Origin of the sequence: Streptomyces malaysiensis subsp. samsunensis (assembly GCF_024519315.1) — a bacterium.
Taxonomy (GTDB): Bacteria; Actinomycetota; Actinomycetes; order Streptomycetales; family Streptomycetaceae; genus Streptomyces; species Streptomyces malaysiensis.
Genome location: NZ_JANIIC010000027.1, coordinates 1 through 50955, shown reverse-complemented (window position 1 = coordinate 50955; position 50955 = coordinate 1). Strand labels below are relative to the sequence as shown.

87 protein-coding genes are annotated in these 50955 nt (G+C 67.2%); 68 read left to right on the top strand and 19 right to left on the bottom strand.

Annotation, left to right across the window (positions count from 1 at the left end; translation table 11 throughout):
• Positions 1-62: 62 nt before the first annotated feature.
• The 4 genes from NQU54_RS22805 (at position 63) to NQU54_RS22790 (ending at position 1935) form a co-directional block, all read left to right on the top strand.
• The gene (locus NQU54_RS22805; protein ID WP_257632702.1) at positions 63-443 is read left to right on the top strand and encodes a hypothetical protein; all 381 of its coding nucleotides are present in this window, start codon (positions 63-65) and stop codon (positions 441-443) included.
• Positions 440-685, top strand: a complete 246-nt coding sequence (locus NQU54_RS22800) for a helix-turn-helix domain-containing protein (RefSeq protein WP_257632701.1) — start codon at positions 440-442, stop codon at positions 683-685. The genes NQU54_RS22805 and NQU54_RS22800 overlap by 4 nt, the downstream gene beginning before the upstream one ends.
• Positions 686-1066: 381 nt before the next feature.
• Entirely contained in the window at positions 1067-1462 is a 396-nt protein-coding gene (locus NQU54_RS22795) for a hypothetical protein (RefSeq protein ID WP_257632700.1), read from the top strand.
• Positions 1459-1935 (top strand): hypothetical protein, encoded by a 477-nt coding sequence (locus NQU54_RS22790; protein ID WP_257632699.1) that lies wholly within the window; start codon positions 1459-1461, stop codon positions 1933-1935. Before NQU54_RS22795 ends, NQU54_RS22790 begins: the two co-directional genes overlap by 4 nt.
• 51 nt (positions 1936-1986) lie before the next feature.
• On the opposite strand, the gene NQU54_RS22785 is transcribed toward NQU54_RS22790, so the two are convergent.
• Positions 1987-2274, bottom strand: a complete 288-nt coding sequence (locus NQU54_RS22785) for a hypothetical protein (RefSeq protein ID WP_257632698.1) — start codon at positions 2272-2274, stop codon at positions 1987-1989.
• A 132-nt stretch (positions 2275-2406) separates the two neighbouring features.
• Between NQU54_RS22785 and NQU54_RS22780 the strand changes: the two genes are divergently transcribed.
• The 10 genes from NQU54_RS22780 to NQU54_RS22735 all read left to right on the top strand — a co-directional run bounded on the left by NQU54_RS22780 (position 2407) and on the right by NQU54_RS22735 (position 6581).
• Complete coding sequence (locus NQU54_RS22780) at positions 2407-2781, top strand: hypothetical protein (protein WP_257632697.1); 375 nt, start codon at positions 2407-2409, stop codon at positions 2779-2781.
• A gap of 71 nt (positions 2782-2852) precedes the next feature.
• Complete coding sequence (locus tag NQU54_RS22775; RefSeq protein WP_257632696.1) at positions 2853-3161, top strand: hypothetical protein; 309 nt, start codon at positions 2853-2855, stop codon at positions 3159-3161.
• A 66-nt stretch (positions 3162-3227) separates the two neighbouring features.
• Positions 3228-3398: a hypothetical protein gene (locus NQU54_RS22770; protein ID WP_257632695.1), complete on the top strand. Its 171-nt coding sequence runs from the start codon at positions 3228-3230 to the stop codon at positions 3396-3398.
• 33 nt (positions 3399-3431) lie between these two features.
• A complete protein-coding gene (locus NQU54_RS22765) occupies positions 3432-3680 on the top strand; it encodes a hypothetical protein (RefSeq protein ID WP_257632694.1) in 249 nt (82 codons plus the stop codon).
• A 14-nt stretch (positions 3681-3694) separates the two neighbouring features.
• A complete protein-coding gene (locus tag NQU54_RS22760) occupies positions 3695-4255 on the top strand; it encodes a hypothetical protein (protein WP_257632693.1) in 561 nt (186 codons plus the stop codon).
• Between the two features lie 64 nt (positions 4256-4319).
• A complete protein-coding gene (locus tag NQU54_RS22755; protein WP_257632692.1) occupies positions 4320-4499 on the top strand; it encodes a hypothetical protein in 180 nt (59 codons plus the stop codon).
• Positions 4499-4774: a hypothetical protein gene (locus NQU54_RS22750; protein ID WP_257632691.1), complete on the top strand. Its 276-nt coding sequence runs from the start codon at positions 4499-4501 to the stop codon at positions 4772-4774. Before NQU54_RS22755 ends, NQU54_RS22750 begins: the two co-directional genes overlap by 1 nt.
• Before the next feature lie 264 nt (positions 4775-5038).
• Positions 5039-5323: a hypothetical protein gene (locus NQU54_RS22745; protein ID WP_257632690.1), complete on the top strand. Its 285-nt coding sequence runs from the start codon at positions 5039-5041 to the stop codon at positions 5321-5323.
• An 18-nt stretch (positions 5324-5341) separates the two neighbouring features.
• Positions 5342-5587 (top strand): hypothetical protein, encoded by a 246-nt coding sequence (locus tag NQU54_RS22740; protein WP_257632689.1) that lies wholly within the window; start codon positions 5342-5344, stop codon positions 5585-5587.
• 160 nt (positions 5588-5747) lie between these two features.
• On the top strand, positions 5748-6581 hold the full coding sequence (locus NQU54_RS22735; protein ID WP_257632688.1) for a hypothetical protein: 834 nt from the start codon (positions 5748-5750) through the stop codon (positions 6579-6581).
• Positions 6582-6633: 52 nt separating this feature from the next.
• On the opposite strand, the gene NQU54_RS22730 is transcribed toward NQU54_RS22735, so the two are convergent.
• The 5 genes from NQU54_RS22730 to NQU54_RS22710 all read right to left on the bottom strand — a co-directional run bounded on the left by NQU54_RS22730 (position 6634) and on the right by NQU54_RS22710 (position 10052).
• Positions 6634-6948: a hypothetical protein gene (locus NQU54_RS22730; protein WP_257632687.1), complete on the bottom strand. Its 315-nt coding sequence runs from the start codon at positions 6946-6948 to the stop codon at positions 6634-6636.
• Between the two features lie 389 nt (positions 6949-7337).
• Positions 7338-7739: a hypothetical protein gene (locus tag NQU54_RS22725; protein WP_257632686.1), complete on the bottom strand. Its 402-nt coding sequence runs from the start codon at positions 7737-7739 to the stop codon at positions 7338-7340.
• A gap of 173 nt (positions 7740-7912) precedes the next feature.
• Complete coding sequence (locus NQU54_RS22720) at positions 7913-8338, bottom strand: DUF6907 domain-containing protein (RefSeq protein ID WP_257632685.1); 426 nt, start codon at positions 8336-8338, stop codon at positions 7913-7915.
• A 420-nt stretch (positions 8339-8758) separates the two neighbouring features.
• Entirely contained in the window at positions 8759-9520 is a 762-nt protein-coding gene (locus NQU54_RS22715) for a GntR family transcriptional regulator (RefSeq protein WP_257632684.1), read from the bottom strand.
• 1 nt (position 9521) lies between these two features.
• Positions 9522-10052: a UTRA domain-containing protein gene (locus NQU54_RS22710; protein WP_257632683.1), complete on the bottom strand. Its 531-nt coding sequence runs from the start codon at positions 10050-10052 to the stop codon at positions 9522-9524.
• 173 nt (positions 10053-10225) lie between these two features.
• On the opposite strand from NQU54_RS22710, the gene NQU54_RS50145 reads away from it, so the two are divergent.
• From NQU54_RS50145 to NQU54_RS22560, 31 genes are all read left to right on the top strand, one after another.
• A complete protein-coding gene (locus NQU54_RS50145) occupies positions 10226-10435 on the top strand; it encodes a helix-turn-helix domain-containing protein (RefSeq protein ID WP_372505989.1) in 210 nt (69 codons plus the stop codon).
• 86 nt (positions 10436-10521) lie between these two features.
• Positions 10522-10830: a hypothetical protein gene (locus NQU54_RS22705; protein ID WP_257632682.1), complete on the top strand. Its 309-nt coding sequence runs from the start codon at positions 10522-10524 to the stop codon at positions 10828-10830.
• The gene (locus tag NQU54_RS22700) at positions 10830-11423 is read left to right on the top strand and encodes a DUF6197 family protein (RefSeq protein WP_257632681.1); all 594 of its coding nucleotides are present in this window, start codon (positions 10830-10832) and stop codon (positions 11421-11423) included. Before NQU54_RS22705 ends, NQU54_RS22700 begins: the two co-directional genes overlap by 1 nt.
• Entirely contained in the window at positions 11423-11590 is a 168-nt protein-coding gene (locus NQU54_RS22695; RefSeq protein ID WP_257632680.1) for a hypothetical protein, read from the top strand. Before NQU54_RS22700 ends, NQU54_RS22695 begins: the two co-directional genes overlap by 1 nt.
• On the top strand, positions 11590-11784 hold the full coding sequence (locus tag NQU54_RS22690; RefSeq protein ID WP_257632679.1) for a hypothetical protein: 195 nt from the start codon (positions 11590-11592) through the stop codon (positions 11782-11784). Before NQU54_RS22695 ends, NQU54_RS22690 begins: the two co-directional genes overlap by 1 nt.
• A 71-nt stretch (positions 11785-11855) precedes the next feature.
• Positions 11856-12047 carry a hypothetical protein gene (locus NQU54_RS22685; protein ID WP_257632678.1) on the top strand — a complete coding sequence of 64 codons (192 nt, stop codon included), beginning with the start codon at positions 11856-11858 and terminating at the stop codon, positions 12045-12047.
• 89 nt (positions 12048-12136) lie between these two features.
• The gene (locus tag NQU54_RS22680; RefSeq protein ID WP_257632677.1) at positions 12137-12349 is read left to right on the top strand and encodes a hypothetical protein; all 213 of its coding nucleotides are present in this window, start codon (positions 12137-12139) and stop codon (positions 12347-12349) included.
• A 59-nt stretch (positions 12350-12408) separates the two neighbouring features.
• Positions 12409-12597 (top strand): hypothetical protein, encoded by a 189-nt coding sequence (locus NQU54_RS22675; protein WP_257632676.1) that lies wholly within the window; start codon positions 12409-12411, stop codon positions 12595-12597.
• Positions 12598-12716: 119 nt separating this feature from the next.
• Entirely contained in the window at positions 12717-12890 is a 174-nt protein-coding gene (locus NQU54_RS22670; RefSeq protein ID WP_257632675.1) for a hypothetical protein, read from the top strand.
• A gap of 55 nt (positions 12891-12945) precedes the next feature.
• Positions 12946-13158 (top strand): hypothetical protein, encoded by a 213-nt coding sequence (locus tag NQU54_RS22665; protein ID WP_257632674.1) that lies wholly within the window; start codon positions 12946-12948, stop codon positions 13156-13158.
• Positions 13159-13281: 123 nt separating this feature from the next.
• Positions 13282-13545, top strand: coding sequence for a hypothetical protein (locus NQU54_RS22660; protein ID WP_257632673.1), 264 nt, complete (start codon positions 13282-13284; stop codon positions 13543-13545).
• A 96-nt stretch (positions 13546-13641) separates the two neighbouring features.
• Positions 13642-13833, top strand: coding sequence for a hypothetical protein (locus tag NQU54_RS22655; RefSeq protein WP_257632672.1), 192 nt, complete (start codon positions 13642-13644; stop codon positions 13831-13833).
• A 47-nt stretch (positions 13834-13880) separates the two neighbouring features.
• A complete protein-coding gene (locus NQU54_RS22650; protein ID WP_257632671.1) occupies positions 13881-14081 on the top strand; it encodes a hypothetical protein in 201 nt (66 codons plus the stop codon).
• Between the two features lie 82 nt (positions 14082-14163).
• Positions 14164-14385, top strand: coding sequence for a hypothetical protein (locus NQU54_RS22645; RefSeq protein WP_257632670.1), 222 nt, complete (start codon positions 14164-14166; stop codon positions 14383-14385).
• Positions 14382-14603, top strand: coding sequence for a hypothetical protein (locus NQU54_RS22640; RefSeq protein ID WP_257632669.1), 222 nt, complete (start codon positions 14382-14384; stop codon positions 14601-14603). Before NQU54_RS22645 ends, NQU54_RS22640 begins: the two co-directional genes overlap by 4 nt.
• 15 nt (positions 14604-14618) lie before the next feature.
• Positions 14619-14831: a hypothetical protein gene (locus tag NQU54_RS22635; RefSeq protein ID WP_257632668.1), complete on the top strand. Its 213-nt coding sequence runs from the start codon at positions 14619-14621 to the stop codon at positions 14829-14831.
• A gap of 29 nt (positions 14832-14860) precedes the next feature.
• Positions 14861-16189 (top strand): hypothetical protein, encoded by a 1329-nt coding sequence (locus NQU54_RS22630; RefSeq protein ID WP_257632667.1) that lies wholly within the window; start codon positions 14861-14863, stop codon positions 16187-16189.
• An 18-nt stretch (positions 16190-16207) separates the two neighbouring features.
• Entirely contained in the window at positions 16208-18364 is a 2157-nt protein-coding gene (locus NQU54_RS22625; RefSeq protein WP_257632666.1) for a hypothetical protein, read from the top strand.
• 229 nt (positions 18365-18593) lie between these two features.
• Positions 18594-19001 carry a hypothetical protein gene (locus tag NQU54_RS22620; RefSeq protein WP_257632665.1) on the top strand — a complete coding sequence of 136 codons (408 nt, stop codon included), beginning with the start codon at positions 18594-18596 and terminating at the stop codon, positions 18999-19001.
• On the top strand, positions 19001-19162 hold the full coding sequence (locus NQU54_RS22615; protein ID WP_257632664.1) for a hypothetical protein: 162 nt from the start codon (positions 19001-19003) through the stop codon (positions 19160-19162). Before NQU54_RS22620 ends, NQU54_RS22615 begins: the two co-directional genes overlap by 1 nt.
• A 16-nt stretch (positions 19163-19178) precedes the next feature.
• Positions 19179-19601: an NUDIX domain-containing protein gene (locus NQU54_RS22610; RefSeq protein ID WP_257632663.1), complete on the top strand. Its 423-nt coding sequence runs from the start codon at positions 19179-19181 to the stop codon at positions 19599-19601.
• A gap of 22 nt (positions 19602-19623) precedes the next feature.
• Positions 19624-19869: a hypothetical protein gene (locus tag NQU54_RS22605; RefSeq protein WP_257632662.1), complete on the top strand. Its 246-nt coding sequence runs from the start codon at positions 19624-19626 to the stop codon at positions 19867-19869.
• Between the two features lie 25 nt (positions 19870-19894).
• The gene (locus NQU54_RS22600) at positions 19895-20086 is read left to right on the top strand and encodes a hypothetical protein (protein WP_257632661.1); all 192 of its coding nucleotides are present in this window, start codon (positions 19895-19897) and stop codon (positions 20084-20086) included.
• A 5-nt stretch (positions 20087-20091) separates the two neighbouring features.
• Positions 20092-20277 (top strand): hypothetical protein, encoded by a 186-nt coding sequence (locus NQU54_RS22595; RefSeq protein ID WP_257632660.1) that lies wholly within the window; start codon positions 20092-20094, stop codon positions 20275-20277.
• Between the two features lie 79 nt (positions 20278-20356).
• The gene (locus tag NQU54_RS22590) at positions 20357-20563 is read left to right on the top strand and encodes a hypothetical protein (protein ID WP_257632659.1); all 207 of its coding nucleotides are present in this window, start codon (positions 20357-20359) and stop codon (positions 20561-20563) included.
• Positions 20564-20648: 85 nt separating this feature from the next.
• Positions 20649-21254: a DUF6197 family protein gene (locus tag NQU54_RS22585; protein ID WP_257632658.1), complete on the top strand. Its 606-nt coding sequence runs from the start codon at positions 20649-20651 to the stop codon at positions 21252-21254.
• Positions 21251-21790: a hypothetical protein gene (locus tag NQU54_RS22580; RefSeq protein WP_257632657.1), complete on the top strand. Its 540-nt coding sequence runs from the start codon at positions 21251-21253 to the stop codon at positions 21788-21790. Before NQU54_RS22585 ends, NQU54_RS22580 begins: the two co-directional genes overlap by 4 nt.
• A gap of 2 nt (positions 21791-21792) precedes the next feature.
• The gene (locus NQU54_RS22575) at positions 21793-22098 is read left to right on the top strand and encodes a DUF7739 domain-containing protein (protein WP_257632656.1); all 306 of its coding nucleotides are present in this window, start codon (positions 21793-21795) and stop codon (positions 22096-22098) included.
• On the top strand, positions 22098-22658 hold the full coding sequence (locus NQU54_RS22570; RefSeq protein WP_257632655.1) for a DUF6919 domain-containing protein: 561 nt from the start codon (positions 22098-22100) through the stop codon (positions 22656-22658). The genes NQU54_RS22575 and NQU54_RS22570 overlap by 1 nt, the downstream gene beginning before the upstream one ends.
• 93 nt (positions 22659-22751) lie before the next feature.
• On the top strand, positions 22752-22952 hold the full coding sequence (locus tag NQU54_RS22565; RefSeq protein WP_257632769.1) for a DUF4236 domain-containing protein: 201 nt from the start codon (positions 22752-22754) through the stop codon (positions 22950-22952).
• 136 nt (positions 22953-23088) lie between these two features.
• Positions 23089-23529 (top strand): RapZ C-terminal domain-containing protein, encoded by a 441-nt coding sequence (locus tag NQU54_RS22560; protein ID WP_257632654.1) that lies wholly within the window; start codon positions 23089-23091, stop codon positions 23527-23529.
• Positions 23530-23801: 272 nt separating this feature from the next.
• Here the strand turns inward: NQU54_RS22560 and NQU54_RS22555 are convergent, their stop codons facing one another.
• The 3 genes from NQU54_RS22555 to NQU54_RS22550 form a co-directional block, all read right to left on the bottom strand.
• Positions 23802-24293, bottom strand: a complete 492-nt coding sequence (locus NQU54_RS22555) for a hypothetical protein (RefSeq protein WP_257632653.1) — start codon at positions 24291-24293, stop codon at positions 23802-23804.
• A 79-nt stretch (positions 24294-24372) separates the two neighbouring features.
• The gene (locus NQU54_RS50555; protein ID WP_441005751.1) at positions 24373-24561 is read right to left on the bottom strand and encodes a DUF7218 family protein; all 189 of its coding nucleotides are present in this window, start codon (positions 24559-24561) and stop codon (positions 24373-24375) included.
• Entirely contained in the window at positions 24561-24791 is a 231-nt protein-coding gene (locus NQU54_RS22550; protein WP_257632652.1) for a hypothetical protein, read from the bottom strand. Before NQU54_RS22550 ends, NQU54_RS50555 begins: the two co-directional genes overlap by 1 nt.
• Positions 24792-24938: 147 nt before the next feature.
• Between NQU54_RS22550 and NQU54_RS22545 the strand changes: the two genes are divergently transcribed.
• The 23 genes from NQU54_RS22545 to NQU54_RS22435 all read left to right on the top strand — a co-directional run bounded on the left by NQU54_RS22545 (position 24939) and on the right by NQU54_RS22435 (position 45389).
• Entirely contained in the window at positions 24939-25487 is a 549-nt protein-coding gene (locus NQU54_RS22545; protein WP_257632651.1) for a hypothetical protein, read from the top strand.
• Complete coding sequence (locus NQU54_RS22540; protein WP_257632650.1) at positions 25484-25726, top strand: hypothetical protein; 243 nt, start codon at positions 25484-25486, stop codon at positions 25724-25726. The genes NQU54_RS22545 and NQU54_RS22540 overlap by 4 nt, the downstream gene beginning before the upstream one ends.
• Positions 25727-25729: 3 nt before the next feature.
• Positions 25730-27280 (top strand): phage terminase large subunit family protein, encoded by a 1551-nt coding sequence (locus NQU54_RS22535; RefSeq protein WP_257632649.1) that lies wholly within the window; start codon positions 25730-25732, stop codon positions 27278-27280.
• Between the two features lie 45 nt (positions 27281-27325).
• Positions 27326-28873, top strand: a complete 1548-nt coding sequence (locus NQU54_RS22530) for a phage portal protein (protein ID WP_257632648.1) — start codon at positions 27326-27328, stop codon at positions 28871-28873.
• A complete protein-coding gene (locus NQU54_RS22525; RefSeq protein ID WP_257632647.1) occupies positions 28873-29907 on the top strand; it encodes a hypothetical protein in 1035 nt (344 codons plus the stop codon). Before NQU54_RS22530 ends, NQU54_RS22525 begins: the two co-directional genes overlap by 1 nt.
• Positions 29908-29945: 38 nt before the next feature.
• Positions 29946-30704: a phage scaffolding protein gene (locus NQU54_RS22520; protein WP_257632646.1), complete on the top strand. Its 759-nt coding sequence runs from the start codon at positions 29946-29948 to the stop codon at positions 30702-30704.
• Positions 30705-30840: 136 nt separating this feature from the next.
• A complete protein-coding gene (locus NQU54_RS22515) occupies positions 30841-31443 on the top strand; it encodes an HNH endonuclease (protein WP_257632645.1) in 603 nt (200 codons plus the stop codon).
• A gap of 2 nt (positions 31444-31445) precedes the next feature.
• Positions 31446-32363, top strand: a complete 918-nt coding sequence (locus NQU54_RS22510) for a phage major capsid protein (RefSeq protein WP_257632768.1) — start codon at positions 31446-31448, stop codon at positions 32361-32363.
• A 2-nt stretch (positions 32364-32365) separates the two neighbouring features.
• A complete protein-coding gene (locus tag NQU54_RS22505) occupies positions 32366-32716 on the top strand; it encodes a hypothetical protein (RefSeq protein ID WP_257632644.1) in 351 nt (116 codons plus the stop codon).
• Positions 32716-33162, top strand: a complete 447-nt coding sequence (locus NQU54_RS22500; protein ID WP_257632643.1) for a hypothetical protein — start codon at positions 32716-32718, stop codon at positions 33160-33162. The genes NQU54_RS22505 and NQU54_RS22500 overlap by 1 nt, the downstream gene beginning before the upstream one ends.
• The gene (locus NQU54_RS22495) at positions 33159-33494 is read left to right on the top strand and encodes a hypothetical protein (protein WP_257632642.1); all 336 of its coding nucleotides are present in this window, start codon (positions 33159-33161) and stop codon (positions 33492-33494) included. The genes NQU54_RS22500 and NQU54_RS22495 overlap by 4 nt, the downstream gene beginning before the upstream one ends.
• A gap of 95 nt (positions 33495-33589) precedes the next feature.
• On the top strand, positions 33590-33964 hold the full coding sequence (locus tag NQU54_RS22490) for an HK97 gp10 family phage protein (protein ID WP_257632641.1): 375 nt from the start codon (positions 33590-33592) through the stop codon (positions 33962-33964).
• Complete coding sequence (locus NQU54_RS22485) at positions 33964-34416, top strand: hypothetical protein (RefSeq protein ID WP_257632640.1); 453 nt, start codon at positions 33964-33966, stop codon at positions 34414-34416. Before NQU54_RS22490 ends, NQU54_RS22485 begins: the two co-directional genes overlap by 1 nt.
• A gap of 8 nt (positions 34417-34424) precedes the next feature.
• A complete protein-coding gene (locus NQU54_RS22480) occupies positions 34425-34598 on the top strand; it encodes a hypothetical protein (RefSeq protein ID WP_257632639.1) in 174 nt (57 codons plus the stop codon).
• Positions 34595-35155, top strand: a complete 561-nt coding sequence (locus NQU54_RS22475) for a phage tail tube protein (RefSeq protein ID WP_257632638.1) — start codon at positions 34595-34597, stop codon at positions 35153-35155. The genes NQU54_RS22480 and NQU54_RS22475 overlap by 4 nt, the downstream gene beginning before the upstream one ends.
• 8 nt (positions 35156-35163) lie before the next feature.
• Positions 35164-35562 (top strand): hypothetical protein, encoded by a 399-nt coding sequence (locus NQU54_RS22470; RefSeq protein ID WP_257632637.1) that lies wholly within the window; start codon positions 35164-35166, stop codon positions 35560-35562.
• Between the two features lie 95 nt (positions 35563-35657).
• The gene (locus NQU54_RS22465) at positions 35658-35855 is read left to right on the top strand and encodes a hypothetical protein (RefSeq protein WP_257632636.1); all 198 of its coding nucleotides are present in this window, start codon (positions 35658-35660) and stop codon (positions 35853-35855) included.
• A gap of 4 nt (positions 35856-35859) precedes the next feature.
• Positions 35860-39525, top strand: coding sequence for a phage tail protein (locus NQU54_RS22460; protein WP_257632635.1), 3666 nt, complete (start codon positions 35860-35862; stop codon positions 39523-39525).
• Entirely contained in the window at positions 39525-40730 is a 1206-nt protein-coding gene (locus tag NQU54_RS22455) for a hypothetical protein (RefSeq protein ID WP_257632634.1), read from the top strand. Before NQU54_RS22460 ends, NQU54_RS22455 begins: the two co-directional genes overlap by 1 nt.
• Positions 40731-40737: 7 nt before the next feature.
• A complete protein-coding gene (locus NQU54_RS22450; RefSeq protein ID WP_257632633.1) occupies positions 40738-43542 on the top strand; it encodes a fibronectin type III domain-containing protein in 2805 nt (934 codons plus the stop codon).
• Positions 43542-44162: a hypothetical protein gene (locus NQU54_RS22445; protein WP_257632632.1), complete on the top strand. Its 621-nt coding sequence runs from the start codon at positions 43542-43544 to the stop codon at positions 44160-44162. The genes NQU54_RS22450 and NQU54_RS22445 overlap by 1 nt, the downstream gene beginning before the upstream one ends.
• Entirely contained in the window at positions 44155-45180 is a 1026-nt protein-coding gene (locus NQU54_RS22440) for a hypothetical protein (protein ID WP_257632631.1), read from the top strand. Before NQU54_RS22445 ends, NQU54_RS22440 begins: the two co-directional genes overlap by 8 nt.
• A gap of 8 nt (positions 45181-45188) precedes the next feature.
• Entirely contained in the window at positions 45189-45389 is a 201-nt protein-coding gene (locus NQU54_RS22435) for a hypothetical protein (protein ID WP_257632630.1), read from the top strand.
• A gap of 56 nt (positions 45390-45445) precedes the next feature.
• Here NQU54_RS22435 and NQU54_RS22430 read toward each other — a convergent pair whose 3' ends face one another.
• From NQU54_RS22430 to NQU54_RS22390, 10 genes are all read right to left on the bottom strand, one after another.
• On the bottom strand, positions 45446-45655 hold the full coding sequence (locus tag NQU54_RS22430; protein ID WP_257632629.1) for a hypothetical protein: 210 nt from the start codon (positions 45653-45655) through the stop codon (positions 45446-45448).
• 9 nt (positions 45656-45664) lie between these two features.
• On the bottom strand, positions 45665-46261 hold the full coding sequence (locus NQU54_RS22425) for a glycosyltransferase family 2 protein (protein ID WP_257632628.1): 597 nt from the start codon (positions 46259-46261) through the stop codon (positions 45665-45667).
• On the bottom strand, positions 46258-46602 hold the full coding sequence (locus NQU54_RS22420; RefSeq protein ID WP_257632627.1) for a DUF6221 family protein: 345 nt from the start codon (positions 46600-46602) through the stop codon (positions 46258-46260). Before NQU54_RS22420 ends, NQU54_RS22425 begins: the two co-directional genes overlap by 4 nt.
• Positions 46599-47123 carry a class I SAM-dependent methyltransferase gene (locus NQU54_RS22415; RefSeq protein WP_372505986.1) on the bottom strand — a complete coding sequence of 175 codons (525 nt, stop codon included), beginning with the start codon at positions 47121-47123 and terminating at the stop codon, positions 46599-46601. The genes NQU54_RS22420 and NQU54_RS22415 overlap by 4 nt, the downstream gene beginning before the upstream one ends.
• On the bottom strand, positions 47113-47448 hold the full coding sequence (locus tag NQU54_RS50140; RefSeq protein WP_372505985.1) for an HNH endonuclease signature motif containing protein: 336 nt from the start codon (positions 47446-47448) through the stop codon (positions 47113-47115). Before NQU54_RS50140 ends, NQU54_RS22415 begins: the two co-directional genes overlap by 11 nt.
• Positions 47449-47563: 115 nt before the next feature.
• On the bottom strand, positions 47564-48265 hold the full coding sequence (locus NQU54_RS22410) for a glycosyltransferase family 2 protein (protein ID WP_257632625.1): 702 nt from the start codon (positions 48263-48265) through the stop codon (positions 47564-47566).
• Positions 48262-49299, bottom strand: a complete 1038-nt coding sequence (locus NQU54_RS22405; protein WP_257632624.1) for an NAD-dependent epimerase/dehydratase family protein — start codon at positions 49297-49299, stop codon at positions 48262-48264. The genes NQU54_RS22410 and NQU54_RS22405 overlap by 4 nt, the downstream gene beginning before the upstream one ends.
• The gene (locus NQU54_RS22400) at positions 49296-50288 is read right to left on the bottom strand and encodes a glycosyltransferase (RefSeq protein ID WP_257632623.1); all 993 of its coding nucleotides are present in this window, start codon (positions 50286-50288) and stop codon (positions 49296-49298) included. Before NQU54_RS22400 ends, NQU54_RS22405 begins: the two co-directional genes overlap by 4 nt.
• The gene (locus NQU54_RS22395) at positions 50281-50751 is read right to left on the bottom strand and encodes a DUF6221 family protein (RefSeq protein WP_257632622.1); all 471 of its coding nucleotides are present in this window, start codon (positions 50749-50751) and stop codon (positions 50281-50283) included. The genes NQU54_RS22400 and NQU54_RS22395 overlap by 8 nt, the downstream gene beginning before the upstream one ends.
• The coding region (locus NQU54_RS22390; RefSeq protein ID WP_257632621.1) for a hypothetical protein at positions 50744-50955 on the bottom strand (212 nt) is incomplete at its 5' end. The genes NQU54_RS22395 and NQU54_RS22390, both read right to left, overlap by 8 nt.

Below are 50955 nucleotides of genomic sequence, written 5' to 3'. Positions count from 1 at the left end.
CACCGCCGCATGAACGCCACCACCACACCCCTCGCACGCTGAATGACGGACGGAGAACCCTGATGTACCCGACCCTGTTCACCATCCCCGGCCTCAAGCAGTTCGCCGAAGCCATCGACGCCGAACGCCAGCGCCAGTTGGCGAAGCGGGGCGACCAGCAGCACCCCGATGGCACCGGCGCCGAGTACTACGTCGCGATGGCTGACGAGGCCCGCGACATCTGCCAGCAAGCCGCCAAGTACCGCGAGAACGGCTCGCCGTGGGCGCTGATCCTGCTGGAGGAGGTCTACAAGGCGCTTGCCGAGACGGACCCGCACGCGCTGCGCACCGAGTTGATCCAGTGCGCGGCTGTGATCCAGGCGTGGGTCAGCGACATCGACCGCCGGGCCGTGGCCGAGTTCGAGGCGCAGCTCGCCCAGCACGGCGAGCGGGAGGCGTCGTGACCGCCCCGCACCTTTCCCCGCGTCAGGCCCTGGTGCTGGCAGCTGCCGCCGATGGCGTGCCGCTGTCGGCGGTCGCTACCCGGTTGGGCACGACCCGCACCCAGGTCGCGTCTCGGCTGAGCGAGGCGTACCGGGCGCTGGATGTGTTGTGGCTGCCGCGGGATGAGCGGCGGGCCGAGGCGGTGCGGGTGGCCCGGCGGCACGGGCTGATCCCCGCGGCCGAGCAGCGGGAGGCGGCGTGATGGACGCCGATACCCCGGGAGCGCCGCTGTGCGCCCGCCTGAGCGCCTCGGAGGGGGATTCCGGACCTCGGGTCGTCTGGACCGGCGAGAGGCCGTCAGACGCCCGCTCAGCTGCCCGCGTTGGCGACACCTCCGCCACCGACACCCCGTCGCGCGGCCACAGCGGGCCTCAGAGCGGCCCACAGCCGTCGGATGGCACCCGGGACCAGCCACCCGCCCAACGGGCCACAGACAGCCGCACAGCGGCCCCGGTGCAGCTCACCCTCCCGCCCGAGCTCCTCGCCGCCATGCTCCTGCCCGCCCCATCCCGTCCGCACGCCGCCGCGGACGGGCCATCGACACCACACCCGACATCGACAGCTACCAGACCCAGGAGAGCCAATGACCGGCACCAACCCCACCGACCAGATCCGCGCCGCCGCCGAACTGCTACGCGCCCTCGCCACCGCCGCCTCCACCGACGAGACCGGTCGACCGACCGCCCGCTGGTACTTCACGGAGCACGGCAGGCACGACTCCGGCTACCTCTACGCCGCCAACCCCACCGGCCCCGGCGCGAGGATTCTCCGCGGCGGATCCAGCGGCCCCCACGGGCGCGGCCTGCGCCCGCACCTGGCCGCCCGCCACGGCGAGTACATCGCCGCCATGGACCCGACCGTCGGCTTCGCCCTCGCCGCCTGGCTCGACAGTGCTGTCGAGGACGCCGGGCAGGTCGGCCCTGACCCGCATGCGCTCGCTGTCGCCCGCCAGATTCTCGACCAGGAGACCGAACGATGACCGACACACAGTCCCAGTACCGCACCCTGCTGGCCCGCCTGGAGGCCGAGCGGGCCAAGGCCGAGCGCAACGCCCCGCTGTGCCGTGGCGAGGAGGCGCGTTGGGTCAACGAGGGCATGGCCGCCGCGCACCGGATCGACATCGCCCACACGGTCAATGCGTTCTGGGGGCTCGAGGCGGCGATCGACTACCAGCGGGACGGCACCCTGCCGCAGGGCGATGCCGCGTTCCTCCCGCCGCCTCCCGGCTCGACGGAGGAGCAGCTGCCGGACGAGATCCTGGCGTTGATCGATCCGCCGCCGTACCTGTCCACCGCCTGCGAAACAGCGCAGCTTCTCGAGCAGGCGGTGGCCGAGCATCCGGAGCGGCAGGCGGGGCTGGGGGAGTGGGCCCGGCGAATGCACGACCGGTGCAGGATCAACAACAAGTACACCGGGCGGTTGTGCGCCTGCGCCCACCACGGGTTCGGGTGACCCCCGACGCACGTGTGCCGCACACCGGGGGAGGGGTGTGCGGCACAGGGGTCAGGCGTCGGGCTGAGCGGCGCGGCGTAGGCGTTCGGCGCGGTCTCGGTAGCGCTCGTCGGGCTCGATGCCGTTCTCGCGGGCCATCTTCCGCACGTAGGCGGGTGTCCAGCCGGACGCCTTCGCGACATCGGTGGGGCGGTGCTCCCCGTCGCGGAGGGCGGTGAGGACGAACTCCTTGAGGCGTTCGCTGGACTTCTTGAGGCGCTCCTCGTCCCGCTTGCGGCGCGCACCAGCGGCCTCGAGGTCTTCGAGGGTCGGCTGCTCGGGGATCTCGTCGGCTGTCATGACAACAAGGTACCGCAACTGGGTTGCGCTGCCATCCCCTCAGGAGTAGCTTTGAGGAGTCGGGAGCGATGCAAGGTATCGCTACCAATGATCGATATCGCATCGCCAACCACACCACAGGGGAGACCGCAGATGCCGAACGCGAAGCCGAAGGTGGACCACAGCGAGCGGGCCGCCCGCGACCTCCTCAACCGTAAGGTCCGCGAGGGCGTCATCGACCGTCGTAACGCCAACCAGATCATCAAGGTCGGCCTGCCGTTCGTCCGCAGCATGCTCGCCGAGTGGCGGCGTGACGGCTGCTCCCCGACATGGATCACGGGAAAGTTCCAGAGTATCCGTGCCGAGGCCGTCGAGAAGTGCGAGGCCGCGAGTAACCCGATCGTGCAGCGCATGACACTCACCCGTGTTGTGGCCGCCGAGATGTACCTCGCCGTGTGGGCCGGAATGCAGGCCGATCTCGGCCAGTACAACGCCGACCTCCGTAGTGAGCGCGAAATCGACATCTGAACCCCACGCCGCCCGGCCTTCGGGGCGGGCCCTCACTCGCCACCGCCAACCGCAGCACAGGGGAGACCGACATGGCCGACAACGAGACCGTGGCCACGTTCACCATCGACGGCCGCAAGTACGAGGTGATCCGCATCGGCTTGGACCCGAGGAACTCGGCCTGGAACGTCTTCGGCGCTTTTCCGCGCCACACGGCCGCCGAGCTGGCCATGTCCGACGCCTGGCGGCCGTGGGTTTCGCCCGTGTATGCGGCACCCGCCGACGGCGTTGACGGGTGGCTCGTCCACGACGAGATGAACCGCACGGTCCTTGGTGTCGCGGCCACCTACGAGGACATGGCGCGCATCGCCGCCAAGGATCCCCACCGGCCCCTCGTCTGACCCGCTCCGCCCGGCCCTTCGTGGCCGGGCCCCACCCCAACCCGCCGCACCACAGGGGAGATCGCCGTGCAGAACACCAAGAACCCGCTCAGCCTTGAACTGGCCGAAGCCCTGGACGAACTCGACCTGCGCCCCGACCCGCCGCACGTCGTGCAGCGGGCTCGGCGGGAGAACCGCGAGCAGACCCGGCAGCACGCCCTCCGCAGGCTCCGCCGGGAACTCGGGCTCGACGACTGACAGCAACGCTTTCACGGAAAGGAAGGAAGACGCATGGACAACGCCGACCTCATCAAGAAGATCAAGGGCTGCACCACCCGGTACGGCACCCCCGTCCCGACAGCAGCAGCCCGTGAGATCGCCGACATGATGCTGTCCGACCTCGACGCCTACCGCCAGTTCACCGCCGACGTCATGGCCATCTGGGCCAACTGGACCAGCGGCCGGCTCGGCGAAGAGGATGCCATGACCGCCATCGCAGATCGACACACCGAACTGCGCGCCACCTTCGGCGACTCCTGAGGGAGAGTCTCACCGTGGCCCGCCACCCCTGCCGCGGCGTCCTGTTCCACTACGCCCGCGTAATCACCAGCGACCCGGTCGCTGAGGCCGACCGTCATGGGGCAATGGCAGACGCCCGCATAGCCCTCTGCATCGCCAACGGCGTCGCCATAGACGACATCGACCCCAGCAGCGGCTACGATCTCTCCCGCCGCGCCTACGACGAAGTACGGCAGTCCTGGCGAGAGATGGTCGAGCAGCACGGATTCAACGAACTGTACGACCGGCCCAGATACGAGAAGGCCCACGCCTTCTGGGTCGAGCGCCGCCCGGAGTTCACCGCCGGCGACAACTGGCTAGAGGGCATCTACGAGCCGATCTACCAGGCAGCCTTCTTCAACACGACCTCTGGCGAGTACATGCTCCGCAACTTCCGCACCCATGCAGAGGTGCAGCAGGCGATCAATGCGCAGCGCCCCTACGGCGACTCCACGGACGCTTTGGTCATCGTGGCCAGCCCTGACGGTGTCGAAGAAGTCGAGAGCAACGATGCGCCCGCCGCACCCGGGCAGGTCATCCTCCCCAACGCTGCCTGACAGCCTCTCACCGCACTGTCGCCCACCACCGCCAACCGCACCACCAACCCGCAGAGGAGCCCGAATGAACAGCCCCGCCGCCGAGCAAACGGCGCTCATCAAGGAAGCTCGCGCCTACGTTGCCGCCATCGGGCCCATCAACGCGACCGCCGCCCCGCAGATCCTCGGGCAGCTCATAGAAGCCGAGGGGCTGCTACTCCGGATCGTGAAGGCATTCGAGCAGCCCGCTGGCAGGGAATCCTGATGGCCTTCCGCCGTATCACCTGCGTCATCGCCGTCTGCGACATCCACGACTGCGGCAACACCCGCGACCACGACGGCGGCCAGCCGCACTTCGACACCGAAGCCGAAGCCCTCGACTTTGCCCTCGGCGACCAGGCCGAACTGCCCGACACCTGGTACCAGCGACCCACCGGCCAACTCGTCTGCTGGCGCCGCGACCCGCTACACGACTGGGCACGCGAACAGGACGGCAAGATTAGGCCCGGACCGGACGCCATGAGCGTCACCTTCGATTGACCTCCCAGAGCAGGAGGCTCAGACAGCGCAGACCTGCACGTGACACTGTGCCCCGCGGCCCGGTCGCACCCATTCCGGTCGCGGGGCGCACTGCTGTCCGGTTGTGAGACGTAGTGATTACGGCGTGAGCTGCTCGATTCGAAGTCGAGTAGCAACCCGCACAAGGATTTGTGGGGGTTTCGTGGATGAGGATCCTGTGACAACGCGATATCACTCGCTACCGTGGATGCCGTCACGACAGATATCAGCAGCCCGGAGTCCCGTATGAGCGACGCGCCCTGGACGATCGAAAGTATCAGCGCAGCCCTGGGGGATCCGGACCTGGCCCGACGATTCCTAGCCGAGATCTATCGGACGCCGGCCCACGAGCTGTTGAACACGTTTGCGAAGTGGCAGCGAATCGCCCAGGACACGATCGCATCCCTCGAACAAGCAGACGAGATCATCACCTGTGAGGCTGATGGCGAAGAGCCCCCCGGTGAGTGGATTGACGGAGATCAGCGGATTCGGGACCTGGTTGACCGAATCGGTGCACGCGGAGCAGCCTGACCTGGCAACCTGTACGGCGTGTACTCGCTCCGTTACCCGCCTGGCGTAGAGGCAGTCTGGGACTCCCTCCCCGACGATGCCAGGGTCGAATTCGACCACGCCATCCTCGCCGTATGCGAGGACCCCTACGCGCGCACCACGCCCCACGCGGGCGACGGCGACATCAAGCGCCTCCTCATCCTCAACCACACCCGGGCACTGCTCCTCGTCTTCAAGCACCCCGTACAGCGAGTGCGCATTCTTGATCTCAAGCACCTCGGGTGAACGAAATCTGAAGCCCCCGACCCCTCGCAGTCGGGGGCTTTTTGCTGCGCCGCGGAGCCCCACTCGCCTCGCCCACATCGGCCGGATCCTGTCGCGTCGCACCCTGCCCCCGTGGGGAGCCTTCCACCGGCAAATGCCGCAACCGGCAAGGGGGGAAAGTATGTTCGGAATTGGCGCTGTTCAGCAAGCCGTCGACAAACTGAAGACCAGTGTCGAAGGGTTACAAACCACCCTGACCAACGCGATCAAGCAAGGGCTCGCCGACATCAAGACCACCATCGACCAGATCGGCGGCGCCGCCCAGCGCACCAGCGAATCCGCAGGCGCCATCAGCCGCAAAGTCGACAACCTTCACACCGAGATCCAAACACTCCACACCGACATCGAACACCTCCGCGCCAGCGTCACCACCACCGGTGCCGCAGCCGACGACCGGCTCCTCCGCGAAATCGCCGACCTCCGGGCCACCATCGAAGGCTGGCGAGCAGACCTTGCAGAAGCCCGCCATGCTGCCCAGTCCCCGCCGGCCGCGCCCGCAGAAACCCTCGACGCGACAACCCGCAACGGCGAGTCGAACGAGCAGAAGTATCGCGAGCACCTCACCCAGGCGGCCAGCATCAGCTCCGCCGAGATCACCTGCCACCGAGACATGTGGAACTTCCTCGTCAAACACGCCGTCAACGGAGACCTCTTCCGGCTCCCCGGCAAGACCACAGAACAAGCCGACGGCCGCATCTCCGTCCACACATCCGGGCCCACCCTCACCGCCGCCCTCGAAGCCCTCTGGGCGCTCCAGCATGAGGCAGCGACCCCGCCAGGCGTACAAGCTCTCGCCCGCGTCTTCTACCAGCGCATCGGCGAAGCCCTCGCCAAAGCCAAGCCAGCCGCCACCGAGCCGACCCGCCGAGACGAGACGGCAGAGTCCAATCAACCGGGCCTACCGCTCACCCGCATCGTCATCGACGACCGGCCCCCAGTCGGGGCAAGCAACTGAACCAGCCAAACGCGAACGCCCCCAACCATGATGGCTGGGGGCGTCGTGCCGCTTATGCGGCCAGGGCCTTGTCCGGCGGGAACTGGTTAGGGCAGCGCCTGCAATACAGCAGCGTCGACCAGGCGCCGCGGCTAGCCGCCCGGACAGCGGACTCCCGCCAAATCCATACCACGGTCCCGGCTGTGACCAACAGCAGCACCACGCCCAGCAGAATGCTCGCGGCCGAGCCAGCCGTCAGACACAAGACAGCCACAACCCCCAGCACAACCGGCACCACCCAGCGGATCTCATACGGGGCCGGCTGCGCCAGCGACACTTTCAGCTCCGCATCCTGCGAAAGCGATCTCCAAAACTCGGCCAGGTTCAACACCTGATCCGACCGCTGGCACTTCGGGCACGCCTGCCCCATCCCGGATCCCCCTCTGGTCAGACAATAGGGGTACAGATTGGCCGCAACAGCCCCAGGCGGAAAGAGCAGGAACCGGACAGGATGGCGGAAACAGCGAGGCCCCCACCCAAGCGGGTGAGGGCCTCGACCTGAGCTATCGGGCGGTTTGACCGGAGCCGGAACACGTGCCCTTGCTCTGGTCGCCGTTCGGCTGGTGCATTGGCGTCGGCTCGCCACTCTGTGCGCTGGTTGAGCATCCGCAGACGGGGCAGTTGGCGGCGAGCACGCCGGGATCGAACCTCACGGGCGCCTCCCTCGGATCGGCTACCCGCAGAATGCACCCAGGCACGGGGCGTACAGGAGGCGTGTCAGAGGGCGCGTGCGTAAATCTTCGCGCCGCTGAAAAACTCCACCGTCAACCCATTCCGGCGATCATTCGGATCCTCCCGCAGCGACCACTGCTCAATACCCGCGATCTCCCGGCTGCCGCTCGCTGCCAGCAGCCCAGCCAGCCACCCCTCCGGCCCGTCAGCGCGCCGCTCATCCAACGGCCCAGGCTCGCCCTCCACTGGGGTCTCAGGCTGATCGAAACGGTCGCCCGCAGCCGACTGGGCGATGAACTGGAAGCGGGCCTCACGGCCCTGCAAGACGACCGACAAGCCGTAGGGGTACTTCGACTCCCCAGCCTCCTTGATCTTCCTTGCCTTGCCCGCGGCCGGGTCCTTGGTCGCGAGCTCAACAGCGAACTCCTCGAAACGCATCGGGCGCATACGGATGGTCCTCCTTGGCGGTGGAGACGGAACAGTCTATGAAGAACCGGCCGGGCGGGCGGCCACCCGGCCGGGTGACATCAGGTGTGGCTGCCCCCTGTACGTTCACTGGACTCGAGGCCCCAGTCCCCTGCGCGCGTGGGCCGCATCTTGACCCACGTGCGCCACGAACGCTAGTCGGGCATGTTCTCGGCGAGCTGCCGGATGCGAGCGGCGTGCGCGACGAGCTGGTCGGCGAACGCCAGTGCGGCACCCTTCTGCAGGTTCTCGGCCTCGCCCTCACCCGTCGCATCCAGCCCCAGGTAGGGCAGGCCCCGGTCCTCGTCGTTCACGAACGGCCACTGCCGGATCGAGGCGACCAGCACCTCGGTGACCCCGCCGAACTCGGGCGCGGCAAGAGCGATCTCCTCACCCTCGTGGGAAAGATCCTCCAAGAACGCCAGATCCTCCTTCGAATGGTCACGCACACACCAGTCAAAGCAAGGGATGGCGATCCGCTGGCCACGCACCACAGCGGCGACGAGGCGGGGGGAGACCGGCGGCGGGGTGACCGACGTCGCAGCGGGCTGCTGGGCCAGGGTAGGGGGTAGTACAGTCACGAGGACTCCTTCTTTGGGGAGACGGATCACTGATCAGCGAGGTACGAACTCGCTGGTTCTTGCGGCGGCCGGGTGTTGGTAGCACCCGGCCGCCGTGCTCTTGACCAGGCTGGTGCAGCCGCCGAGTGTCGTGCTAGACCAGTCGGGCTCTGAGGTGTTTAACGTGTTTATCGGGCTGGCCCAATGCATCGGCGGCGACGGCTGCTGAGCTTCAGCTGTACAACAGATCGCCGTCGGGGTCGTAGAGGCGGTAGGGCGTGATGCGCTCGGGCGATTCGGACATGCGCCTCCTTACGGTGCGTGGTGCTTCCGCCACGCTCACGAGACGACCGTAAGGCTTATTCGCATTTGTATCAAGCCCGCTGTCTGGATGCACAAAGGCCCCCGACTCTCGGGCCGGGGGCGCGTGCTGGCGGAGCGTCAGAGCTCGATGTGATAGCCCATCTTGAAGCGGTGGGCGGGCTTGGTCAGGACCGATACCTCGATGGGCTTCTCGTCGTCGCTGTAGACGATGCGAAAGATCTCCAGGACTGGCACGTCGCGAGGGATCTCAAGGGCTTCGTACTCCTCGGTCGTCGCGGGGCGGGCGGCTACCGCGTCATCCTGCGAGCGCGTCGGGTAGCCCATCTCCTGGAGTAGGGCGGGAGAGCCGCCGGGAATGAGGCGACGATCCGCCAGGCGGGTTCCCCGTGCCAGTTCGATCGGGTAGTACGAGTGCACCAGCTCGGCCGGCTGGTCATCAAGGAAGCCGATACGGGAGCGCAGCATCGCGGTGCTGGCCTCTTCGAGGCGAAGGGCGCGCGCAACTTCGATTGGCGGAACAACCTCGCCGACTTCGAGCATGCGGTACTTCCCGCGCTGCTGCCTCTTCGTGGCCTCGGTGAGCCACCGGTACGCCTGGTCTGGCTCTGAGGGTGCGATGTAGTGGGCGGGCTGGATCGTCTGCGCGCGTTCGCCTCGAACGAAGACGCCGACACCCGTCTGGCCTTGGAGGAACTTCTCATCCTTCAAGATCTTTAGTGCGCGCTGGATGGTGACGTTCGACGTCTCGAATTGTTCCCTGAGCTTTTCGTTCGTGGGGACTTTCTTGCCTGGCTCCCACTCTCCAGACATGATCAGTTTTCTGATCTCGGCGGCGATCCGCTCGGCGAGGGGGCGCTTGTCCTCGTGCGGCTCGGGCATGTCAGTCGACCTCGATTTCGTAGTGGAGGCGGCGAGGCGCCTTCATGACCATGAACTGCACTTCGTGGGGGCTCCCGTCTTCGGCGGATGTGATGCGTAGCAGGGTGAGGACACTGGCGCCCTCTGGCAGGGCGAGTGCCGCTCGCTCGAGCTCGTCGGCGACCCGGAACTCAAGGTCCTCGGTTACGTGGTGCGGCTGGAATCCCAGCTTGGCGAGTAGCGTGGGTGCCCCGCCCTTGATCTTCCGCTTTTCGGCGAGGGCGGTTCCCCGGGCGATCGACAGCGGGTAGTACGAGTCCGCCAGCTCAATGACGTCGCCGTCGAGGAGAATCGCGCGACGCCGCACAGCCGCCTTCTCGCCTGGAGAGAGGCGCAGCGCGCTTGCCACCTCGTTCGAAGGGATGACCTCTGCGACATCGGTCAGCCGCTGCCCTCCTCGGTGCCGCGCCTCCTCGCTCCAGGTGTCTGCTTGCCCGTCGCTGCGTGGCGTGATGTAGGCGAGCGAGTCGGATTGCCGCTGCATATCAGCCATCTCTTGCGCCTCCTCTCCTGCTGGCGATGCCTCTCCTGACCTCCCAACCTTAAGCCCTTGATGCTTACGCCTATCGGTGGCTCCCTGGCCAAAAGTGCGCCGCGAGGCTTGCTACCTTATTCGGCAAGCCTTTAAGGTTGTCGACAGATGCGAAGCACTCGATCGGAGGCGTAATGCTGCGAGTTCGAGACGTCGCGGCGCACTTCCGAGTGCACCCAGCGACCGTCTACCGCTGGATCCACCAGGGCTTTCTCCCTGCGTACAGGAATGGCCAGCCCTACAAGCCCGGGGATGGTGCGACCGGCGCCCTCCGGATCCCCGAGTCCGTCCTGAATTCGACGGACACCGTCCTCGGTGCGACCCCCGTAACCGACGCCGCCTGAAACGCACGAAACCCCGGCCCGGCGCGCCAACGCCGTATGGACCGGGGCCTGACCACCTGAAGCCTGCTGAGCAACTGGAGATCACCGTGAATCGTAGTACGACTCTGACCCCGCCCCCGCCGTTTACCCGTCTGTTCGACGCCGATGCGGCGTCCGACTCACTGAAGATCAAGAAGCTGCGTGCGGTCACACTGGTCGCCGACCTCGACAGCGAGGACCGGGCCGGCGCCGACATCGTCACTGCCTACGTGACGGCCCGCGACCAGGGCGACATCGACGCGATGGCTACCGCCTATCTGGCGGCGGCGGACATGGATGCGGCCCGCCCGGGTGAGCCGTCGCTGGTGGCCGAGCTGGACGCGGCCGGTGTCGGTGACCTGGCGGAGGTGGCGTGATGACCACCGTCGTGTCGGCTGTCGCCGTGAAGCCTGCGCTGGAGCGCGCTGAGGTTCTGGAGGCGGCGGGTGAGCTGCTCGCCGAGGAAGCCCGCTTCAGCACTTCTCCGACGAGGTTCTGGTTCGGCCTGTCGGGAACGCTGTTCACGGGTGAGGAGGTCGCCCAGGTTCTGGATGCGGCCCGTGAGCGCCTGGAGACGGAGGGGTGGCGTCGGGACCGGGCGCAGACCTCCTACGAGTGGGTCGGCGAGGAGAAGGAGGCTCCGGAGGAGCCGGACGAGTCGGCGTCGACCGGTTCGCTGCTGCGTTATCTGGTTCGGCTGGTGTCGTGGGCGGTGAAGGACTCCGGCCAGGAGCTGGTGGCCAAGACGGAGCCGGGCCTGACGCTGGGACAGGCGCTCGGCGACATGGACCGTGACAGTCGGCGTAAGGCGCTCGACTGCATGGAGCTGGTGCTGTGCGCCCAGTCTGGGACCTCCTACGCCTGTGCCGATGCGTGGGCGGAGAGGCACGGCCGGACCTTCGATGAGGTGCGCGGGCTGTTGATGGTGACGGCCGAGTTCGCCCGCCGCTACGGGCCGGAGGTGGCGTGATGACTGCCGCCGAAATGGTGCGTGAGTTGCCCGCGGGTGACTCCCGGAACCTGCCGATGCTGGACGCGATCGCCGACGGGCTGCGGGCCCGGGGCGAGGACGTCGAGGTCGTGTACAACGCCCGCCGGGACGTGTTCCGCATCGTGCCCCGCGAGCAGGTGGCGTGATGGCCCGCTTCGGTAAGGCGCCGGCGCTGGCCGCCGAAGAGCAGGCGCGTGGCGAGGGTTTGACGGCGCGGATCGTGCAGATCGCTTCGGATCCGTCGAACCCGTCGAACGGGAGCCTGCCTCTGTATCGGGAGGCTGCTCGTGCCGCGTTCGAGACGGCCGCCGAGTACAGCGAGCAGCCGGAGACCGGCTGATGACAGCGGACCGTTGCCCGGCTGCTCACGTCGAGGATCCGACACCGTGTGATGGCGGGCAGGTGGTTCGGGTGGTGGATCAGCAGGGCACGGGCGTGTCGGCCTGTATCCACCACGGTGCCCGCCTGTACGCGTCGCTGATCCGGCCGCGCGTCTATCCGCTGGCCGGGCATGACGGGGCTGCGATCGAGGTCTACAACCTGGCCCGTGCGCTGCCGCCGTTCCCGTGGGTCCACGAGACCGGCTACCGCGGCCCTATCTGACCCCCTGGTCGTCGTGCCCGCGGGATTCCGATCCCCCGCGGCCCCGCGGGCACGACTCCCCACCTCACCCGCCCAGGAAGGGCTTCTCCGTGCTCCTCGTCTTCTACGCCTTCGGTATGGCCGCCTGCCTCGCCTGCATGTACTTCATCCGGCGGCTCAGCGAGAGCCACCGGACCACCATCTACGCCTGCCCGGTCAAGGGCTGCGGTGTCTCGATCCAGGCCGTCGGCAGCAGCGATGCCGAACTGGAGCGGCTCCGCAACCTCGCCGTCGACCACAGCAAGCACGGGCCCGACGCCTGACCTCCGCGGCCCGGCAAGCACGGTCCCCTTAATCAACTCATTCATTCGAGAGGACTCTCATGTCTCGTCCCACGTATACGGCCGCCCAGGTGGCCGACATGCTCACTGCCACCGTGGTTGCAGGCGACCTCACTCGCTCCCCGGAACAGCAGATCAAGAAGGCCGTCCAAAGCCTGGCTTCGCGATTCACCCGCCTGGAGCTGGAGGCCGGGATGGTCGAGATGGAGAAGCGGCTCGGCCTGCGCTGACCGTCCCGCCCCCGTGCTCCACGTGCCGGTCTGGGCGTGGGGTGCGGTGGCCGGACAGTCCGGCAGCGCTTTGAGGATCAGCGCCACCCCCACCACTTCGTCTAGCGAGAGGAGCCCGCATGCGTTCTGGCCGTGAGGTCGCCCGCATCATCACCGCTTCGGCGTCCGTGAACCTGAAGAACGCCAGCCCGGAGCAGGTCGCGCAGGCCGTCCGGCAGTGCGCCGACCAGTTCACCACCGCCGAGTTGCAGGCAGGGAAGGTCGAGCTGGAGAAGCGTCTCGGCCTCCGGTAGCAGCCCCACTTGAGCGAAGAACATCAACCATCCGTTTCGAATGCAGGAGATCACTATGCCGACTCGTAGCCAGGTGAAGGATGCGGCCGTCCGTGCAGCCAACGCGGTGTACACCGCCGAACAGGTCTACGGCGAGGACTCGCCCGAGCACAAGCGGGCGCAGGAGGAGAACGGCGACACCGTCCTGGCTGCCCTCGGTGCCGGGATCAGCCCCTCCGAGCTGATGGAGGAGTGCGAACGCCGCCTCCCCGGCAGCGGCAAGCCCTGACAACAGCAAGGTCATCGCCGCCGAGAAGAACCTGCCCAAGTGGCGGCGTGGCTCCGGCGCCTGACGACAACCTGATCTGCCCGTCGGAGTCCAGCACACCAACAACCAAACGAAAGGACCAGCATGACCACCTACCAGCCCGGCAACTACAAGATCTCCGTCACCGCCACGATGCCCGCCAAGGTCGCCCGCCAGATGTACAGGCCGGAGAGGTTCCAGTACAGCGGCGACACGGCGACTGTCACGTTCGGGCCGATGCCGATCCGCGCCGTGAAGAAGGAGACCGACAAGAGCCTCGCCGCCAACTTCCTCCGCTTCTGCATGGCCGAGCAGCCCAAGGCCAAGTACACGATCCAGAGCATCAACATCACGCCCGACGTCAGCTGACCACCCCGCTGCCTGACGGCAGCCCTTCCCGTAGGTCCCGCACCTGCGGGTTGGTAAGCCCGCCAGACATCCAACCAGCTAGCCGAGAGGACCGAGATGAGTAGCACCTGGAAGTGGGAGATCACGGTCGACAACGGTCGGCGCTCGGGCACTGCCCGAGGCGAAACCATCGCCGCCGCCTCCGCAACGGCCGAGAGCATCCTGCCGGGCATCGCGAACGACGTCACGCAGCGTCTCCGGGTCACCGGAGGCCGGGTCACCCGCTTCAAGGCCCAGCGCACGAGCTGAACGGCAGCCCTTCCCGCTCAACAACTCGACCACGAAAGGAGATCGCCATGCAGTACCGCAAGGGAGACAAGGTCGTCGTCATCGACGGCGGCACCGACAACCCGGGCACCGAAGGCCGGGCCGGGACCGTGTTCTACCCCGGACCGGACGACGACGGCCTGGTCTGCGTGAAGGGCATCGACGGCCGCTTCACCGAGGCCGTCAGGGGTTACCGCAGCTACGCCCCGCACCAGCTTCGCCGCGCCTGACGGCAGCCCATCCCGTCCGGCCTTGCACTCCGGGCGGCGGTGGAAAGCCCACCAGACACACACCAAACCAGGAGAGAACGCGATGACCGCAGCTTGGCAGACCATCAGCGGGATTACGTGGAAGACCAACACCCCCGGGACCCGCTGGTTCACGGAGGGCGGCTGGACCCTTCGACTGGCCGCGATCGACGGTGTCGACGGCTGGTACCTCACCGGGCCTGGCGTCGACCAGCAGTGGATGAGCATTCAATTCGTCGCTTCGGCCCGTAACGCGGCTCGCGTGATCGGCGAGGGGGACCGATGAGCCTCACAGTCCTCGCCGGGCTTGCCCGTCTCCGTATCGCCCTGATGATCGCCGGGCTGAGCTGGTTGTTCGGCGTGGTCCCGCCGCTGTGGATGCGCCTCGGCCTCGGCCTGCTGGTCCTGGTCGCGCTCGTCCTCGACGGACTGATCGACGAGGACAAGATCAGCCGCCACTACGTGCGCACCAAGGGCCCCGACGACTACAAGACCGCCGCCTAGAGAGGAATCAACGCCATGACCACGAACCACACCCCGACCGATGACCGGGACGCCGCGATCCACTGGGCGGCCGTCGCCATCGGCCTGAAGGAGTCCCGCGAGCAGCGGGGCAAGCCGCTGACCGCCGCAGAGCAGGCCGCCTTCGAGCGCTACCAGGACGCCGCCCGCCAGCACGGCATCACCGACGCCCAGATCCGCGAGTACCTGCGCAACCTCCCCGCCCGGTAACCACCCCCACCACCCGAAAGGACAGCACCGTGACCGCCACATCCGTCGAGAAGCAGGTCAACGGAACGCCCGTTGCCTCGCACGCCGAGCCCCGGTTCGATCCCGTGGCCCTGGCCGAGGCGGAGGCGATCCGGAAGCGCGCCGACGCCCAAGCCCAAGCCCTACGCATCGAAGCCGAAGGCAAAGCAAAGGCTGCCCAGACCCTCGCCACCGAAGAAGCCGAGAAGCAGCGGCTCGCCAACGAGCGCGCCCGCATGAAGCTGGAGAAGGACCAGGCCGCCCACAAGGCGTACCTCGCCGAGAAGGAGGCCAAGGAGGCTCGCGAGAAGGCCGCCAAGGAGAAGGCCGAGAAAGCTGACGCAGAGGAGGCCGATCGGGAGTCCGAGCGGACCGCCGAGAAGGAGCGCACCCAGCGGATGTGGAAGTGGGGTGCTCGTGGCATCTACGCCGTCTGCCTCATCATCGCCGCCCCGGTGCAGTTCCTCGACTTCTGGGACCCGGCCCGCAAGTTCCTCGTCGCCGCCCCCGCCATGCTCGAAGGCATCGCCCTCGTCCTCGCCTGCGGAGCCGCCTGGGCCGTCGCACACCGCCGGGACGTTCTCCCGTATCGGATCGGCATCATGCTCGGCGCCGCCATCGCCGCCACGATCAACATGCGAGGCGGTATGACCAACCCCGCGATCGGCTTCAACGCCGGTCTCGTCGGCGCCATCGCCTCCCTCGTCGGGCCGATCGTCCTCATGGCCTACGAGCACGGCATCGCCCAGAAGGCCGATGGCATTCCCTCGTACCGGGAGAAGCGTGCGGCCAAGAAGGAGAAGGAAGCCGAGGAGGCGGCGCGGACCGAAGCCAAGGCCGAGAAGCAGGCCGCCGACGCGAAGGCCAAGGCCGAGAAAGCGGCCCAGCAGCTGCAGGCGGAGACCGAGCAGGAGCGGCGCGATGAGGACCGTCAGAAGCACCACCCCGAGGTGTGGGAGGTGGCCGAGGCTCTGCGTTCGGCGAGGGGTTCGGCGACCGTCACCGAGCAGATCTGGGGCGACGCTTGGCACCTCGTGCACGGCACTCGGAAGGTCGGCATCACCGCCAAAATCGAGGCCGACGCGCGGGCTGCAGAGACCCGCATGAAGGGCGCCACCGAGACACCGGTATTCGGACCGTTGTCGCTGCTCGAATCCCAAAAGGGTCCCCGCGCCAAAGCCGACCCGAACGCCCCCGACAGGCGTCGCTCCAACGGTGGCACGCCGCCCCTCCGTAGGCCCGGAGACACGCAGCCGTACACCGAGGGCGCAAAGAAGCAGGCGGCCCTCGAGCAGACGTCCACCACCGCCAAGAACGCCGTCCGCGGCGACGCCAACTGACCCCCTGGAGACGCCGCCATGACCACCGCACCGCACCCCATCCGCCAGCCCAACCTGAGCCTCGTCAAAGACCAGCCCGACACCACCGTCGAGCCCGTCGAAGGCGCCGTCGTCAAGCACCAGGGTCAGCCGGTCCGGCCCCGCTGGATCGAGGCCGCTGCTGCCCGCGCCACCGCCGCCAAGGACCACGTCGTCGACAACAAGCTGTACCTCGGATGGTCCGCCCGCGGCTACAAGAACCTGGGCCGCCGCTGGTTGGACGCCCGCCGCGACGACTACCCGCAGATGATCGAGTCTGCTGTCGCCGAGCTGCGTTCCGCCAAGGGCAACACGGCAGCCGAGGGCAGCGCCAAGGAGCTGGTGAAAGAGCGCCGGGACGAGTATCGCGAGCACAAGAAGCGCCACGACATCAAGACCGCCCTTTGGAGCGCCGTAGGCGTGGCCGGGGCAGCGACCGGCGCCATCGTCGGCGGAACCCTGATCGAGGCATGCATGGCGGTCGGCGGCGCAGTCTTCGGCGCCTACCACGGACGACCCGAGCCGGCCGAGGTTGAGGTCTCTGCGTCGCCGCTGTCCATCATCGAGCAGTCCGACAACGACTTCGGGCAGGACACGGGGCAGGTCTTCATGACCGTCGACCAGCTCCCCGAGGGCGGCAGCCCGTTCCCGATCGCCCAGGCTCGCACCCCGCAGCAGCTCGCAGAATGCGTACTGCGAGCCCTGATCGCCGAGAACGTACCGGTCGCCGAAGTGACGGACGTGATCCGGCTGTCGTGGGGCTGGCAGTGTGTGGTCCGCGTCAGCGAAGGCACCCCCGAGGCGATCATCAAGGCGGCCGGCGACCTGGAGACCCGGTTCGACCTCGCCGCCAACGGGGTGCGCCCCTCGCCTATGAAGGAGCGGCGGGCGTGTGCGGTGATGCGGATGGTGGACCGAGGCGCGGATCCGTTCGCATCGGCGCCTGGCCTTCCGTACCGGGCCCCGAAGTCGATGTCGATCACTGACAAGTTCCGCATCGGGAGTTCCGTCGGCGGTGACCCGCTGGAGGTATCCCTGGCGGGTGTGATGGGCCTGTGGGTGGCAGCATCCGGCGGCGGCAAGACCGGTATCCTCCAGGGTCTCGCCGAGGGAACCACCGCCTGCTACGACAACATCACCATCGACCTCGACCCGCACGGCGACGGCCTCGAAGACCTGCACGACGCCGTAAGGATCACGGCCCGCACCCACGAGCAGATCGAAGCCGTGCTCCTGTTCTTCCTGGTCATGTCCAAGGCGCGTGCCCGGCTTCGCAAGACGCTGGGCATGGGTCGGAAGTGGAAGGCCAGCAAGACGCACCCGGCGGTCACGATCTTCTTCGACGAGTTCCCGAAGGCGACCGAGCTGGCCAAGCGTCTCGCCTTCGACCTGCTGCTCGTCGGCCGCAAGGAGCTGATCGAGGTCGAGATCGCCTCGCAGGGCGGCACGAAGCTGTACCTGGGCGAGAACATCGCCCAGATGATGGCGCTGAAGGGCATCGGCCCGTGCAAGGTCGGCGACACCCGAGCCGTGTTCGGCGACGGGTCCGTCAACGAGGGCTGGCTGCCGCACCGCCTGGCACCCGCCACCGACACAGACCCGAAGGATGCCGGGCACATCTTCATCCAGGGCGTGCCCGGCATGCCCGATGAGCCGATCGAATACAAGGTCCACGAGGTGCCGTCGGCGACCCTGCGGAAGCTGGCTACCGAGCGGCTGGAGGCCGGGCTCGTGGAGCCCGACCAGGACAGCCTCGACGCCATGGCGACCGTCGACCCGCCCGAGTACGTGGAGCCCGTGGTTGACATCGAGGGCAACCTCAAGAAGGAAGCCCCCGTCGAGTTGCTGACCTGGGATCAACTGCTAAAGCTGTGCGACGCGGAGCCTCCGGCTGGGACGGTGACCGAGGAGACCACCGCTGTGATCGCCGACGTTGTCGACCTGATGGACAAGGCTGGGGTGGATCGGATGCGCACGGAGACTCTCGTCGCCAAGCTCGCCGAGCATGACCCCGACGCCTACGGCGACATGACGGCCGAGTCGCTGAAGGAGCTGTTCGTGAAGGCGGGCGTCGGCAAGCCTGTGACGCTCGGCCCGCTGGACAACTTGGCCAACCCGAGGGGCTTCAAGCGGGACGCCTTGGACCGCCTTCTGTGACCGTAATGCCCTGATCATCCCCCTGCTCAAGCCTGCTCAAGGTGACGTTTCCGCAGGTCAGCGCTGCTCAACCCTCTGCTCAAGCCCTGCTCAACCTCCGCTCTGAGCAGCCCCTGAGCAGACCCCTGAGCAGCTCTGACCTGCAACGAAGCATCCCTGAGCAGGGCTGAGCAGGCCCGAGAGCACCCCATTCATCCATATATGTTCCATCAACCTGAAGGAGATCAACATGGTGAAGACATGGACCGACAAGCGCGGCGCGAAGGATCTCGACCGCACTGCGAAGGTCGGCGACGTCCTCTGGGTCGTCGTCGACGTCGAGAAGCGAGTCGCCCCCTACGAGGACGCCCAGTTGGCCAGCAAGTTCCCCGTCACCCACTGGAGCAAGGTCTTCGGCAAGCCGATGGTTGCCGGCACGGTGAGCGCCGGTGACCTGGTACTGAAGTACGGCACGGTCTATTCATCCCAGCCGCCGGGGCTGCGGGACGTCGCCAGCCCCAGCCCCCAGGTCGCCGGGCCCCTCGGCAGCGACACCGAGCGCTACCTGGACGAGACCGAGATCCGGGGCCTGGAGAAGCAGGTGCGCGAGGCCAACGATGAACGCCGCAAGACCAAGCGGCGCGGCCGGTGGATCTGATGGCCGCAACCACCTCCCGAGACCAACTGCTCGCCGAAGCGCGCCGCGCCTGGCGCGCATACGTGAAGTCCGGCACCGACGAGGACTACGTCGCCGCCCGCGCCGCCACCACAGCCGCCCGCAAAGCCGGGATCTCGCTCGACGAGATCCGGGACCAGTAACGACCAAGGAGAAACCGTGTCCGACCGTTACGCCGAGACCATCCGTTACACCGCCGACGTCGTCATCATCGACACCAACGGGAACGTGCTGCTGATCGAGCGCGGCTGGGACCCCTTCGAGGGCCATTGGGCCCTGCCCGGCGGCCATGTCGACCCGGGGGAGTCGAGTCGCGAGGCCGCCACCCGGGAGCTCGCTGAGGAAACAGGTGTTCACGTGACCCCCGGCGACCTGCGCGAGATCGGCACATGGAACCAGCCCGGCCGCGACCCACGAGGCAGGTACAGCACTGACGCCTACCTCGCCGTCGTTCCCGCTGGCACTCCGATCGTGGCGGGGGACGACGCCCGCACGGCCCAGTGGTGGCCGCTGGATGCTCTGCCTCCGCTCGCGTTCGATCACGCGGACATCCTCGCCGCAGCTATGGATTCAACGTCCTGAGACACCCCAACTAGGAGAACTCATGCCCGACTACAGCAACCCGGACACCCCGCTCACCGGCCGCCGCTGCGACTGGCAGGCCACGATCGTGCGCGGACCCGTGCGCTACGGAATGAACCCATCCCAGGAATGCGCCGGAACCTGCACCCCGCGGCCCGGCGCCACCGTGGGGAGCCTCCTCGCGTGGATCAAATCTTGGTACGCGGAGCACAACGGCATCCCCGTTTCCGACGTCACCATCATGCGCTACTCGCTGCGCGAGAAGTGACCAAGCCGAACCGAAGGAGAGCCCAATGCCCGACCTGGAGATCACTCACCAGTCCGTGCGCGACTACATCGCAGCGAAGAAGCGCGGCGACAAGAAGACCACCGACCGCATCATCGCCGAGGTCCAGGCCCGCTTCGCCACCCGCCAGACCGACGGCAGCGAGGCCGCGCAGCTCCTGCACGCCACCATGCACGTCCGCTTCGGCGAAGGGGAGTGACCGTCATGTCCACCCGTGAACAGCTCCTCAAGACCGCCGCGGACGCCATGCGGCGCGGACTTGAGCTGAACGCTCAAGGCGCCGACGCCGACCACCCGGACTACGCAAAGGTCATGCCCGCCCTGCATGCGGCCATCGCCGCCGGATGGACCGACACAGATGTCTGGCAGGCGGCCCACGCCCCGCAGTAGCTAAGCCGGGGCACCCCACCCGCATGGCAGCAACTGGGGCACCAGCTAGTAATCCAACCACTCAATTGAAGGAGAACTCATGGCGGGCTCGACTACTTGGCGCGTGCACGTGCGCATCGAGAAGGGCGGACGGTACGCCGACTACAACGACACCAGCAACATGATCAGCGGTAGCCGTGAGCCGACAGAGCGCGATGTCATCCAGGCCACCACCGACATGATCATTAGTGCGCATCCGTACCTGAAAGGTGGCAAGACCGTCATCGCCCGCGCCGCAAAGGTCTAGCCACAGCGGGGCGCCCCTCTCGCCTGGCAGCAACCGGGGCGCCCCCAACCACTCACCCCACCCAAAGATGAAGGAGCACCAGTAGGTGACCACGCATGCCCCCGTAGGCGCAAGCCAGCTATCGGCCGACGCCAAACAACTCGTCCGCGAGATCGAACAATTCCTCGCCACCCAGCCCGCACGCCGCCCCACCATCCCTGCCCCGAAGCCCGCACGGGGAAGCGGCATCGACCTGCCGCCCGTGGACGAGCTGATCGCCGAAGCCGGAATCGTCACCGGCCCCGCACCCCGCACCAAGAAGCAGCCGAAGACCAAGGGCGGGGAGCTGCCCGGCGGGCTGTGGCGGATGCTGCCCGACTGGGCCCTGACCGCCCGCCGCGGCGCCCGGCGGCAGGTCACCGTAACCGAACACCTCCAGCTCACCGCGCTCGTCATCCAGCGGTACGGCTGGTGCGGCCGCGGCCTCCGGTCCCGCTCCGGCCGGCGCTGCATTCTCGGCGCCCAGGCCGTGCTGTACCGGCTCGGCTACGGCGACCAGGACACAGCCATGGCCGCCGGACGCGTCATGGACCGCATCCTCGCCGCCCGCGGCATTCGGGCCCACTACTGGGAGTGGAACGACCATGCGGGTCGCGACGAAGGCGACGTGCTCTATCTGTTGCGCGAAGCTATCCGGGCAGCGGGCCAGTGAACATCACTGTCCACGGCCAGGCCCGCGGCTCTCGACAGATGGCCATCCGCCTGGAGCAGATTGCGATACCAGCCGGGAACCTCATCAGTCGCCGCCTCAAGGCCCCACTGCCCGACGTCGAATTCGTCCTCACCGATGGGGTCGGAGTCGACCGGCTCCTCCACCAAGCGCACGCCGCTCTTGGCGGACCCGGCAAGCCCACCACCATTCGCGGCCGCATCGCCACAAAGATCAAGGCCCGGCGGGCCTTCGCGTCTACCGCCATGACCCACAGCGGCGTCCTCATCCTCATCAACGGGCCAGAGCATCGCGGGAACCTGCACCAATTCGACCGCACCGTCGTCCACGAGCTCGTCCACGCAGTGCAGTTCAACCTGCCCGGCGCCCGTGAGCGGCACATCACCTATCTGCGCATGTGCGCGGGATACGCGCCCGACCGGGCGTTCCTGCGCAACTACGAACGGCTCATCGACGCCCGCGAATGCGAAGCCGAAGGTCTCGAATCCCTCGCCCGACAACTCCCGAGAGGACACTAACCATGGGCTGGAGCACCAGTCACGACACCACACACCGGTCCGCCGACGCCATACAGGAGGTGGGACAGCAGGTTGCGCACGTCGCCACCGGAAAAGACTGGCGGACAGTGCAGCCCCTGTTCCAGCTCGCCAACCGGGCCGACGGACCATTCACGATCCCGGCGCGCGAGGCGGGGCGTATGGCGGCGGTTTTGGAGAAGGCGGCCGGGCACTCGTTGATGCCGATTGCGTGGCGCACGGAAGTGGCATCCCTCGCCGATGCGGCCCAGCGTGCGGCCACCGCCCGGCAGCCGTGGGAGTGGAGCTGATGGGCAACCCGTGGAAGAAGGCCGAGTCCGTCGCCGATCTCGGCAACCTGATGGCCGACTGGCTGGAAGGCCGCCTCGGCGGACGGACCCCCGGCTACTGCGACACGCGGCCGGACGAGGAAACCAACCATCTGATCCTCACCTTGGCTGCCCTCTGTCGGGCCGGGTTCGTGACCACCAACTCCCAGCCGGGCGTCAAGCCCGAACGCGGCTACGACGGGCGCATGTGGCGACAACGCGCCTTCGTTGAGGGCTGGATCGTCGATGGGGCACTCCTCGCCCTGATCCGTGCCGCGGCCAAGCGTGCCGGGATGACGGCTATCGCACACGGACCCAGCAGTCGCGGCGGCAACTGGATTCCACTCACCGATGCCGACGGCGAGATCCAGATGGCTGCGGGTGACTACCTCGGACACCGACGAGTGATCAATTCCGAGTGGAGCGGCATCGGACGACACGCCACCAATGAACTCCGCCGCTCCACCTACCTCGAACTCATCGACCCCGTGTGGGGCCGCGACGACCGGCTGTGGCCCGCACTCCAGCAGGCCATCCGCTGACACCAAGGAGCAGCCATGAACGAGTCGCACTACATCTGGGCCGCCAAGGTCGTCGTTCCGGACGAAGGGCTCATACTCCGAGGTGACCACCTGATGGCCATCACGTTCCGCAAGTCCATCCGCATCCTCCCCGGCGTCACGCTCAACATCAACCGCTTCTCGTGGTCGATAACCCTCGGCGCCCGCGGCGGCCCGCGTCACACGATCAGCTCGACCGGGCGCCGCACCACCTCCATGGACCTCCCCGGGCCGCTCGGGTGGAGGCACAACCACCGGCACGGGAGGCGGCGATGACCACCCTGACCGCCACCCATCTCGGCCCGCCCGGCTCCCGAGCGGGCCGAGACAATCCCTGGCCCTGAGGCTCAAAGAGGCAACAGGAAACCCGCCCAACCGGTCACCACCCCAACATAATCAGGAGGATTACCGCATGCCCGCACCCAACGACCTCAGCAGCCTGTACGACAACAGGCATGTACAAACCGTCATCACCTCATACGGCGAAGGCCACCACGACAACCCGCCCGGCACAGCCATCCGAGTCGACACCCGCATCCTCCGCAACCCGCCCGACGACCCCAAAGTCCGCGACCGCATGCTGCACTCCAACGGGCTCAACCCCGAAGTGCGCCGCTACGTCATGGCCACACCGGGCGCCAAGCGCCTCGTCAAGGAGAACGCAGAAAAAGCCATCGCCCTGCTTCGTCGGCCCCGCCGCGGCCAGTTGAAGCGCATCGATATTCATGTGGCCTGCGTCGGAGGCCGCCACCGCTCCGTGGCCATCGCCGAGGAGATCGCCGCCTACCTGCGGGCCTCTGGCATCGGATGCGAGGTCGAGCACCGCCACATCAACCGGCCGATCCTGAAGTAAGGACACCCGCCCCGCCCACCTCGGCCCCGCTCGGATCCCGGGCGGGGCCTACTCGTGCCCTGCGGCGGGCTGCGGTGCCGGAACCTGGGCGCGGGCCATCCACCGGTCCCGGCCCAGAGCCTGCGACGGGCGGCCAAGCGGCTCCAGGCCCAGTACCTCACACACCCGCTGGTGCCACGCCAGAGCCTCAGCCTCCGACTCCGTCAACACCACCACCGTCACGGCCATAGCAGCAGTGTGACGGGCAAGGCGGGGGAGCGAGGGTATTTCGGCTAACCGCCCAACTCGGTGCGCAACTCGTCCGTCCCCAGATCCAGCGTCAACGAGGACGCGCCAACCATGATGTCCGCGCTGTACTTGAAGCACGGCGAACCATCCAAATCAGCGGAAGGATCCCCCAGGCAACCGTCCGTCGCGTACCCGTTTGAGGCCGCACTCACCTTGTCGATGTCCTTCACCGACCGCGGATAGCGGGCCCTCGCATCCGCGGAATCGATCGCGACCTCCAGGTCGATCACCACCTCGGCGATCCGCGTCAGGTGCTGCGCGCAGCGATCCATCCCCACAGTCGCGCACACGCCCTGCGTACCCGAGCCAGTCGCGGCGTCGATCTTCGGGATCCATTCCGTGGACAGCTTCTTCGTCTTCTTCGGCGCAGCCGCGGCCGGCGACTCCTTGGACGGCTTGCCGCTGGGCTCGGGCTTATCGCCCCCGCTGCTTCCGCATCCGGCGAGCAGCAGGCCCACAGTAACCGCGGCGATCATGTGGCGTCTCATGTCGTACCTTCCTGTGCTTGATGCGGAGAAGCTACGGCATGAGTGGATGTAGGGGGAGAGACTTGACCTATCTGCCCCGCCGTCGCCGCGTCCGAGCCGCCTTGCGGGCCATGCGGGACCGGCCAGCGAAGTAGCGGCCCGCGTTGGAGATACGGGCCGCCTTCGACTTGCTGGCACCCTGACGGCGCAGCGCCCTGTATGCGGCCTGCCTGCTGCGATAGACGAAGCCCCAGCGGCCCCCGCGATCGGACACCATCAGTGCTTCCCCTGCTTCCGGCCGCCCACGGCGATGGACGGGTAGCGGCGGCGGACCGCCTTCCGAACCTGGGCCTTCTGGCTGCTCGATCCGTGCTGTGCCACCCGCGCGAGGGCGTTCCTGGCCCGGCCTTTCGTGTCCAGCGGGTACTTGCGCTTGGATGGCACACCGAACGAGGACTTGGGCAGGCGCTTGCGGCGCTTGGCGGTCATCTTGGGGGACTTGGCCACGACCTCTCTCCCTTCCGCTGCCTTCCATGGTGCGCCCACAGTGGCCACTTCGATAGGGATTCACCTCAGAATCGACACAACTATCCTATGATTCGAAGGTAGGAACGCTCTGATTCTTGCGAATCGCCGGACCGAGGAGAGTGCAGCATGGCGGCAGGCCCCAGCCCCTCACGGCGCAAGAACGGCGCGGCCACAGCCGAGCAGGCCGCCATCGTCTTCGACCTCAAGACACAGGGCCTCAGCTACCGGGCCATCGAAGCCATCACCGCCGCACCCGACGGGCCCACCGGCGGACAACGCATCGCAGCCAGCACAGTCGGCGAACTCATCCACGCCGAAGCCGCACGCCGAGTCGACCCCAAGGTCGACGAGTGGCGCGCCATCCAGATCGAACGCCTCGAAGGCGTCCTCCGCGACCACCGCGCACTCCGCGACGCACACTGGCAGCGCGCCATGGGATCGGAGGACAAGGGCCCCGAGGTGGCCGCCGCGCTCGCCGTCGACCGGGCCCTCAACGGCATGGCCCGGGTGGTGGAGCAAGAGTCCAAGGTCCTCGGCATCCACGTCACGAAGATCGAAGCCCAGGTTACCGAGGTAACACAGCAGGACTTGGAGATGCAGGAGATCATCCGCGAGGCCAAGGCCAAGGTCGCAGCCGAAGAAGCCGCCCTCCTGCGGGGAGAGGCCAGCGAATGACCGCCCGCACCATCTGCTGGATCGACAGCCTCGTCCCGTCCTGGCTGCTCCACGACAGCGGCTACCGCAACGCCCTCCAACAGCACCTGGTAGACCGGATCACGGCGCAGGGATACGAGCCGGCCGGTCCCGTGCGGATCCTCCAGGGGGACACTCCCGTGCCACCTCCGGTCGGCATGATCCTGCTGCGCGCCGAATGCGTCGTCGAGGAGTTCGACGTCGAGGTCGGCGAGGGCTGACCCGTGACCACCGCGACCCGCACCCGCGGCGGCTACCTGGCCGGGCTCGACGCCGAAACCTTCGACCTCGACCGGTACCTCGCCCAGCTCGACCCGCGGCTCCTCGCCGACCCCGAAGGCCGACGCACCCTCACCCGACTCGACCCCCTACTGTTCAGCCTCGTCTACCTCCGGCACCACCTCAAAGGCCGCGAAGGCGAGGTCACGTTCGCTGACGCTCACCTCGACTGGTTCCGGCAGGCCCGCCAATGGGTGCGCCCCGTGCAGGCCCCCGCCGAGGACCGCATGGCGTGGATCGCCCCCCGCTCGTGCGGCAAGAGCACCATGGCGTTTCTCGCCCTGCCCGCGTGGGCCGCGGCACACGGCTTCGCCCGGTTCATCGCCGCGTTTGCCGACTCGGCGATTCAGGCCGAGACGCACCTGGCCACGTTCAAGCGGGAGCTCGATACCAACGAGTTGTTGCGCCAGGACTTTCCCGATCTCTGTGCCCCGGGCAAGCGCCCGTCGGGCGCGAACATGGCGGACACCCAGTCGATGTTCATTTCTCGCAGCGGCTTCGTGTTCGCGGCCCGTGGTATCGACGCATCCAGCCTCGGCCTCAAGGTGGGGGAGCAGCGGCCGGACCTCCTGCTCGCGGACGACGTGGAGCCCGACGAGTCGTCCTACAGCCGCTATCAGGCGGCCAAGCGGCTGACGACCCTACAGGATGCCGTGCTGCCCCTGAACGTCTTCGCCAGGGTGCTGTTGGTGGGGACGGTGACGATGCCAGGAAGCATCGTGCACCAACTGTCCAAGCACGCCCAGGGCATCGAGACCGCCGACTGGATCCGCGACGAGAACTTCCAGGTCCGCCACTACCGGCCCATCATCAAACGGGACGACGGCACCGAGCGATCCATCTGGCCCGCCAAATGGTCCATCGAATATCTCCAGTCCATACGGCACACCCGCAGCTTCGCGAAGAACTACGACAACAGCCCGCTCGGTGCAGACGGCGACTACTGGGCGCCCGACGACTTCCGCTACCCCGAGCCCGGCGAGGACCTGGACCCGGCGCCCCGCATGATGCTCTCCATCGACCCCGCCGTCACCTCCAAGGTGACCTCGGACTTCACCGGTCTTGCGGTCGTGTCGCATTGCCCGGAGCGGCGCCGCTGCACTGTGCACGAGGCAACGCAGGTGAAGCTGGCGCCGGCCGCGCTGCGAGAGAAGGTGCTGGCCATGCTGGACGAGTTCCCGCAGATCGGCCTGGTGCTGGTGGAGGACAACCAGGGCGGCGAGGTGTGGCCGCACATTTTGCACAACCTGCCGGTGAAGTTGCGGACGGTGCATCAGTCGGCGCCGAAGGAGGTTCGGGCTGCCCGGGTGTTGAACCACTACCAGCGGGGCCGGGTTCTGCATGCGCGGCGGCTGCGGGACTTGGAGGAGCAGATGTGTGCGTTCCCGAAAGCTCCGCATGACGACGTGCTGGATGCGGTGGTGAGCGCGGTGGAGCGTTTCTTCCCACCCAAGCCGAAGGCCATTCCGAAGGTATCGAGTGCAAGCTACCTTTGATTCGAAGGCGAAGGGTTATTATCGCCTTAACGAAGGGTGGTGGCCGTGGTTGCGGACAAGGTCGACCTGATGCATGGCATCGAACAGCTCGACGACGCACGCCCCGACTACCGCCTCGCCGAGAACATGTACCGGGGCACCGTCCCCGAAGTCTTCGCATCCTCGCGCCTCCGGGCCGCCCTCGCCGCCACCGGCATCGACTTTGATCTCAACTTCGCCAAAACCCCGGTGGACGCCGTCGTCAACCGCCTGGAGATCTCTGCCGTCACCAGCGCCAACGAGGACCACAACCAGATCATCTCGCAGGTATGGGACACCAACGCCCTCGACCTGGAGATCCCCGATCTCCACCGCAAGACGGACTACTTCGGCGACGCCTACCTGATCGTCCTCCCCATCGAAGACGACCAGGAGAACATCACCGGTGTCGAGATCCACTACAACTCGCCACTCACCGTCCGGGCGATCTACTCGGAGGAAAACCCACGAGAGATCGACTACGTGATCAAGCGGTGGGCGCAACGCACCAGCCTCGGCCTCGTACAACGCGCCGAGCTGTACTACGCGGACCGCATCGAACGCTGGACCACCAAGCCCGGCGCCAAGGGCGCGCAAGCTGGCGACTGGATCCACTGGACCGCCACCCCCGAGGACGGTGAGGAGCCCGACGAGGACTCGTGGACCATCCCCCACGACTGGGGCAGGCCGCCTGTCTTCCACTTCCGTACCGACCGGCCCTACGGCGAACCCGAACACTACGGCGCCTACGGCCCACAGAACGCCATCAACAAACTGGCGATCACACACATGGGCACCGTCGACTACCAAGGCGCACCGCAGCGCTACGCCCTCACCGACGCTGCCACCACCGACACCAGTGACCTGGAGCCTGGAGACTGGGACGACTTCCCGCAGGACGACAACGCCACCGGCCCCACCGACTCCGGCGACGACTCCAGCCTCAAAGCCGGAGCGGGTGAAGTGTGGCTGCTGCGCGGATTCAAAAGCGTGGGCCAGTTCGACGCCGCGAAACCAGAGACGTTCCTCGACCCGATCACCTTCTACATCCGGGCGATGGCGCAGATCACCAAGACTCCGCTGTCGATGTTCGACACGCAGACAGGGCAAGAGATCTCCGGCGAGTCCCGCCGGCAGAAGGAAGCCGAGTTCGTCCACAAGATCCGCCATCGGCAGCGCCTCTTCGGCGCCGAGCACCGCGCCATGTGGGTGTTCATCCTCGGACTGCTCGGCATCCCCGACGCGATCGTTGACATTCGCTGGGCGCCCATTGCCACCGTCGAGGACAAGACCGGATGGGAAACCAACGGCCTCAAGGTCCGCAACGGGGTACCCCGCCGTCAGGTGCTCCTGGAGTCCGGCTACCGCGAGGAGCAGGTCGACGAATGGCTTGAGGGCGTCGATGACGCCGAGTTGGCCCGCCGCGTCGACATCCTCGCCACTGTCGCCGACTCCGCCCAGAAACTCGGCGCGGCAGCAGCCCTCGGCGTGGTCACCAGCGAGCAGGTGCAGGCCCTGCTGACTGGCGCTCTGTCGGACATTGAGCTGCTGGCCGGGGTGGAGGCGACCACCTGATGGCCCGCAGCCTCAATGAGCGCCTCGCCCACCTCATCCAGGGCGAGCAAACCGACGCGGTCATCCGGCTCGAAGACCGGGTCACGCAGCGCGCCCTCGGCAACCTCGACGACGACTTCACCACCCTGGTCCGCCGCACCCTCGCCGCCTGGACCACCGCATTCGGCGGCACCACCGGGGACGCGACCAGCGACCCGGCGCTGCGACGGATCCTCGCCTCCGTCAGGGCCGCCGTGCGCCGCCTCCTCGCCCCGCTCGGGCCGCGGGCACAGCGGGCCTTGGACGACACGCTCACGGACGCCGTGCTGCTGGGGGCCCGACAGCATGCGGCGTTCGTCCGTGACGCCACCGGACGCAACCCGGGTACGCCCCCGCCCCGCTCACGCCGACCCCTGCGGGACGCTGCTGCGCACGTCAGGGACCTGGTGGCCGATCGCCGCGACCGTGCCCTCGCCATGCTCCGGCCTGCCGTCTCCCGCCGCTGGTCTCAGGTGCTTACCAGCATCGGAACCGCCCGCGGCGCCCTCTCCGCTGTTCGCTCGCACATCACATGGGTGGTCGGCCAGGCGGTCAACGAGGGGCTGATGGCTGGGATTCGGGCGGCCGGCGCACAGAAGCTGTGGGTGGCGGAGCAGGACGCCTGCGTGCGCTGCGCCGCCTACGCCGGACTGGTGGCGGACGTGGGCGACGACTTCCCCGGCGGCCTGTCCTGGGACCCGCAGCAGCGCGGGCGAGGCGAGCCCCTTCCGGCGCCGCCTCTCCACCCCGCATGCAGGTGTCGTGTAGTCGCCTGGCGCGAGGAATGGGCCGAGACGGGCGTGCCGTCGTTCCCCGAGGCGCTACGCCGTGAGGCACGTCGCTCTGTGGCCCGCGGCTTCTCGCTGCCCACCGAGTCCAACGCGGCCCGCATCAGGGCTGCCCGAGAACTTCTCCGCCGAGGCGCCAATCTGCCCCGCTCAGTGGAGGCATACGCCGCCACCGCCATCGCGGCCGGCCGCTTCACTGACCGCAACGTGCCCACTGGACGCCCGTGATGGGCGCACGAACCCGTAACCCCGAGATGGGAGCACCTGTGAACAACCACACCGACATCACCGAGCAGCTCGACCCGCGCCCCGGGATCAGCCTGCCGCCCCGCACCATCATCGGCGTCATCCGTGGCCGCCCCGTGTACAACATCGCCGGAGGCAGCGGTGAGAGCGACGAGGACTCCGGCGACGGCGGCGGTGACGACGACTCGACCGACGACGAGGACGATGACGCCGAGCCGGGCGACGGCGGGGACGAAGAGGCGGGGCGGGACGAGGCGCCCAAGCCCAAGCCGCCCGCCAAGAAGGACGAGGGCGACGAGTGGGCGCCGCCGACCCGTGACGAGTGGCAGCGGACCCAGGCCGCGCTGAAGAAGGCCAACGACGACGCCAAGCGCAACAGGTTCCGCGCCAAGGAGCTGGAGGAGAAGGCGCGGGCGGGAGAGACGGAGCACGAGAAGGCGCTGCGCGAAGCCCGCGAGGAGGGCGAGAAGCGCTTCCGCACCCCCCTCGTGAAGGCCGCGGCCCGCGTGGCTCTGTCGGAGGCTGGGGTGTCGGGGTCGACGGACCGCGTGCTGCGACTCGTGGACATGGACGCTCTGTCGGTGGATGACGAGGGGGACATCGTCGGCTTGGACGCCGAAGTCACGCGCGTCAAGGAGGAGTATCCGGAGTTCTTCCAGGCCCCGGCGAAGGCGAAGCCGAAGGCGCGGCCGACGGCGGCGGACCGGAAGCCCGCCGAGGAGAAGCCGAAGTCGTCGGCGGAGCAGCACGCGCTGCGCGTCCTCGGCCGCACGGCTTGACAATCGAAGGTATATTGGTCGTGAAGCCTTCAAGTCAGGTGATCTGACGAGATGGTGACCTTTCTTGCGAAGGCACCCGTGATGGGGCTGGAGCTCAATGCTAAATCCCCATCCGGTCTCCTTCTGTGAGGTTCCTGTGGCAGCGTCCGCGCTCATCAGTGATGCGCCTTCGCCCGAACTGGACCTCAGCACGCGCGTGTGCCGCAGAGGCCACGCAGGGCAGTACGTGATGCACAGCGGTGTTCCGCGGTGCATCGAGTGTCGTCGCGAGAATGCTCGCGCCCGATACGCCCAGAACCGGGAACGCGAAGTCGACAGGGTCAAGGACTACTGGCGACGAAACCCAGAGGTGCGCGACCGCATCTCGAAGGGCCGCAACCCGGAGATGAGTAAGGCGTACTACCTGGCCAATCGTGACCGGATCGCCGAACTCCAGCATGCCTGGTACGAGGCGAACAAGTTCACGGTGACGCAGCGCTCGCGACTCCGCAGAGCCCGCTACGCGGCAGGAGACCTGACCCAGGACGAGTGGTTCGAGATCGTCGAGCAGCATGGCGGCGTATGCCTCGCCTGCGGATCCCCGGATCAACTGACGGTCGACCACATCATCCCGCTCTCGCAGGGTGGCGAGCACACGGCGGACAACGTCCAGCCGCTCTGCTCGACCTGCAACAAGAGCAAGTTCATCAAGGTCATTGACTACCGCCCGAAGCGGGCGGTCTCCACTGGAGGGCAGTAGCCATCGCAAGGAATACGTATGAAGCTTGGATCCCGGAGGAGGACTCCTCCGAGGTCATCATGCGCGTCAACCAGGTCTCGGCGGTCGAGGCGTTCGCCTCCCCCGAGCCGATGTCGTCCAACTCCAAGTCCATCCCGCGCTCGGCTGGCGTGGGCGTCTCACTGGTCGACAAGGGCGGCGCCTACAGCGAGGACGTGTCGTCCAACGACGACATCACGCTGACCGCGAAGAAGTTCGGCAAGGCGATCCGCATTGCCGAAGAGGACATCGACGACTCGCTGGCGAACATCATCTCGACCAAGCAGGTCGACTGGGCCACCAGCTACGCCAAGTTCATTGACAACGCCACCCTCGCCGTCAGCGCGGCCCCCGGGACCGGCGTGCCGTTCACGAGTGTCTACTACCAGCTCACCCAGACCGACAGCGGCCTTGGCTACACCGCGAACGACAACGTCACCACCGCGGGGAGCGGCGGCGTCACCTACAACGACCTGTCCGACGTTCTCGGCGACGTGGAGGGCGGCGACTACTTCGACTTGTCCCGAACTGTCGTCATCGCCCATCCGGCATTCCGCGGCGTCCTGCGGAAGATCAAGGACGACCAGGGCATGCCGGTGTTCGTTCGCGGGCAGCAGGGCGACGCCGGTTCCCCGGACACCCTGTTCGACCTGCCGGTGCACTGGTCTCTGGGCGCGAAGGTGTCGGCCACCGCGACGGACTCCCCGTCCGGGAAGCCGCTACTGATCGTCGTCAACCGGGACTTCCTGCGCCTCGGCCGCCGCTCCGGCCCAGAGTCCATCTTCATCGACGGGCGCGACGGCCTGTCGGCGCTGACGGACGAGTCGATCCTGAAGATGCGCGCCAGGCGTGGTTTCGCGCTCGGCCACCCGAAGGCCGCGTCGGTCCTCGTCGGGGCCTGATCATGGCGACGGCGAAGAAGAGCTCCGCCGCCAAGGACAAGGCGGTGGAGGTCGAGAAGCGCAGTGCAGACGGCGCTGATGGGACCCGACACGAGAAGATATTCGTCCTCGCTGGCTCTTCCCTGCCCGAACAGGATGGGCCGGAGCACGATGCCAACAAGGTGGCGTGCGTTCAGGAGGCGCTCCAGCGTGGCCTGCACCCGCGCGGTGACGTCCGCTTGGATGGGGTTGAGAACGCCGCCGACGGCCTGTCACGGGCCTACGCCTACAGCGTCGCCATGGTGCCGTCTGCGGTCGACGACCAGCCGGGGGAGACCACCACGCCCCGCAAGGTGATCGAGGGCGAGGGCTGATGGTTGACGCCTGGGCGACTCCGCAGCAGGTCATCGACACCACTGGCGTGACCGTGACCGATGCGCAGCTTGCCCAGGCGCAGGCCACGGTCGAGGTGTTCTGCAACCGCATCTACGCGGACACGGCGCGGATCCGCCCCCGGGACGTGTACTGGCTCGGCCGGGCGGTCGCTTTCCAGGCTGCTTGGCTGGTCGGCCAGTTCGACGTGAACACCCGGTTGGAGTCGAGCCAGGTGCAGCAGGACGGGGTCGTGGCGTCGCTCGGCGAGCACGCCATGGTCCTCGCCCCCATGGCCGCGAGGGCGCTGCGCCGCATCTCGTGGATGCGATCCCGCACCATCCATGTTCGGTCGCCGTTCGAAGACGGCGGCACCTGGGGTCTCGATCCCCTGTCGGACGCCTCGGATGACACCCAGACCTGGACACCGATGGGCGGTGGCGCATGAACCTCGCCACGACCACCGTCAGCATCCTCCGCGGCAGCGACACGGACGCCTTTGGCGACGAGACAGACCTGCCCACGGTCGCCGCATCCGGCATCTCCGCCTCGTTGATGGAATCCAGCCGACAGGCGCAAGAGCCCGTCACAGGGACACCGCGGATCGTCCGCACGCATGTCTGCCGCCTGCCGCCGAGCACGGACGTCACAGAGAACGACCGCATCCGGGACGAGCAGACCAGCGAGATCTACATCGTCGTCTCCGCCACCCGCAACGCCAACCCGGTCATGGCGCAGCCCCTGCGCCTGGACCTGAAACGCACAGGACGAGCCGCCTGAGGCTCCGACACACCCGCCCCGATGGCGCCACGGCCCGTAAACGGCCAGCCAACAGGGGCAAGCACAGCCCGCCGACGTAGAGGAGGTGCAGGGCGATGAGCGTCGACTACCGCGTCGTGGTCAACCACGGCTGGCGGGGCTGGTTGCGTAACGAGGTCACCCGCTACCTCCACAAGCTGGGCCGCGAGATCCAGAACGACGCCGAGCGCCTCGCCCCCGTCAAGACCGGCCGACTCCGGGCGAGCATGTATCACGAGGTGAACCGCGGCGAGCTGCGCGTCGGTGTCCGGCACGTCGACTACTGGATGACCGTCGAGTACGGGTCTGGGCCGCACATCATCACCCCGAAGAACGCCAAGGCCCTGTACTGGCCGGGCGCCCGGCACCCCGTGGCAAAGGTCAACCACCCCGGCACCCCCGCTCAGCCATTTTTGAGACCTGCCCTCTACCGGCGGCGGGGTGGTCGCTGATGACCGTCACCCAGCGCGCGAACACCGAGCTCGTGGCCGTGGCCTGGCTGCAAGGCGCTGAGGGCATGGAACCGGGCCAGGTCGCGACCACACTCCCCGCGGACGTGTCCACGTGGGCGGCGAATGGCTTCGTGCAGGTGTGTCCGGCGGTCGGCGGGTCGCCGCAACTGCACTACGCCCTGCGGGAACCCGTCGTCCAGGTCGACTTCTATGCCGTCAATCCGAGCTCGGGGAAGCCCCCGTGGGGTAAGGCCGCCAGCTTGGCCGAGCTGGTGGTGGCCGCGACATACGACGAGGCGCGCATGCAGCGCACCCTCACCCTACTGGCGGGCTACCCGCAGGCCCGGGTGCTCACCGCTCACTTCCTCACGGAGCCGCGCCGCATGCCCAGCGACGACTCCTCCTATGCCCGCTACGGGGCTGACCTTCAGCTCCACTGGATCTCCCTCTAGGAGGAGACGTGCACCGAGTCCGAACCACCATGCAGCCCCACATCGACGTCGAGGTCAACGACGCCGAGCTGCTCGACCTCGAGCGCCAGGGCCTCCTCGTCCAGCGCCCGTCCGATTCCGCTCCTGCCGCCGCACCGGCCAAGACCCCCACCTCGGCAAAGGCCAAGGAGGCTGACCGATGAGCGTCACGACCACCAATCTGATCATGGGCCCGGCGACTCTCTACCTCGCCGATTTCGGCGCCACCGAGCCCACCGACACCGCCGTCAACGACGCGCCGGCCGCGTCCGCGTGGACCGACCTCGGCGGCACCCAGGACGGCTGCAAGCTCACCATCGACCAGACGTACACCGACCTCGAGGTCGACCAGGCGGTCGACGTTGTCGGCGCCCGCCTCACCAAGCGAGTGTTCACCATCGAGACCAACCTGGCTGAGCCGACGCTTGAGAACTTGCGATACATCCTCAACGACGGCACCGCGGCCTCCGGCTCCGGCTTCAAGAGCTTTGAGCCGATCTACGCCAGCTCCGCCACCCAGCCCACCTACCGGGCCATCCTTCTCGACGGCTATGGCCCCAACCAGCTGCGCCGGCGCATCCTCGTCCGCAAGTGCCTGTCCAGCGACAAGGTCGAGTCCACCTACAAGAAGGACTCACAGACCCTGTTCACGGTCAAGTGGTCCGGGTTCTTCGTGACCAGCGGCATCGCCCCGTTCAAGCTCATCGACGCAACCAGCTAGGAGACACCGTGGCCACCAGAGCGCCCCGAACCCGCACCGCTCCGGTCGCGGAAGAGCCCGACACCGGCATCCTCGAGATCACCACCACGAGAGAGAAGCCGGTCGATGAGGCCCGAGAGCCCCTGTTCTCCATCGACGGGGAAGAGTTCACCGTCCCCAAGGTGATCCCGCCCCGCCTCGTGTTCCTCGCCATGAACAGCATCCGCGAACAGGGCGCCGTGTTCAGCAGCATGCGGCTCCTGGAACTCCTCCTCGGCAAGGCCCAATACGTGCGCCTGCTGGAGCTGTACGAGGCGCAGGCACTCACCCAGGACAACTTCGACCAGGTCACCGCCCTGGTCAGCCAGCGGTTCTTCGACCACATGAACGAGCCCGAGACGGTGGGAAAAGGTTCGCCCGCTTCGTAACCGCGGTCGCCGAGCACGCCTGGATCGTCGACCACCGCGCCGACCTGGACGCCGACTTCCTCGCCATCTACGGCATCGACCTCGAAACCAGGGTCGTGGACGCCAAACGGTTCCTCGCTCTGGCCAACCGCACGCCCGCCTACGACGGCGCCATGACCGCCGTGGTAGCCGCCGAACAACAGAAGGAGCAGTCCGCGCAGAACGGACCGGTCAGCCCAGACCAGCCGCAGCAAGTGGACGTCGATGCCATGAACCTGATCGTGCCTGGCCTCATAGAGAGAGCGGAGGTGTAACCCGATGTCGTTCCTTGTCGCCTCCGGCCATGTGCAGGTTGATGCGCGCACCGAGAAGGCCGAGGCCGCCATCCTCGGCGTCATCGGGGCACTGGGGGCGGTCGGGCCGGCTGCCGCTGTTGCTGGCGCGGGGATCGCCGCCGCAGGCACCTCGCTGGCCGCGTTCGGGGCAGCGGTGATCCCGCAGATCTCCAAAATGTCCGACGCGGTCAAGGCTCAGGGCAAATACAAGGACGCTGTCGAGAAGTCAGGCAAGTCCTCACAGGAGGCGGCGAAGGCCGAGAACGAGTACCAGCAGACGCTGTCGAAGATGCCGCAGGCTACCCGGGAGGCGACTGCGGCGTTCGTGTCGCTGAAGGACTCCTACAAGGCGTGGTCGGACAGTTTGGCTGACGACACGATGAAGCCCGTCACACACAGCTTGCAGTTGTTCCAGGCGCTGCTGCCGAAGATGAGCCCGCTGGTAAAGACCGCGTCGACGGAGCTGGATCGGTTCGTGACCCTGATCGCCGGCGGGGTGGCGTCGCCCGGGTTCGACGCGTTCATGGTGAAGGTGGACAGTTTCGCGCAGAAGAGTCTGCGGTTCATGCTGGACGGCATCGTTCACCTGGGGGAGAAGCTCGCCTCGTTCGCTGCGGGCGGGGGGTTCGATGACTTCATGACGCGGGCTCGCGAGATGGGCCCACTGATCGCCGAAACCTTGGGGAACATTGCCAAGGCCGCGCTGCATCTCGTCGACTCTGGTGGGGATCTCGGTGTCACCCTGCTGACCGTGGCGAACGGGCTGGCCAAGCTCGTCAACGCTGTGCCCAGCGGCGTGATCTCCAACTTCCTGCAGTTGTATGCGGCGTTCAAGCTGGCCCGGCTGGGTGCGGCAGCTCTGACGGCGGTCACCACCTCTGCGGCAGCCACCAACCTTGCCAACTTCGTGCGCGCGGCCCGTTTTGGCGGCTTGTCCGGCGCCCTGTCTGGCGCGGTGCAGAACATGACGCGCATGCAGAAGGTCGCCGCCGGTCTCGGCATCCTCGGCGGCGTGGCCTATGGCATCTCCAAGCTGGCGGAGAAGGCGAGGGGTGCGCCACCGGATGTGGACAAGCTCACCACCTCGCTGAAGAACCTGGCCAGCTCGGGCCAGTTCACGGGCGAGTTGCAGAAGACGTTCGGCAACATGGACGGCCTGATCGCCAAGGTGAAGGAGCTCGACAAGGCCACCGAGGCGAGCAAGAAGAATGTCTTGGGGATCAAAGTCCCCGTCTTGGACGATGTGGCGCACTGGGTGTCGGGCAAGGTCGATGACCTGGTCATGGGCGGGAAGTCTCTCAAGGCGCTCCAGGAGGACTTCGAATCGCTCGACAAGTCCATGGCTCAGATGGTCAGCTCCGGCAATGCAGAGCAGGCCGCCTCCGGTTTCGACCGGATCAAGAAGGCCATGTCGGATGCCGGGTACTCCACCAAAGAGATCAACAAGCTGTTTCCGGAGTACAAGGCAAGCGTGGCTGCGCTGAAAGCCGACCAGCAGCTTGCCGCCCAGGGCATGGGGCTCTTCGGGCAGCAAGCCATGAGCACGAAGGCCAAGCTCGACGAGCAGAAGCGGTCGACTGACGGGCTGCGACAGTCGATCGTCGCGCTGAACGAGGTGAACCGCGCCGGACTCGGCGGAATGATCGGCTTCGAGCAGGCCATCGACGACGCCGCGAAGGCGGCGAAGACCAACGCTGACTCGCTCCGCATGGTCCATGGCGAGCTCGACCTGAACAGCCAGAAGGCCCGGGACGCGTCCACCGCTCTGCAGGACCTGGCCACCAAGACCGATGACGCCGCCACCAAGGCCCGTGAGTCCGGCCAGAGCTGGGAGTCGGTCAACGCCATCTACTCGCGGGGCCGCGAGAAGCTGATCGATTTCGCCATACAGATGGGCCTGAGCAGTACCGAGGCCAACCGGCTCGCGTCTCAGATCCTGAAGATCCCGGACTCCCACAAGACCAAGATCGAGATGCAGCGTGAGGACGCCATCGCGGGCCTGAACGCCGTCATCTCGAAGATCAAAGCCACACCGGGCAGCAAGAGCATCACCGTGAAGTCTTTGACCAACTCGGCCATCGCGGCGCTGGAGGCCGTGGGATTCAAGGTCAAGCGCCTGCCCGATGGGTCAGTCAAGGTGACCGCCCTCACCGGGACGGCACTGGCCAACCTGGCCGCGGTCAAGCGGGCGCGCGACGGGCTACAGAACCGCACCATCACGATCACGACCATGTACCGGCAGGTGGGCAAGCCGCCTGGGCACGCCGGCCCTGGCGGTATCCCCGCCAACGCACGGGGCGGTTTGCTCCGCGGCTACGCCTCCGGCGGGCATGTGGACATGCAGGCGTTCCCGGGCGGCGGCCTGATCCAGGGGCCGGGCACGGGTACGTCGGACAGCATTCTGGGCCTGTTCGCGAACGGCCCGGCCCGGGTGTCGAACGCGGAGTATGTGGTACGGGCCGCGGCGGTCGCCAAGTACGGCGTCGGCTTCATGGATGCGGTCAACGCTGGGCGTCTGCCTCGCTTCGCGAAGGGCGGGCTGACGGAGAAGCAGAAGGAGGCCGCGCGGAAGCAGGCTGAGGCCCGGTCGTCGCTGCGTGGGGCCGTGACCCTCGGCAACATGTCGACGATCGCGGGCTGGGTGAACCCGGAGATCCGGGGCATGCTCGCCAAGCCCGCTGACGAGTCGGCGTTGATCTCGTCGCTGTACAGCCTCCAAACGAAGATCAAGGGATCGTTCGCGGGGGCGACCGAAACACGGCTCCTGAACCAGCTGACCCGCTCGGCGTCGTCGCTGTTCAAACTGCGGGACTCGGCGGAAGCCAACAGCAAGGCCCTCGACTCGGCCAAGGACAAGCTCAACGACCTCAAGGGCCAGTTCGACAGCCTCAAAACCTCGGTCAAGTCCAGCCTGGTCGGCTTCGGCAACATCACCAAGATCGGCAAGTACGGGACTTCGGCATCAACGCTCATCAACCAGCTCAAGTCCGACACCACCCGCACCGGAGACTTCGCCAAGCAACTGGACGAGCTGAAGAAGCGCGGACTCAACGCCCAGATGATCTCCGATATTGCGGCGGCGGGCGTCACCGGCGGCGGAATGGCCACAGCCCAATCCCTCCTCACTGCCACACCAGAGCAGATCGCCCAGATCAACGCTCTGCAGGCACAGCTCGTGTCCTCCGCCGACAAAGCCGGAACCACCGTCGCCGACAGCATGTACGGGGCGGGCATCAAGGCGGCAGACGGACTGGTGAAGGGACTCACGGAAAAGCAGAAGGCCATCGAAGCCCAAATGATGACCATCGCCAAGAGCATGGAGCGGGCCATCAAATCCGCCCTCGGCATCCGCAGCCCCAGCCGAGTCATGGCCAAGCTCGGCCAGCACACAGTCGACGGCTTCAACCAGGGACTCACATCCCGCAAGAGCCTGATCACCACACCGGGCACCATGCGGCTCGTCACACCCTCCAGCCCGCCCCAGGCATGGCAAAACGCCGCAGCCATGACCACCATCCAGAACCTCAATGTGACCGTGTCCGGCAGCTTCGACATGGCGTCCCCCGCGGAGCGTCGCCGCGTAGCCGAAGCCCTCGCAGCCGAGGTCTCCGAGGCCCTCCGCAATCGCGACAAGGAACGGAGGCGCTGATGCCCCAAGGCGACTACGGAGACCTGCGCATCGGCCGCCTTCTCCTCCGAGAGACGTTCAAGGCGGCCGAGTCCAGCGGAGACAGCCGCAGTATCGACCTGGAAGGGCAGGAGTCGAGCCCGCCCCTGACCCGGGCCGAACTGGTGTGGCGGCACGACAACCTGTGCGCCCTCGACACAGGCTGCGTCCACCCGGTCACGTTCACCGACAAGCCCGAGCGCAACTGCTACGTCTACGTGGCCTCGGTCTCCGCCGAGTACACCGAGTGGCGCACCGACATCGTCACCTCCGACTGGAAGCTCAGCCTCAACCGCCTCGGCACGGACACAGAGATCGACCTCCAGTCGCGCCTCACCGGAGTGGCCCGGGTCAACGACTTCAGCCTGCCTGGAGAGCGGTGGCATGCCCCGCCCATCGGCCACTACGGCTACCAGACCGGCAGCAGCAACCCCACCACCATGACCCGCACGGGCGCCGATGGGGCCATGACCGTATACCGCAGCATCCCCCCGGCCACCTCGCCGCGCTGGGGCTGCGACCCCACCAACTACCTCGACGGCCGGGTACGTCTCACCTCGTCGGCCACGGAACTGTGCGGCGCAGACCAGCGCCTCGAACCGGCCGGGTGGGCGCTCACCAATGGGCTCGTCAACATCACCACCGGCGCCAGCGGCACCCTCGATGTACAGGCGTACACGGGCGGCGCCTGGCACTCCAAGGAATGGAACGTCTCCGTTGCCGGGAGCGCCTCAAGCATCAGCGGCTGGGACGGGGCCACGCTCCTCCGCAACGACTGCGAGCACGCCATCCTCCGCCTCACCAAGGGCCTCAACCCGGGCCGGGCGACACTGGACCTCGCGCTGCGCCGCGGCGCCCGCACCGTCGAGGGCTACCTCCAGACCAGCACCTCCAACACCCTCGCCGCCTACCGCAGCACGCTGGAGACCAACACGAGCGCCGCCGCGTCCGGCTACGTCGTCGCCAGCGGCGATGATGCGGACGGTAATCGGTTCGCCTGCGGCAGCGCCCGCACCTTCACTGCCCACCCCAACGGTGGCATCCAGAAGACGGCCACCACATCCTTGGACTTCTGGATCGGAGTCGCCGCAGGGGGCGCATCCGCCGCGGCCGGCGACACCGCACTCGACCTGCGGAACCAGTACATCGGAGCCCTACCCGAAACGATCTACGCGGTGAGGCGGTGACGACCGGATGACCGTGACGCAGGTACTCTCCGCTCTCGGCTCGTGGGAGTTCACCCTCAAAACCACGACCCCACCCGACCTGTGGGACCACATCGACTACTTCGGGCATGTCGCCTTCATCCCCGGCCGCATAGACCCCCAGCAGTACGGAGACAACCTCCTCACCGCGGCGCGCTACGTCGGCGTCGTCCGTGGCCGCGACACCACAGGCGACGACCGGCGCACCAAGATCGTCGAACAGGGGTACGCGCTCAACGGCGTCGGCATGGCCATGTGGCTCGGCGACGAAGACGACAAAGGCTCGGTGTACGAGAACGCTGTCGAACCCGCCTCCGCCACGTTCGCCAACACCATCCGCGCACTACTACCCGCCTCAGGCGCCGTAACAGAGGGCACCCTCTACAGCGTCCCCGGCACCTACTCCGGCCGACACCAGTACGAGTCCCCGCGGACCGCCATCAGCTACGTGTGCGACACGTTCTCTGCCTCGTCCGGGGAAAAGGTCGGCTGGCGCGTCAACGGCAACGGCACTATCGACGCCGGCCCCGAGAGCGACCTGTACGTCACCAGCCCCCGGTGCGTGATCTCCCGCAAGAGCGCAGGCAAGGACACCTCCGGCCTGGAGTCGGTGCCCGGCGCCTTCGGTGTCACCCGCGACATGGAGGACTACTCCACCCGCGTTGTGCTGCTCGCTGAAGGCCAGGGCGAGTCCATCGCCACAGGCGCGGCCGACATCAGCCCGGCCACCCCGTACAAAGACGTCCACGGCAACCCGCTCAAGCTCACCCGCCTGGCCAGCGAGAGCGACACGAGCGTCACCAACGCCGACACTCGCGCCGAGCTGCTGCTGTCCCAGTACACGTCCAGCCAGGACGAGATCACCGTAGAGACCGACAACTACTACATCGAAGGCAGCTTCGACGTCGGCGACTACGTGTGGGTCTGGGACCCGGGCGCCGGACTCGTCGACACCAGCAACGAAATCACCTTCCGCGGGGAGCGCCTCAACCCGATCAAACTGCAAATCACCGAAGCCAGATGGCCCATCACCGAGGGATACACGGTCGCCTACCGGGCAGCCGACGGCACCTGGTACGACCTCACCGACCACGTCGAATGGGACGGCTCCCACACCGTCTACGTCACCGTGGGCGGCTGGGCGCGCGCCCTGACCAACGCCGGCACGGAGCCGGTGGGGTCGCGGCCGAACTCGGACACGAGTGTCCCGGGGGTGCCGACCTTCGTGGAGCCGTTCGTCGGCTCCGCCTATCTGGACGGCCGCGGCTTCACCCGGGCCCGGGTCGTCCTCTCGTGGAACGCCCCCAACAATGTGGACGGCTCCACGGTCCTGGACGGGGATCACTTCGAAATCCGTTGGGCGATCGACACCGACATGATCTACCCGGCCACCTGGTCGCAGGTCTCACAGGTGCGATGGATGGACCTGCAAACATGGGTGCAACCATTCGCCGCCCCCGACGACGACTGGCAGACCATGTTCGTCGCCTGGGGCGAATCCACGGCGCAACTCCAGGATCTGTCGCCGGGCGTGGGCTACGACGTACAGATCCGGGCCGTGGATAAGGCAGGCAACATCGGCGCCTGGGGGCCCGTCACCACGTTCGTCGCATCCGAGGACAACATCCCGCCCAGCACGCCGGCCGCACCGACCGTCGCGGCCAGCCGAATCGCCGTGCAGGTCACCCACACCCTCGGCAAAAGCTCGGGGGGCACGTACAACCTTGAGAGCGACCTGCACCACCTTGAGATCCACATCGACTACGAGCCCACCTTCACGCCGTCCGACGACACACTGAAGGCCAAGGCGTCCGCCACGAGCGGCATGATCCAGGCCGGTATCCCGGTCGTGGCCACCGTCCCGGTGGAGGAGACCAGTGCCCGCTACGTGCGGGTGGTCGCCGTCGATATCACCGGCAACAAGAGCGGGCCGAGCGATGCGGCCACCGCGACCGCCCTGCTGATCGACGACGCCCACATCTCCGACCTCACCGTCTCCAAGGTGACAGCGGGCACGATTAGCGCCTCATGGGTGATGGCCGGGGAGATCAAGACTGCTGACACGGGGGCGCGCACCCGCATCAGTGTCGACGGCATCGAGGTGTACAACGCGGGCGGCACCCGCACCTTCTTCGCCGAGGCCGCCACAGGCGACGTGAGCATCGTCGGCCAGCTCTTCTCGGGCACCACAGGCCGCCGCATCGAGATCAACCCGACCGCCACCTACCTCCCGGAGATCCGTTTCTATCCGACGGTCGGCAGCGACTACGCGTTCATCAACGCTGTGGGTTTCGATACGTACCCCTCGCTGGGCATCAACGGTGGCCAGTACGACGACGGTGGCGTCACTGTATCCCCGCGTCTATTCCTCACCGACACGGTCAGCATTTTCGAGATCATTCGCGCAGATGACCAGAGCACTCGCGGCGGCTTCACCCGCATCACCGACAACATCGGCGACGTGGGCTGGACGGACGGCAGCAGCAACGCCAACTACATGCGATTCCAGAACGACGGCATCACCCGCCACTACGGGCGCTGGAAGGACTTTGCTGCGATCGACAGCAATGAGGGCTTGTTCACGGGCCACATCGTGATCAACGCGGGGACGGGTATCGCCGTCAGCTATGGGCCGACCATGGATTCGTTCATGCGCCCCATCGTCACCGTGTACGACAACGTGCTCCACACATTCGGTGTCGTAGCGGAATCCACCAGCGGGTTCAGCGTCGACATCAGCCCAGCCGGATCCGGCAACTGGGACCTCAACTTCTGGGTGTTTAGGACGTCATGATGGCCCCTGCCGAATACACGATCACCGCCGTCGCGGAGGACACCGAGCGTGACCTGTGGAGCATCACCTACCAAGACGTAGCCGGGACAGTACGGCACCACGTCTTCCCCAAAAACACCCTGGAGTGGAGAGCCGCCGAATACGGCATCGACCCGACCGACACGGACACCCTGCTCGACATCGTCCTGCACGAGCCGCACACCCCACACCCGGACGACAGGCTCAGCGCAGACGACGACCCGGCAGCCGCCGCTGGGCTCATGTCGATGGCGCCTGTGTCGCGGGGCACAGTGCGGGCAGGGGATCTGGTGCCCACAACCCTGTACACGGCAGAAACGGTCGAGCAGGCCCGCGAGGCGCACCTGCTGCGCATTCAGCACACCAAGGCCAACCGGGTGCGGGTCTCCGTCCCCAAGGGGAGCAAGGACCCGTTCGACGCGATTCGGCAGCGCGGCATAGACCCCGAGCGGGTGGCGGCCATGGCTCAACACGTAGACCGCACCCGCCGCCGCCTGCGTGGCGAACAACTACCCGACCGCGCCGGGCTGCCCATAGACCCCGGGATCGCCCGCAGGGCGAACGCCCACAGCGGCAAGAACGAGGAGGCCGACCATGCCTGAACCGTCTACCAGCAGGCTCGGCCTGTACAAGCCCCTCAACGACGGCTCCGAGCTCGTCAACGTCCAGCAAGACCTCAACCAGAACTGGGACAAGCTCGATCTTGCGGCAGGCTTCCAAGCCTGCACGTCCACCACCCGCCCATCGGCGCCGTACAGCGGCAAGGCCATCAGGGAGACCGACACCGCCCGCACCTACGTCCACAACGGCTCCTCGCCAGCCTCCGGGGGCTGGGTACAGATACCCAACTCGGCCAGCACTTTCGCCAGCGACCTGAACCTCACCAGCGGCGGACAACTCATAGTCGGCGGCAGCCCCAGCGACGCCAACCTCGCGGTGATCAACAGCACCACAAGTGCAACCCTCATTTCAGGTCGGCTCCCGGGTGACACGGTGTCCCGCTGGTTCGTCAACACCGACGGCAACACAGGCTGGGGCCCCGGAGGATCCACTTTCGCCGACGTCAGCGTTGCCCGGTCGGGCACCGCAACCTTGACCCTCACCGGCAACCTCACCGTCACAGGCAACCTCACCGCGTCCGGTATCGGGCAGAAGCAGTTCGCCCGTAAGACAGCTGACGAAACCCTCACCAGCAACGCCACCCTCCAAAACGACGACCATCTGTCCGCCGCCGTCGCCGCCAACGCCACCTACACCTTCGAGGTCGTCCTCTTCACCATCGAAGCCTCCGGAGACTTCGTCGGCGACATCAAGACCGCCTTCACCATCCCCACCAGCTCAACCCTCCACATGACGGGCACAGGCGCCCACGTCACCGACCTAAGCAGCGGCACCAGCTCAAACGCCGAATGGATAGGCCGCCCCAGTCAAACCACTTCGCCCACACAGACGCTCAGCTATGGCGTCGGCACAAGCCAGACCGCACTCGTCATCAAAGGAATCATCGTCACCGCCGGAACCGCAGGCACCCTCCAGCTGCAATGGGCCCAGAACGTATCCGACGCATCCGGCCTCACCGTCAAAGCCGGATCATGGATGGTCACAGAACGAATCGCATAGGAGACGACATGGCAGACCTCAACTACCCCTTCATCCTCATCAACGCCACCCTGCCCAACACCGCGCCCCAAGTCGTCCTCAGCCTCAACGACGGCGCCGAAGTCGACGAAGCCGCCCTCGCCCAGGCAGTGAAGACCTACTTTGAATCAATCCCCGGAGCGACAGGGGTGTACTCGACGAAGAGCTCCGTCGTGTCCAACACCATCTAGGAGGGGCCATGTCCCTGTTCGAGACCGTCATGTCCGTCGAGGTCGGCGTGATCGGCCTACTCCGCCGCGCCTAGCCCCGACTGGCCGCCCGGCCCCGGAGGGGGAGGGATCATCTCGGGCCCGGTCGGTGCATGCTGACGCAGCTGCTCCAGTTCGGCCTCGAGTTCCTTGACCTTCGTGCGCAGCAGCACCGACTCGTACACGAGCTCGCCCATGCGCTCCCGGCACGCGGCGAGCGCTGCTTCCATGCTGATCTGGCCGGCCATCGCTGTCTCCTATCGGGTGCGGGCGTCGCCGCGGTCGGGGTCGCCGGAGGTGTTGGCGCCGTGCAGGTTCCACAACCAGGTGCGTTCCGGTAGGTGCTCGATGCGGGCGCCGGCCTTGACGCACTCAACGGTGAACTGGAAGTCCTCGCCATAGCGCTCCCCGTTGATGAGGGCACCTTCCGGTGGCTGCCGGAAGCCCACGCTCTGGGCGAGCTCAGTGCGGACCAGGATCGTGATGGTCGTCTGTGTCGGCCGCTCCGGATCGAAACGGCGGCCGAAGTGGGGGAGGGGATCGGCACCGAAGCCCACGGCCTCGTACCAGGCGTACACGTAGTCGGCGCCGGTCTCGATCGCGCACTCCATGAGCCGTTCCAGGTGGATCGGCTTGAGCTGGTCGTCGGAGTCGAGGAACGCCGTCCACGGCGTTACGACCTTCTGCAGCCCGCGGTCCCGGGTTGCTGGAGCTCCGGCGTGGGTGAGATCGTGCTCGACGACGACGGACTCGGCAGGCAGGGTCTGGCCCAGCACGGAGCCGATGGCCCGCTTGGTCATCCCGTTCCGGACTCTCGCCAGGTGGGTGGGGATCACCACCGTGATGCCGCTCATGGCCGCCACTCCTCGCGGTAGTCCGGGTGGTCGGAATAGGGCAGCGCGAGGAGCCGGATTGTGTCGCATCCGTGGTCGCGTCCGGGGATCCCGCTTGGGGCGTCGCACGTGACGCAGAACGGCGCATCGCCGCTCAGGCGCTCATGCAGACCAACGAGACGCCGCTTGGCGTCGACCTCGCGCATCACCCGCTCTGATGCGACAACGAGGAACGGCTGGCCGCCCTCGCGCAGGACCATCGCCCGAAGCTCGGTGGGCGACTGGTTCGGCGGCACGCGCCGCGCCTCTGCGTCGTCCTCATCGAGCCGCGCTCGCAGGAACTCCACCAGGGCGTCATTCATCGCTTCACTCCTTGGGCCCACGCGTAGGCGTCACCGGGTCTCGGGCTGTAGGTGACGGTAGCCTGCCGGAATAGGTGCTCCAGCTCCTCTTGGAGCGGCTGCGGGGACACGTTGCGGTACCACTCGCCCGGGGCCGGGGACGGGGCACCAGAGGCCCCATGCGGGTGCCTGCCGTCGGAGGCGCAGGTGACGAACAGGGTCTGCGGGCCACCCGGACGGAGGGCCTCTGAGGCGGTCTGGAGGATGCACCGCCACAACTGCACGTGCTCCAGAACCTCGGTGCAGACGACCAGGTCGTAGCGGTCCCAGCCGATCGGCCACGGCCGTGTCGCGTCGTGCACCAGATCCACCCCGGGGCCCGGCTCGACGTCGCAGCCGACCCATGTGGCGTGGGGGAGCAGGTCGCGGATGCTGCCGTTGACGTCCCGGCCGCCCAGATCCAGCACCCGCCACGGGGCGCCGAGCGCCAGCCCGGAGTCTTTCAGCATGCGGGCCAGCCCGTCACGCGCTTCAGGATGCATTAGCGTCTCGCAGTTTGCGATACGAGCGGCGATTGACCACGCCGATGCATATTCGGCATTCTCGGGCACCGTGCCTGTCGGGGCGGCGGTACGTGTTCGCTTCCGTCAGGGCGTGTCCCCGGGTGCAGGTAGATCGCCCAATCCGCGGATGTCGGCCGCGCTCTACCATGTCGCGAGAGTTCTCCGCCATCGTCCCAAGGATCAGGTGGTGCGGGTTCACGCAGGGAGGATTGTCGCAGGTGTGCCGCACCACGAGACCCGCCGGTATTGGACCAATGCCCAGGGTGTACGCAAGCCGGTGAGCAGCAGTGGTCTTCTTATCCACGCTGAGCTTTCCGTAGCCCTTTCCATCAACGGCTGCTGTCCACAGCCAGCACTCTCCATGGCGATCCACCTTGGACCAGAATCTCTCAGCCAACGGCTTCACGATCTGCCTCCAATCAATGAGGGGCCTGGCCCCACTTGGCGATGAACGTCTCCCGATCCCGAGCGGCTTGAGCCTCCAACTCGGGCCGTTCCTGCATGGACCCGTTCGGGCAGCGATGTTCCACGGCCAGGCCGGGCACGAGGAGCGCGCCGCCCTGTTCCCGCGCTTCCCAATCGAGCGAGTCGTCCGAGTACCACCAGGCCATCGACTCGTCCAGGCGCAGCCCCGCCTCGCCACGCAGCATGTACGCATAGCCCGTGATCCGCTGCCGCAGATCGACCGGTTCGGCGCGGGTGTGGAGGATCTGCTCGCTGCCGCCGAACTGATCCGGGTAGGCCAGCACCGCGGGCGTCGACCGCATCGCCGACGACAGCGCCTCCACCCAGCCAGACGACACGGACACGTCTGAGTTCAGCACGATCACGTCGTAGCAATGCGAGGCGCCATGCTGAAAAGCCACGGTGGACGCGTACCGCAGGCCGATGTTCCACATCGCGGAGATGTTCGGAGGGTCCACGTCGTGGGCCAAGACCGTCACCCACGCTCCGGCGGGATCGACTGGCCACCGGTCCGCATCGGCCAGGAACGGTGGATCCGACCTGTTATCGATGACCAAGGCCTCATCTACCTGTGGGTAGAGAGCGTCGATGAGTTCGGAGACCATGGCGTGCCGGTCCCTGGTGGGGATGACCGCGACCCGGTACGGGCGGCTCACGCCGACACCTCTGCGGCATCAAGCCCGAGCCACTCCGGGTGCCGCAGCGTCCACTCCACCGTCCGCCGCAGCGAATCCTCCAGGGGAAGCGGCGCCGTCCAGCCCGCCTCGGCCAGCTTCCGCCCGTCGAGCCCGTATCGAAGGTCGTGGCCTGGCCGGCTCGAATGGAAATCGACGAGGTCGAGCTTCGGATCCTCGATGCCCATGAACCGGGCAAGGAGATGCACCATCTCGATGTTGTCGACCTCCCGCTCGCCGACGATGTGGAAGCGGGAGGGCCGGTCGTGCTGCCCGTACATCTGCGGGGTGTGGTTGCGGAGGAGCCACAGCCAGGCGTCCGCCAGGTTCCTCGCGTGCAGGTAGAAGCGAGAGCCGGGCCGACCCTCGGGGGAGACGTGCACTGTCGCAGGCTCGCCCTTGGCAAGCGCCCGCATCGTCTTGGGGACGAACTTCTCGATGTCGGCCATCTCGCCGATGATGTTCATCGTGTTAGTGATGACGATCGGAAGATCGTAAGTCCTCCAGTAGGAGAACGCGACGGCTTCCTGTGCAGCCTTCGACGCGCTGTACGGATTGGAAGGGAGGATCGCCTCCCATTCGCGGTGCTCGTAGCCGTCCGGTGCCGGGCCGTACACCTCGTCCGTCGACATCTGTAGCACTACCGCCGGCCGAGCCTGGCGGGCGTAGTCGAGGACGTTGGTCATGAGCCGAACGTTGTTCTCGATGAACGTGCCCGGCGCCTCGATGCTGCGGTCGACGTGCGACTCCGAGGCGACATTCAGCAGGTAGTCGACCCGCCCGAAGCGGGCCGCGGTTACCGAGTCGATGGGCGCGGACAGGTCGCAGTAGACGACGTCGACACGCTCCCACCATTCGGGGTTCGTCTCGAGCGCGGAGGCGATCCTCTTGGGGACGCCCTTGTGCCGGAAGGTCACGGGCGCGGCGACGGTCCAGTCGGTGTTGACCATGAGATGGCGGAGGACGTGGGAGCCGGCGAATCCCCCGGCCCCGGTGAGCAAGCAGTGTCTGGTCATCCGAGGATCGCCTTCTCCCACAGTGGTGCGGTCTGGGTGATGGTGTGCTGTCGGGCCTGCTCGCGGGCTGCCATGCCCATCTCGCGGCGCATGTCGGGCTCGTAGGCGAGGGATCGTAGGCAGGCAGCCCACTCGTGGTCGCGGCGGACGAGGTATCCGGTTGTGCCGTCCCAGACGTAGTCCTCGTAGGGGCGGACGGCGGAGGCGACGATCGGGATGCCGAGAGCCCCGGCCTCCAGCGCCTTGAGCGCAGACTTGGCCTGGTTAAAGACGTGCGGCCGGAGCGGGGCGATCCCTACGTGGTAGTCGATGGTGCGCAGGAAGTCTTCGACGTTGGCGACCCAGGGCGTGAACCGAGCCCGGTTGGCGGGGATGCGCATCCAGGTGGCGTAGTTGTTGCCGATGCAGTGGAACTCGGTGCCGGGGTTGCGGGTGAGGAATCGGCGGAGCTGGTCGGCGACCTGGTCGAAGTCCATGGCGTGGGTAGCTGATCCGCCCCAGCCGATGGTGAGGACCCCGTCGTCGCGCTGCTGCGGCTGGTGGTCGACGAGCCAGTCGGGCACGGCGTTGGGCACGATGTGCACGTTCGGGTTCCACTGGGCGACGCGTTCGGCCAGCGGGTCGGTGGTGACGGTGACGGCGGTCGCCACTTCGATGTTCCGCTGGAGCGCGGCGCGGATCTCGGGCCGGGCGAAGTACTCGTGAGCGACTGGGGACGACGCGTCCACGTTCCACAGGTCGTCGTCGACCTCATAGATCAGTTTGCGGCCCTGCTTGGCGAGCTGCTGCCACAGCTTGGACGGCTCGGGCTTGCACACCCGCTGCCCCACGATGACCGTGCCGGGGATGTCGCGGGCTTCGGACGGCATCTTCATGCTGTGCGCAACCCGGTGGCCGAGCCCGGTGAGACCCTGCATGGGCAGGGCTATTCGGTAGAAGCCGCAGCCTGTCTCGTCGGCGGCCCAGCCGAATACGTCCAGGTCAGCCATCGCTGCTCTCCGTCCAGCCGTACCCCTCGGCGACGATGCGGAGGCGCCGTTCGACTCGGGCGTCCCGTCCGCAGTCGCATGCCCCTCCGCGTCGCTCGTCGTCGCAGTTCTCGCCGCCGTCGCGTTCTTCGGTGGCTGCCGCGCAGGTGTACCAACAGTCCTCAACGAGGATGTGGCGCTCGGCCACCACGTCGCCGATCAGCTTCCGATCGGCGGCACAGCGACGGAGCACGCTGGCAGGATCGTTGAGGGTGATGTGCTCACAGTCCTCGACGATGTTGACTTTGGCGACGGGGTTGCATTCTTCACCGTCCGCCGCATCATCGCCGATCATGATGAAGCCATCCCAGCCAGGGATTACCTCCTGGTCAGCCCACCGAACCCATGGCCCCTCGGTTGCGGCCAGCGCGGTTGCTTCCCGCTTGCTGATCTGCTGAAGAGTCCAGGCGTGAAGGTCAGCCATCGGTGCCCTCCGTCCACGGCGCGGCGCTGTGTGCGGCGCGGGTGACGGCGTCCCAGAACTCGCGGGCCGCCTCGTCCGGGCGGTAGTTGGGGCCCTGTTGGATGCTGCCGTCCGGCCTGATGCCGACGATCAGAGTGCCGTCGTCGGCGTGTAGTGCGATCGCGAACTCGTCGCCTTCGTTCATGCGGGTGCTCCTGGTGCGGG

What these genes read in the sequence shown, in the direction of transcription:
- NQU54_RS22805 (WP_257632702.1), top strand. Translation starts at nt 63, where the DNA reads ATGTACCCGACCCTGTTCACCATCCCCGGCCTCAAGCAGTTCGCCGAA.
- NQU54_RS22795 (WP_257632700.1), top strand. Translation starts at nt 1,067, where the DNA reads ATGACCGGCACCAACCCCACCGACCAGATCCGCGCCGCCGCCGAACTG.
- NQU54_RS22790 (WP_257632699.1), top strand. Translation starts at nt 1,459, where the DNA reads ATGACCGACACACAGTCCCAGTACCGCACCCTGCTGGCCCGCCTGGAG.
- NQU54_RS22785 (WP_257632698.1), bottom strand. Translation starts at nt 2,274, where the DNA reads ATGACAGCCGACGAGATCCCCGAGCAGCCGACCCTCGAAGACCTCGAG.
- NQU54_RS22780 (WP_257632697.1), top strand. Translation starts at nt 2,407, where the DNA reads ATGCCGAACGCGAAGCCGAAGGTGGACCACAGCGAGCGGGCCGCCCGC.
- NQU54_RS22775 (WP_257632696.1), top strand. Translation starts at nt 2,853, where the DNA reads ATGGCCGACAACGAGACCGTGGCCACGTTCACCATCGACGGCCGCAAG.
- NQU54_RS22765 (WP_257632694.1), top strand. Translation starts at nt 3,432, where the DNA reads ATGGACAACGCCGACCTCATCAAGAAGATCAAGGGCTGCACCACCCGG.
- NQU54_RS22755 (WP_257632692.1), top strand. Translation starts at nt 4,320, where the DNA reads ATGAACAGCCCCGCCGCCGAGCAAACGGCGCTCATCAAGGAAGCTCGC.
- NQU54_RS22750 (WP_257632691.1), top strand. Translation starts at nt 4,499, where the DNA reads ATGGCCTTCCGCCGTATCACCTGCGTCATCGCCGTCTGCGACATCCAC.
- NQU54_RS22745 (WP_257632690.1), top strand. Translation starts at nt 5,039, where the DNA reads ATGAGCGACGCGCCCTGGACGATCGAAAGTATCAGCGCAGCCCTGGGG.
- NQU54_RS22735 (WP_257632688.1), top strand. Translation starts at nt 5,748, where the DNA reads ATGTTCGGAATTGGCGCTGTTCAGCAAGCCGTCGACAAACTGAAGACC.
- NQU54_RS22725 (WP_257632686.1), bottom strand. Translation starts at nt 7,739, where the DNA reads ATGCGCCCGATGCGTTTCGAGGAGTTCGCTGTTGAGCTCGCGACCAAG.
- NQU54_RS22715 (WP_257632684.1), bottom strand. Translation starts at nt 9,520, where the DNA reads ATGCCCGAGCCGCACGAGGACAAGCGCCCCCTCGCCGAGCGGATCGCC.
- NQU54_RS22710 (WP_257632683.1), bottom strand. Translation starts at nt 10,052, where the DNA reads ATGGCTGATATGCAGCGGCAATCCGACTCGCTCGCCTACATCACGCCA.
- NQU54_RS50145 (WP_372505989.1), top strand. Translation starts at nt 10,226, where the DNA reads ATGCTGCGAGTTCGAGACGTCGCGGCGCACTTCCGAGTGCACCCAGCG.
- NQU54_RS22700 (WP_257632681.1), top strand. Translation starts at nt 10,830, where the DNA reads ATGACCACCGTCGTGTCGGCTGTCGCCGTGAAGCCTGCGCTGGAGCGC.
- NQU54_RS22695 (WP_257632680.1), top strand. Translation starts at nt 11,423, where the DNA reads ATGACTGCCGCCGAAATGGTGCGTGAGTTGCCCGCGGGTGACTCCCGG.
- NQU54_RS22690 (WP_257632679.1), top strand. Translation starts at nt 11,590, where the DNA reads ATGGCCCGCTTCGGTAAGGCGCCGGCGCTGGCCGCCGAAGAGCAGGCG.
- NQU54_RS22675 (WP_257632676.1), top strand. Translation starts at nt 12,409, where the DNA reads ATGTCTCGTCCCACGTATACGGCCGCCCAGGTGGCCGACATGCTCACT.
- NQU54_RS22670 (WP_257632675.1), top strand. Translation starts at nt 12,717, where the DNA reads ATGCGTTCTGGCCGTGAGGTCGCCCGCATCATCACCGCTTCGGCGTCC.
- NQU54_RS22665 (WP_257632674.1), top strand. Translation starts at nt 12,946, where the DNA reads ATGCCGACTCGTAGCCAGGTGAAGGATGCGGCCGTCCGTGCAGCCAAC.
- NQU54_RS22660 (WP_257632673.1), top strand. Translation starts at nt 13,282, where the DNA reads ATGACCACCTACCAGCCCGGCAACTACAAGATCTCCGTCACCGCCACG.
- NQU54_RS22655 (WP_257632672.1), top strand. Translation starts at nt 13,642, where the DNA reads ATGAGTAGCACCTGGAAGTGGGAGATCACGGTCGACAACGGTCGGCGC.
- NQU54_RS22650 (WP_257632671.1), top strand. Translation starts at nt 13,881, where the DNA reads ATGCAGTACCGCAAGGGAGACAAGGTCGTCGTCATCGACGGCGGCACC.
- NQU54_RS22645 (WP_257632670.1), top strand. Translation starts at nt 14,164, where the DNA reads ATGACCGCAGCTTGGCAGACCATCAGCGGGATTACGTGGAAGACCAAC.
- NQU54_RS22640 (WP_257632669.1), top strand. Translation starts at nt 14,382, where the DNA reads ATGAGCCTCACAGTCCTCGCCGGGCTTGCCCGTCTCCGTATCGCCCTG.
- NQU54_RS22635 (WP_257632668.1), top strand. Translation starts at nt 14,619, where the DNA reads ATGACCACGAACCACACCCCGACCGATGACCGGGACGCCGCGATCCAC.
- NQU54_RS22625 (WP_257632666.1), top strand. Translation starts at nt 16,208, where the DNA reads ATGACCACCGCACCGCACCCCATCCGCCAGCCCAACCTGAGCCTCGTC.
- NQU54_RS22620 (WP_257632665.1), top strand. Translation starts at nt 18,594, where the DNA reads ATGGTGAAGACATGGACCGACAAGCGCGGCGCGAAGGATCTCGACCGC.
- NQU54_RS22615 (WP_257632664.1), top strand. Translation starts at nt 19,001, where the DNA reads ATGGCCGCAACCACCTCCCGAGACCAACTGCTCGCCGAAGCGCGCCGC.
- NQU54_RS22605 (WP_257632662.1), top strand. Translation starts at nt 19,624, where the DNA reads ATGCCCGACTACAGCAACCCGGACACCCCGCTCACCGGCCGCCGCTGC.
- NQU54_RS22600 (WP_257632661.1), top strand. Translation starts at nt 19,895, where the DNA reads ATGCCCGACCTGGAGATCACTCACCAGTCCGTGCGCGACTACATCGCA.
- NQU54_RS22595 (WP_257632660.1), top strand. Translation starts at nt 20,092, where the DNA reads ATGTCCACCCGTGAACAGCTCCTCAAGACCGCCGCGGACGCCATGCGG.
- NQU54_RS22590 (WP_257632659.1), top strand. Translation starts at nt 20,357, where the DNA reads ATGGCGGGCTCGACTACTTGGCGCGTGCACGTGCGCATCGAGAAGGGC.
- NQU54_RS22575 (WP_257632656.1), top strand. Translation starts at nt 21,793, where the DNA reads ATGGGCTGGAGCACCAGTCACGACACCACACACCGGTCCGCCGACGCC.
- NQU54_RS22570 (WP_257632655.1), top strand. Translation starts at nt 22,098, where the DNA reads ATGGGCAACCCGTGGAAGAAGGCCGAGTCCGTCGCCGATCTCGGCAAC.
- NQU54_RS22565 (WP_257632769.1), top strand. Translation starts at nt 22,752, where the DNA reads ATGGCCATCACGTTCCGCAAGTCCATCCGCATCCTCCCCGGCGTCACG.
- NQU54_RS22560 (WP_257632654.1), top strand. Translation starts at nt 23,089, where the DNA reads ATGCCCGCACCCAACGACCTCAGCAGCCTGTACGACAACAGGCATGTA.
- NQU54_RS22555 (WP_257632653.1), bottom strand. Translation starts at nt 24,293, where the DNA reads ATGATCGCCGCGGTTACTGTGGGCCTGCTGCTCGCCGGATGCGGAAGC.
- NQU54_RS50555 (WP_441005751.1), bottom strand. Translation starts at nt 24,561, where the DNA reads ATGGTGTCCGATCGCGGGGGCCGCTGGGGCTTCGTCTATCGCAGCAGG.
- NQU54_RS22545 (WP_257632651.1), top strand. Translation starts at nt 24,939, where the DNA reads ATGGCGGCAGGCCCCAGCCCCTCACGGCGCAAGAACGGCGCGGCCACA.
- NQU54_RS22540 (WP_257632650.1), top strand. Translation starts at nt 25,484, where the DNA reads ATGACCGCCCGCACCATCTGCTGGATCGACAGCCTCGTCCCGTCCTGG.
- NQU54_RS22525 (WP_257632647.1), top strand. Translation starts at nt 28,873, where the DNA reads ATGGCCCGCAGCCTCAATGAGCGCCTCGCCCACCTCATCCAGGGCGAG.
- NQU54_RS22505 (WP_257632644.1), top strand. Translation starts at nt 32,366, where the DNA reads ATGGCGACGGCGAAGAAGAGCTCCGCCGCCAAGGACAAGGCGGTGGAG.
- NQU54_RS22500 (WP_257632643.1), top strand. Translation starts at nt 32,716, where the DNA reads ATGGTTGACGCCTGGGCGACTCCGCAGCAGGTCATCGACACCACTGGC.
- NQU54_RS22495 (WP_257632642.1), top strand. Translation starts at nt 33,159, where the DNA reads ATGAACCTCGCCACGACCACCGTCAGCATCCTCCGCGGCAGCGACACG.
- NQU54_RS22490 (WP_257632641.1), top strand. Translation starts at nt 33,590, where the DNA reads ATGAGCGTCGACTACCGCGTCGTGGTCAACCACGGCTGGCGGGGCTGG.
- NQU54_RS22485 (WP_257632640.1), top strand. Translation starts at nt 33,964, where the DNA reads ATGACCGTCACCCAGCGCGCGAACACCGAGCTCGTGGCCGTGGCCTGG.
- NQU54_RS22475 (WP_257632638.1), top strand. Translation starts at nt 34,595, where the DNA reads ATGAGCGTCACGACCACCAATCTGATCATGGGCCCGGCGACTCTCTAC.
- NQU54_RS22460 (WP_257632635.1), top strand. Translation starts at nt 35,860, where the DNA reads ATGTCGTTCCTTGTCGCCTCCGGCCATGTGCAGGTTGATGCGCGCACC.
- NQU54_RS22455 (WP_257632634.1), top strand. Translation starts at nt 39,525, where the DNA reads ATGCCCCAAGGCGACTACGGAGACCTGCGCATCGGCCGCCTTCTCCTC.
- NQU54_RS22450 (WP_257632633.1), top strand. Translation starts at nt 40,738, where the DNA reads ATGACCGTGACGCAGGTACTCTCCGCTCTCGGCTCGTGGGAGTTCACC.
- NQU54_RS22445 (WP_257632632.1), top strand. Translation starts at nt 43,542, where the DNA reads ATGGCCCCTGCCGAATACACGATCACCGCCGTCGCGGAGGACACCGAG.
- NQU54_RS22440 (WP_257632631.1), top strand. Translation starts at nt 44,155, where the DNA reads ATGCCTGAACCGTCTACCAGCAGGCTCGGCCTGTACAAGCCCCTCAAC.
- NQU54_RS22435 (WP_257632630.1), top strand. Translation starts at nt 45,189, where the DNA reads ATGGCAGACCTCAACTACCCCTTCATCCTCATCAACGCCACCCTGCCC.
- NQU54_RS22430 (WP_257632629.1), bottom strand. Translation starts at nt 45,655, where the DNA reads ATGGCCGGCCAGATCAGCATGGAAGCAGCGCTCGCCGCGTGCCGGGAG.
- NQU54_RS22425 (WP_257632628.1), bottom strand. Translation starts at nt 46,261, where the DNA reads ATGAGCGGCATCACGGTGGTGATCCCCACCCACCTGGCGAGAGTCCGG.
- NQU54_RS22420 (WP_257632627.1), bottom strand. Translation starts at nt 46,602, where the DNA reads ATGAATGACGCCCTGGTGGAGTTCCTGCGAGCGCGGCTCGATGAGGAC.
- NQU54_RS22415 (WP_372505986.1), bottom strand. Translation starts at nt 47,123, where the DNA reads ATGCATCCTGAAGCGCGTGACGGGCTGGCCCGCATGCTGAAAGACTCC.
- NQU54_RS22405 (WP_257632624.1), bottom strand. Translation starts at nt 49,299, where the DNA reads ATGACCAGACACTGCTTGCTCACCGGGGCCGGGGGATTCGCCGGCTCC.
- NQU54_RS22400 (WP_257632623.1), bottom strand. Translation starts at nt 50,288, where the DNA reads ATGGCTGACCTGGACGTATTCGGCTGGGCCGCCGACGAGACAGGCTGC.
- NQU54_RS22395 (WP_257632622.1), bottom strand. Translation starts at nt 50,751, where the DNA reads ATGGCTGACCTTCACGCCTGGACTCTTCAGCAGATCAGCAAGCGGGAA.